49 protein-coding genes and 2 pseudogenes (2 of these 51 cut by a window edge) are annotated in these 57,254 nt (G+C 65.5%); 20 read left to right on the forward strand and 31 right to left on the reverse strand.

Annotated elements, in window-relative coordinates:
* From QNO00_RS01470 to QNO00_RS01490, 5 genes are all read left to right on the forward strand, one after another.
* Positions 1-228, forward strand: partial view of a carbohydrate ABC transporter permease gene (locus QNO00_RS01470; protein WP_284023391.1) — the 3' portion only. Its footprint begins 756 nt before the window's first position; the window shows 228 of its 984 coding nt (coding positions 757-984); its start codon lies beyond the left edge, outside the window; it ends in the stop codon at positions 226-228.
* Positions 225-1,142, forward strand: a complete 918-nt coding sequence (locus QNO00_RS01475) for a carbohydrate ABC transporter permease (RefSeq protein ID WP_229965690.1) — start codon at positions 225-227, stop codon at positions 1,140-1,142. Before QNO00_RS01470 ends, QNO00_RS01475 begins: the two co-directional genes overlap by 4 nt.
* Complete coding sequence (locus QNO00_RS01480) at positions 1,142-2,569, forward strand: GH1 family beta-glucosidase (RefSeq protein WP_284023392.1); 1,428 nt, start codon at positions 1,142-1,144, stop codon at positions 2,567-2,569. The genes QNO00_RS01475 and QNO00_RS01480 overlap by 1 nt, the downstream gene beginning before the upstream one ends.
* Before the next feature lie 103 nt (positions 2,570-2,672).
* The gene (locus QNO00_RS01485; protein WP_231712691.1) at positions 2,673-3,647 is read left to right on the forward strand and encodes a LacI family DNA-binding transcriptional regulator; all 975 of its coding nucleotides are present in this window, start codon (positions 2,673-2,675) and stop codon (positions 3,645-3,647) included.
* Positions 3,648-3,659: 12 nt separating this feature from the next.
* Positions 3,660-4,766, forward strand: coding sequence for a Gfo/Idh/MocA family protein (locus tag QNO00_RS01490; RefSeq protein ID WP_284023394.1), 1,107 nt, complete (start codon positions 3,660-3,662; stop codon positions 4,764-4,766).
* Positions 4,767-4,910: 144 nt separating this feature from the next.
* Here the strand turns inward: QNO00_RS01490 and rpsA are convergent, their stop codons facing one another.
* The 3 genes from rpsA to polA form a co-directional block, all read right to left on the reverse strand.
* The gene (rpsA, locus tag QNO00_RS01495) at positions 4,911-6,383 is read right to left on the reverse strand and encodes a 30S ribosomal protein S1 (RefSeq protein ID WP_229965686.1); all 1,473 of its coding nucleotides are present in this window, start codon (positions 6,381-6,383) and stop codon (positions 4,911-4,913) included.
* A gap of 230 nt (positions 6,384-6,613) precedes the next feature.
* Complete coding sequence (locus QNO00_RS01500) at positions 6,614-7,924, reverse strand: GNAT family N-acetyltransferase (protein WP_284023396.1); 1,311 nt, start codon at positions 7,922-7,924, stop codon at positions 6,614-6,616.
* Positions 7,925-7,957: 33 nt separating this feature from the next.
* On the reverse strand, positions 7,958-10,738 hold the full coding sequence (gene polA / locus QNO00_RS01505) for a DNA polymerase I (protein WP_284023398.1): 2,781 nt from the start codon (positions 10,736-10,738) through the stop codon (positions 7,958-7,960).
* A gap of 19 nt (positions 10,739-10,757) precedes the next feature.
* Between polA and QNO00_RS01510 the strand changes: the two genes are divergently transcribed.
* The gene (locus QNO00_RS01510) at positions 10,758-11,246 is read left to right on the forward strand and encodes a hotdog fold thioesterase (RefSeq protein ID WP_229965684.1); all 489 of its coding nucleotides are present in this window, start codon (positions 10,758-10,760) and stop codon (positions 11,244-11,246) included.
* Positions 11,247-11,339: 93 nt separating this feature from the next.
* Here QNO00_RS01510 and QNO00_RS01515 read toward each other — a convergent pair whose 3' ends face one another.
* On the reverse strand, positions 11,340-11,885 hold the full coding sequence (locus QNO00_RS01515; RefSeq protein WP_229965683.1) for a dihydrofolate reductase family protein: 546 nt from the start codon (positions 11,883-11,885) through the stop codon (positions 11,340-11,342).
* A 211-nt stretch (positions 11,886-12,096) separates the two neighbouring features.
* On the opposite strand from QNO00_RS01515, the gene QNO00_RS01520 reads away from it, so the two are divergent.
* The gene (locus QNO00_RS01520; RefSeq protein WP_284023399.1) at positions 12,097-13,176 is read left to right on the forward strand and encodes an alkene reductase; all 1,080 of its coding nucleotides are present in this window, start codon (positions 12,097-12,099) and stop codon (positions 13,174-13,176) included.
* A 156-nt stretch (positions 13,177-13,332) separates the two neighbouring features.
* Here the strand turns inward: QNO00_RS01520 and QNO00_RS01525 are convergent, their stop codons facing one another.
* The 4 genes from QNO00_RS01525 to QNO00_RS01540 all read right to left on the reverse strand — a co-directional run bounded on the left by QNO00_RS01525 (position 13,333) and on the right by QNO00_RS01540 (position 17,581).
* Entirely contained in the window at positions 13,333-13,575 is a 243-nt protein-coding gene (locus QNO00_RS01525) for a hypothetical protein (RefSeq protein WP_349643459.1), read from the reverse strand.
* Positions 13,572-14,795 carry an inorganic phosphate transporter gene (locus QNO00_RS01530; protein ID WP_284015811.1) on the reverse strand — a complete coding sequence of 408 codons (1,224 nt, stop codon included), beginning with the start codon at positions 14,793-14,795 and terminating at the stop codon, positions 13,572-13,574. The genes QNO00_RS01525 and QNO00_RS01530 overlap by 4 nt, the downstream gene beginning before the upstream one ends.
* Before the next feature lie 307 nt (positions 14,796-15,102).
* Complete coding sequence (locus tag QNO00_RS01535; protein WP_284023400.1) at positions 15,103-17,115, reverse strand: MFS transporter; 2,013 nt, start codon at positions 17,113-17,115, stop codon at positions 15,103-15,105.
* Between the two features lie 55 nt (positions 17,116-17,170).
* Positions 17,171-17,581, reverse strand: a complete 411-nt coding sequence (locus QNO00_RS01540; RefSeq protein WP_284023401.1) for an Hsp20/alpha crystallin family protein — start codon at positions 17,579-17,581, stop codon at positions 17,171-17,173.
* 350 nt (positions 17,582-17,931) lie between these two features.
* Here QNO00_RS01540 and gad point away from each other — a divergent pair, with 350 nt between their 5' ends.
* From gad to glsA, 3 genes are read left to right on the forward strand one after another with little or no spacing between them, the layout of a single operon-like run.
* Entirely contained in the window at positions 17,932-19,329 is a 1,398-nt protein-coding gene (gene gad / locus QNO00_RS01545; RefSeq protein WP_284023402.1) for a glutamate decarboxylase, read from the forward strand.
* Between the two features lie 18 nt (positions 19,330-19,347).
* Positions 19,348-21,084: a glutamine/gamma-aminobutyrate antiporter GadC gene (gene gadC, locus QNO00_RS01550; RefSeq protein WP_284023404.1), complete on the forward strand. Its 1,737-nt coding sequence runs from the start codon at positions 19,348-19,350 to the stop codon at positions 21,082-21,084.
* On the forward strand, positions 21,081-22,031 hold the full coding sequence (gene glsA, locus QNO00_RS01555; RefSeq protein ID WP_284023406.1) for a glutaminase A: 951 nt from the start codon (positions 21,081-21,083) through the stop codon (positions 22,029-22,031). The genes gadC and glsA overlap by 4 nt, the downstream gene beginning before the upstream one ends.
* 21 nt (positions 22,032-22,052) lie before the next feature.
* Here glsA and QNO00_RS01560 read toward each other — a convergent pair whose 3' ends face one another.
* Genes QNO00_RS01560 through QNO00_RS01570 form a run of 3 tightly spaced genes read right to left on the reverse strand, consistent with a single transcriptional unit; the run spans position 22,053 to position 25,652 of the window.
* A complete protein-coding gene (locus QNO00_RS01560; RefSeq protein ID WP_284023408.1) occupies positions 22,053-22,817 on the reverse strand; it encodes an IclR family transcriptional regulator domain-containing protein in 765 nt (254 codons plus the stop codon).
* 20 nt (positions 22,818-22,837) lie between these two features.
* Positions 22,838-24,742 (reverse strand): bifunctional sugar phosphate isomerase/epimerase/4-hydroxyphenylpyruvate dioxygenase family protein, encoded by a 1,905-nt coding sequence (locus QNO00_RS01565; protein WP_229965675.1) that lies wholly within the window; start codon positions 24,740-24,742, stop codon positions 22,838-22,840.
* 13 nt (positions 24,743-24,755) lie between these two features.
* Positions 24,756-25,652, reverse strand: coding sequence for a shikimate dehydrogenase (locus tag QNO00_RS01570; protein WP_284023410.1), 897 nt, complete (start codon positions 25,650-25,652; stop codon positions 24,756-24,758).
* A 241-nt stretch (positions 25,653-25,893) separates the two neighbouring features.
* Here QNO00_RS01570 and QNO00_RS01575 point away from each other — a divergent pair, with 241 nt between their 5' ends.
* Positions 25,894-27,201, forward strand: a complete 1,308-nt coding sequence (locus QNO00_RS01575; RefSeq protein WP_229965673.1) for an MFS transporter — start codon at positions 25,894-25,896, stop codon at positions 27,199-27,201.
* Here the strand turns inward: QNO00_RS01575 and QNO00_RS01580 are convergent.
* The gene (locus QNO00_RS01580) at positions 27,198-27,959 is read right to left on the reverse strand and encodes an SDR family NAD(P)-dependent oxidoreductase (protein ID WP_284023412.1); all 762 of its coding nucleotides are present in this window, start codon (positions 27,957-27,959) and stop codon (positions 27,198-27,200) included. The two genes, QNO00_RS01575 and QNO00_RS01580, sit on opposite strands and share 4 nt — an antisense overlap.
* Positions 27,959-29,620: an ABC1 kinase family protein gene (locus QNO00_RS01585; protein ID WP_284023413.1), complete on the reverse strand. Its 1,662-nt coding sequence runs from the start codon at positions 29,618-29,620 to the stop codon at positions 27,959-27,961. Before QNO00_RS01585 ends, QNO00_RS01580 begins: the two co-directional genes overlap by 1 nt.
* A 148-nt stretch (positions 29,621-29,768) precedes the next feature.
* On the opposite strand from QNO00_RS01585, the gene QNO00_RS01590 reads away from it, so the two are divergent.
* Positions 29,769-32,120, forward strand: a complete 2,352-nt coding sequence (locus QNO00_RS01590; protein WP_284023414.1) for a glycoside hydrolase family 3 C-terminal domain-containing protein — start codon at positions 29,769-29,771, stop codon at positions 32,118-32,120.
* Between the two features lie 2 nt (positions 32,121-32,122).
* Here QNO00_RS01590 and QNO00_RS01595 read toward each other — a convergent pair whose 3' ends face one another.
* A complete protein-coding gene (locus tag QNO00_RS01595; protein WP_284023416.1) occupies positions 32,123-33,172 on the reverse strand; it encodes an SDR family NAD(P)-dependent oxidoreductase in 1,050 nt (349 codons plus the stop codon).
* A 250-nt stretch (positions 33,173-33,422) separates the two neighbouring features.
* Complete coding sequence (locus QNO00_RS01600) at positions 33,423-33,872, reverse strand: acyl-CoA thioesterase (protein WP_229965668.1); 450 nt, start codon at positions 33,870-33,872, stop codon at positions 33,423-33,425.
* Between the two features lie 405 nt (positions 33,873-34,277).
* Between QNO00_RS01600 and QNO00_RS01605 the strand changes: the two genes are divergently transcribed.
* Positions 34,278-34,454 (forward strand): hypothetical protein, encoded by a 177-nt coding sequence (locus QNO00_RS01605; RefSeq protein ID WP_229965667.1) that lies wholly within the window; start codon positions 34,278-34,280, stop codon positions 34,452-34,454.
* A gap of 278 nt (positions 34,455-34,732) precedes the next feature.
* Here the strand turns inward: QNO00_RS01605 and QNO00_RS01610 are convergent, their stop codons facing one another.
* The 6 genes and pseudogenes from QNO00_RS01610 to QNO00_RS01635 form a co-directional block, all read right to left on the reverse strand.
* Positions 34,733-35,353, reverse strand: coding sequence for a hypothetical protein (locus tag QNO00_RS01610; protein WP_284023418.1), 621 nt, complete (start codon positions 35,351-35,353; stop codon positions 34,733-34,735).
* Between the two features lie 282 nt (positions 35,354-35,635).
* Positions 35,636-35,815: a hypothetical protein gene (locus QNO00_RS01615; protein ID WP_284023552.1), complete on the reverse strand. Its 180-nt coding sequence runs from the start codon at positions 35,813-35,815 to the stop codon at positions 35,636-35,638.
* 271 nt (positions 35,816-36,086) lie between these two features.
* Positions 36,087-36,200, reverse strand: a pseudogene (locus QNO00_RS01620) (hypothetical protein); the annotation flags it as partial.
* Between the two features lie 51 nt (positions 36,201-36,251).
* Positions 36,252-36,503, reverse strand: a complete 252-nt coding sequence (locus tag QNO00_RS01625; RefSeq protein ID WP_284023419.1) for a YciI family protein — start codon at positions 36,501-36,503, stop codon at positions 36,252-36,254.
* A gap of 12 nt (positions 36,504-36,515) precedes the next feature.
* Positions 36,516-37,115 carry a dihydrofolate reductase family protein gene (locus QNO00_RS01630; protein ID WP_121659323.1) on the reverse strand — a complete coding sequence of 200 codons (600 nt, stop codon included), beginning with the start codon at positions 37,113-37,115 and terminating at the stop codon, positions 36,516-36,518.
* 291 nt (positions 37,116-37,406) lie between these two features.
* Positions 37,407-37,649 carry a hypothetical protein gene (locus QNO00_RS01635; RefSeq protein WP_284023420.1) on the reverse strand — a complete coding sequence of 81 codons (243 nt, stop codon included), beginning with the start codon at positions 37,647-37,649 and terminating at the stop codon, positions 37,407-37,409.
* A 301-nt stretch (positions 37,650-37,950) separates the two neighbouring features.
* Between QNO00_RS01635 and QNO00_RS01640 the strand changes: the two genes are divergently transcribed.
* Together QNO00_RS01640 and QNO00_RS01645 are read left to right on the forward strand one after the other, a co-directional pair.
* On the forward strand, positions 37,951-39,753 hold the full coding sequence (locus tag QNO00_RS01640) for a bifunctional metallophosphatase/5'-nucleotidase (RefSeq protein WP_284023421.1): 1,803 nt from the start codon (positions 37,951-37,953) through the stop codon (positions 39,751-39,753).
* 42 nt (positions 39,754-39,795) lie between these two features.
* On the forward strand, positions 39,796-40,167 hold the full coding sequence (locus QNO00_RS01645; protein ID WP_284023422.1) for a VOC family protein: 372 nt from the start codon (positions 39,796-39,798) through the stop codon (positions 40,165-40,167).
* A gap of 2 nt (positions 40,168-40,169) precedes the next feature.
* Here the strand turns inward: QNO00_RS01645 and QNO00_RS01650 are convergent, their stop codons facing one another.
* From QNO00_RS01650 to QNO00_RS01675, 6 genes are all read right to left on the reverse strand, one after another.
* Complete coding sequence (locus QNO00_RS01650) at positions 40,170-41,960, reverse strand: DUF4389 domain-containing protein (protein ID WP_284023423.1); 1,791 nt, start codon at positions 41,958-41,960, stop codon at positions 40,170-40,172.
* A 101-nt stretch (positions 41,961-42,061) separates the two neighbouring features.
* Positions 42,062-43,462: a dihydrolipoyl dehydrogenase gene (gene lpdA / locus QNO00_RS01655; RefSeq protein ID WP_229965658.1), complete on the reverse strand. Its 1,401-nt coding sequence runs from the start codon at positions 43,460-43,462 to the stop codon at positions 42,062-42,064.
* A 50-nt stretch (positions 43,463-43,512) separates the two neighbouring features.
* On the reverse strand, positions 43,513-45,030 hold the full coding sequence (locus QNO00_RS01660; protein ID WP_284023425.1) for a carboxylesterase/lipase family protein: 1,518 nt from the start codon (positions 45,028-45,030) through the stop codon (positions 43,513-43,515).
* A gap of 152 nt (positions 45,031-45,182) precedes the next feature.
* The gene (locus QNO00_RS01665) at positions 45,183-46,352 is read right to left on the reverse strand and encodes a N(5)-(carboxyethyl)ornithine synthase (RefSeq protein ID WP_284023426.1); all 1,170 of its coding nucleotides are present in this window, start codon (positions 46,350-46,352) and stop codon (positions 45,183-45,185) included.
* 81 nt (positions 46,353-46,433) lie between these two features.
* Positions 46,434-46,667: a hypothetical protein gene (locus QNO00_RS01670; RefSeq protein ID WP_284023427.1), complete on the reverse strand. Its 234-nt coding sequence runs from the start codon at positions 46,665-46,667 to the stop codon at positions 46,434-46,436.
* Between the two features lie 146 nt (positions 46,668-46,813).
* Positions 46,814-48,451 carry an ABC-F family ATP-binding cassette domain-containing protein gene (locus QNO00_RS01675; protein WP_284023428.1) on the reverse strand — a complete coding sequence of 546 codons (1,638 nt, stop codon included), beginning with the start codon at positions 48,449-48,451 and terminating at the stop codon, positions 46,814-46,816.
* Between the two features lie 102 nt (positions 48,452-48,553).
* Between QNO00_RS01675 and QNO00_RS01680 the strand changes: the two genes are divergently transcribed.
* The 5 genes and pseudogenes from QNO00_RS01680 to QNO00_RS17340 form a co-directional block, all read left to right on the forward strand.
* Positions 48,554-49,447, forward strand: coding sequence for an arginase family protein (locus QNO00_RS01680; protein WP_284023429.1), 894 nt, complete (start codon positions 48,554-48,556; stop codon positions 49,445-49,447).
* A gap of 209 nt (positions 49,448-49,656) precedes the next feature.
* Positions 49,657-50,322, forward strand: a complete 666-nt coding sequence (locus tag QNO00_RS01685) for an SDR family oxidoreductase (protein ID WP_284023430.1) — start codon at positions 49,657-49,659, stop codon at positions 50,320-50,322.
* Positions 50,319-50,630: a putative quinol monooxygenase gene (locus tag QNO00_RS01690; protein WP_229965651.1), complete on the forward strand. Its 312-nt coding sequence runs from the start codon at positions 50,319-50,321 to the stop codon at positions 50,628-50,630. Before QNO00_RS01685 ends, QNO00_RS01690 begins: the two co-directional genes overlap by 4 nt.
* Positions 50,631-50,782: 152 nt before the next feature.
* Positions 50,783-51,295 carry a GNAT family N-acetyltransferase gene (locus tag QNO00_RS01695; RefSeq protein WP_284023431.1) on the forward strand — a complete coding sequence of 171 codons (513 nt, stop codon included), beginning with the start codon at positions 50,783-50,785 and terminating at the stop codon, positions 51,293-51,295.
* Positions 51,296-51,610: 315 nt separating this feature from the next.
* Positions 51,611-52,885: pseudogene (locus QNO00_RS17340) on the forward strand (HNH endonuclease signature motif containing protein); the annotation flags it as partial.
* Between the two features lie 264 nt (positions 52,886-53,149).
* Here QNO00_RS17340 and QNO00_RS01705 read toward each other — a convergent pair.
* The 4 genes in view from QNO00_RS01705 to QNO00_RS01720 are tightly spaced (at most 56 nt apart) and all read right to left on the reverse strand, a layout consistent with a single transcriptional unit that may run on beyond the window.
* Complete coding sequence (locus QNO00_RS01705; protein ID WP_284023543.1) at positions 53,150-53,686, reverse strand: MarR family winged helix-turn-helix transcriptional regulator; 537 nt, start codon at positions 53,684-53,686, stop codon at positions 53,150-53,152.
* 56 nt (positions 53,687-53,742) lie between these two features.
* Positions 53,743-55,461: an AMP-binding protein gene (locus QNO00_RS01710; RefSeq protein WP_284023433.1), complete on the reverse strand. Its 1,719-nt coding sequence runs from the start codon at positions 55,459-55,461 to the stop codon at positions 53,743-53,745.
* The gene (locus QNO00_RS01715; protein ID WP_284023434.1) at positions 55,458-56,480 is read right to left on the reverse strand and encodes an enoyl-CoA hydratase/isomerase family protein; all 1,023 of its coding nucleotides are present in this window, start codon (positions 56,478-56,480) and stop codon (positions 55,458-55,460) included. Before QNO00_RS01715 ends, QNO00_RS01710 begins: the two co-directional genes overlap by 4 nt.
* A 7-nt stretch (positions 56,481-56,487) precedes the next feature.
* Positions 56,488-57,254, reverse strand: the 3' portion of a protein-coding gene (locus tag QNO00_RS01720; protein ID WP_349643460.1) for an aldehyde dehydrogenase family protein. 766 nt of this gene lie beyond the right edge of the window; 767 of the gene's 1,533 nt are visible here — the last part of the coding sequence; its start codon lies off the right edge, out of view — the gene reads right to left on this strand; its stop codon occupies positions 56,488-56,490.

A 57,254-nucleotide genomic window follows, 5' to 3' on the forward strand; every position in this document is an offset into this window, starting at 1 on the left:
CCCCGGCTCTTCGACTCGGTAACCGCGGGCGGCAGCCAGCGCCAGTTCCAGACCACTGTGCTCTACCTCTGGGAGATGGCATTCCAGCGGCAGAACTTCGGAAAAGCATCGGCCATCGCGTGGATCCTGTTCCTGATCATTGTGCTGGTTGGCGTCGTCAACTTCCTGATCTCCAAAAAAATCGCCACGGCGGATGCCAAGCCCCGCCGGGTTAGGAGCACGCGATGAGCGTCCTGCAAAAAGCCCGAGCCGTCCCCGGAACGGGCATCACCTCCGGCTCCGGAAAGCCCGCCGGCGGCCGCCGGACCGGCAGGTTCTTCGGCAACAACCGCCGACCCGGCTTCCTCGCCTACGGCATCCTGCTGGCCTTCCTGGCCGGCTCGGCCTACCCGCTGTGGTGGTCCGCCGTCGTCGGTTCCCGTTCCAACGAAGCCCTCGGCACGAACTGGCCGCCCCTGTTGCCGGGCGGAAACTTCTGGATCAACGTCGGTGAGGTGTTCGACACCGTGCCGTTCTGGAAGGCACTGGGCAACAGCTTCCTCATTTCCGGCACCATCACCGTTTCCGTCGTCGTCTTTTCCACGCTCGCCGGGTACGCCTTCGCCAAACTGCCGTTCAGGGGCCGCGGCGTCCTGATGGTCGCGGTGATCGCCACCATGGCCATCCCCACCCAGCTCGGCATCATTCCGCTGTTCATGGTGATGCAGAAGCTTGGCTGGACCGGTGAAATCGGAGCGGTGATCGTGCCCAGCCTGGTCACGGCCTTCGGCGTCTTCTTCATGCGCCAGTACCTGGTGGACGTGATCCCCGACGAACTGATCGAATCGGCGCGCATGGACGGCGCCAACATGATCAGGACCTTTTGGCATGTGGCGCTCCCGGCCGCCAAGCCGGCGATGGCCATTCTGAGCCTCTTCACGTTCATGATGGCGTGGACCGACTTTATGTGGCCGCTGCTGGTCCTCGGCACGGGCAATCCCACGCTGCAGACGGCGCTGAGCCAGCTGCAGTCGGACCGCTACGTGGACTACTCGGTGGTCCTCACCGGCGCCGTCATGGCGACCATTCCCCTGCTGATTCTCTTTGTAGTGGCAGGCAAACAACTTATTTCCGGAATTATGCAGGGAGCAGTGAAGGGCTAATGACTATCAATTCTTCGGTGGAGACCAACTGGCCGGCCGGCTTTATCTGGGGATCGGCGACCGCAGCCGCCCAGGTCGAAGGTGCGGCGGCGGAGGACGGCAAGGAGGAATCGGTCTGGGATGCCTTTGCGCGCACTCCCGGCAACATCCTCAACGGCGACACCCCCGCAACGGCAGTGGACCACTACCACCGGATGCCGGCGGACGTGGCCCTGATGAAGGAGCTGGGGCTGGACTCCTACCGCTTCTCCACGAGCTGGGCCCGGGTCCGGCCCGGCGGCCGCAGCGCCAACGCCAAGGGGCTGGACTTCTACTCGCGGCTGGTGGATGAGCTCCTTGAAGCCGGCATCCTGCCCTGGCTGACGCTCTACCACTGGGACCTGCCGCAGGCCCTGGAAGAGGCCGGCGGCTGGGCCAACCGCGACACCGCGCACCGGTTCGTTGACTACGCCAACGATGTCTATTCCGCCCTGGGCGACCGGGTGCAGCACTGGACCACGTTCAACGAACCGTTCTGCTCGTCGCTGCTCGGATACGGCTCCGGCGTGCACGCACCCGGCCGGCAGGAACCCCGGGCTGCCATTGCCGCCGTTCACCACCAGCATCTGGCCCACGGCCTGGCTGTCACCGAGCTGCGCAGCCGGGGAGCCCAGCAGCTCGGCATCACCCTGAACCTGAGCAACTCCATTCCGCGGGATCCCGCCGATCCCGCGGACCTGGAAGCTGCCCGCCTCTTCGATTCCCTGCAGAACCGCATCTTCCTCGACCCCATCCTCCGGGGCGCCTATCCGCAGGACACGCTGGCGGACCTGGAACCGTTTGGGCTGGGCGAGGTCATCCGTCCCGGAGACTTGGAAATCATCGCGGCGCCGATCGACTTCCTGGGCGTGAACCACTACCACGACGACCTGATCAGCGGCCATCCTGACACCTCCGGGGCGGACGGCCACTCCGGCGGGTCGGGGCGCCCGTCGGCCTCACCCTGGATCGGCGCCGACCAGATCGCTTTCCCGAGCCGGGGCCTCCCCCGCACCGCCATGGACTGGGAGGTCAATCCCGACGGCCTGCGCAAGCTGCTGGTCCGCCTGGGTGAGGAGTATCCGGCGCTGCCGCCGCTGTACATCACCGAAAACGGCGCCGCGTACAACGACGTCGTCGCCGCCGATGGGAGCGTTCCCGATCCCGAGCGCACGCAGTTCATCCTCGACCACATCGACGCCGTCGGCCGGGCCATCGACGCCGGGGCTGATGTCCGCGGCTACTTCGTCTGGTCACTGCTGGACAACTTCGAATGGTCCTGGGGCTACAGCAAGCGTTTCGGGATTGTCCGCGTCGACTACGACACCCAGAAACGGACCGTCAAGGACAGCGGCCATGCGTACAGCCGGCTGATCGCAGCCAGCCGTGCAGCGGCGCCCGCTGTGTGAGTGACGGTACAGTGGAAAGCCAGCCGCAGTCCCGGTCCAACCACGCAGGAAGAACACAGTGAGCACCGAATCCGGCTCCGCCAGGCCCGCCCCCACGCTTGAGATGGTGGCGGCCCTGGCCGGCGTGTCCCGGGCCACTGTCTCCCGCGTGGTCAACGGCGCGGCGTCAGTGGACCCGCATCTGGCCAGTTCCGTGGAAAAGGCCGTCCGGACCCTGAACTACGTGCCGAACCGGGCGGCCCGGACCCTGGCCAGCCGGCGGACCAACACAGTAACGCTGCTGGTTCCGGAATCCACCTCCAAGGTCTTTGCGGATCCGTTTTTTGCCACCGTGGTGGAAGGCGTCGCCAGGTACCTGAACACCACCGAGTACATGCTGAACATGGTCACCTCGTCGGAAGCGAACCCGGAAAAGACCCGCCGCTACCTGCTGGGCGGCAACGTGGACGGCGTGCTCGTGGTGTCCCACCACAGCGGCGACCACTCCTGGTCGGATCTGAACGCGTCCCTGCCCCTGGTCTTTGCCGGGCGCCCCCTGATGGGCCTGGCGGACAGCTATTTTGTGGAGGTCGACAACGAGGAAGGAGCGTTTGACGCCACAACGCACCTGATCCGGGCCGGCCGGCGAAACATCGCCACCATCGCCGGCCCGCAGGACATGCCGCCGGGCGTGGACCGGCTCGCCGGCTGGCGCACGGCCCTGCAGCAGGCCGGCCTCGATGATGCGCTGGTGGAAACCGGCGACTTCACCGTGACGTCCGGTGCCGCGGCCATGCGCCGGCTGCTGGACCGCGGCAAACCCCTGGACGGTCTCTTTGCCGCCAACGACCAGATGGCCGCCGGTGCCTACTCGGCCATCAAGGAACGCGGGCTGCGCATTCCGGAGGACATCGCCGTCGTCGGCTTTGATGACGACTTCTACGCCACCAGCCTCAGCCCGGCGCTGACCACCATCCATCATCCGATTGCCGCCCTGGGCGAGAAAATGGCCGAGCTGCTGGTTGAGCTGATCGAAGGCCGCCCGGCGGAACGCGTTCACCGGCTGCCCACGTCCCTGGTCGTTCGAGAATCCGCCTAAGGAGCTCCCCGCATGTCTCTTTCCGCCGCGCCCCGGCACTTTGTCCGTCCGCCCGGCGCCGCCGCCGGTGCACCCTCTCCCCTGGCCGCGACCGGCCGCCCCCTGAACTGGGCGGTGGTGGCCACCGGCGGCATTGCCGCCACGGTCACTGCCGATATCGCCCTGCTCGAGGACTCCGTCCTGCACGCGGTCAGCTCACGCAGCGCCGTGAAGGCGGCGGACTTCGCCGAGCGCTTCGGATTCGCCGCCTCGTATTCGGACGGCACGAATTCCGACGGCACGGACGGCGCGAGCGGGTTCGAGGCCATGTTCGCCGACCCGGCGGTCGACGTCGTCTACGTGGCCACGCCGCACGCCCAGCACTACGAGGTCACGAAGAGCGCCCTGGAGCACGGCAAGCACGTGCTGTGCGAGAAGCCGTTCACGGTGAACGCCGCGGAGGCGGCGGAGCTCGTCACGCTCGCCCGGGAACGCAACCTGTTCCTGATGGAAGCGCTGTGGACCCGGTTCCTGCCCAGCGCCAACCGGGCCTGGGACATCCTCGCTTCCGGCGAACTCGGCACTCCGGCCTGGGTGCAGGCGGATCTCGGCTTTCCCGCGCCGGAGGATCCTGCCAGCCGGCTGTGGGATCCGGCCGCCGGCGGCGGAGCCCTGCTGGACCTGTCCGTCTACACCCTGACCTGGGCGATGGGAGCCCTGGGATTCCCCGACGGCGTCACCGCCTCGGGCGTCCTCAACCAGAGCGGCGTGGACATCCAGAACGCCCTGACCCTGCGGTACGACGACGGACGCCACGCCCAGCTGACGTCCTCGCTTGCCGCTTCGGGGCCGGGAAGCGCCACGATCAGCTGCAGTGCCGGCTGGCTCCGCACCGGGGGCGGCGATATTCCCAACCCGCAGGAGCTGCACGTGCACGGCCCGGACGGCGCGCGCGTCGAGACCTTCGACCACGTTGGTGCCGGTTACGCGTATCAGCTGCGGGAGGTGACGCGCTGCATCCAGCAGGGCTTCACGGAGAGCCCGACCATGCCGCTGGCCGACACCCTGCGGACCCTGGAACTACTCGACGGCGTGCGCACCCAGCTGGGCCTGCGCTACGCCAACGATTCCCGCGCCTGAAGGCAGCGTTGGGGACGCAAGGTCCCCTGACGCCTCCTGCCGAAGTATGAAGGATGCGGATGCGGATGCGACAAAGCGGGCCCCCACCGAAGTGGGGGCCCGCTTTGATGAGCTATTTCAACCGGTTAGTTCAACCAGGGGAAATTAGTTGCCCGTGAGCTTCTCGCGCAGAGCGGCAAGTGCTTCGTCGGAAGCCAGCGTGCCGGCACCCGTCTCAGCAACGGCCGGCTCGGAGGAGTAGCTCGTGGAGGCGGACTCGGACGTGTCCGAAGCAGCTGCGATGTCCTCAGAAGCGTGCTGTGCAACCTGCTTCTTGTGGGACTCCCAACGAGCCTGGGCGTCAGCGTACTGCTGCTCCCAAGCGGCGCGCTGGGTCTCGTAGCCTTCGAGCCATTCGTTGGACTCGGGGTCGAAGCCCTCCGGGTACTTGTAGTTGCCGGCTTCGTCGTACTCTGCGGCCATGCCGTACAGAGCCGGGTCGAACTCGGTGCCCTCGGGGTCGACGCCCTCGTTGGCCTGCTTGAGCGACAGGGAGATGCGGCGACGCTCGAGGTCGATGTCGATGACCTTGACGAACAGTTCGTCACCAACGGAGACAACCTGCTCGGCCAGCTCTACGTGGCGGACTGCCAGCTCGGAGATGTGGACCAGGCCTTCGATGCCGTCTTCGACGCGAACGAACGCACCGAACGGAACCAGCTTGGTGACCTTACCCGGCACAACCTGGCCCAGGGCGTGGGTGCGGGCGAAGGTCTGCCACGGATCTTCCTGCGTAGCCTTCAGCGACAGGGAGACACGCTCGCGGTCGAGGTCAACTTCCAGAACCTCAACGGTGACTTCCTGGCCAACTTCAACGACCTCGGAGGGGTGGTCGATGTGCTTCCAGGAGAGCTCGGAAACGTGGACGAGACCGTCTACGCCGCCAAGGTCCACGAATGCACCGAAGTTGACGATGGAGGAAACAACGCCCGGACGAACCTGGCCCTTTTCCAGCTTGTTGAGGAACGTGGAGCGAACCTCGGACTGCGTCTGCTCGAGCCAGGCACGGCGGGACAGAACAACGTTGTTGCGGTTCTTGTCCAGTTCGATGATCTTGGCTTCGATCTGCTGGCCGATGTACGGAGCCAGGTCGCGGACACGACGCATCTCGACGAGGGAGGCCGGCAGGAAGCCGCGCAGGCCGATGTCCAGGATGAGACCACCCTTGACAACCTCGATGACGGTACCGGTAACGACGCCGTCTTCTTCCTTGACCTTCTCGATGTCGCCCCAGGCGCGCTCGTACTGTGCGCGCTTCTTGGAGAGAATCAGGCGGCCTTCTTTGTCTTCCTTGGTGAGAACCAAAGCTTCGACCAGATCGCCGACGGAAACTACGTCTCCGGGATCAACGTCGTGCTTGATGGAAAGCTCACGGGAAGGGATGACACCCTCGGTCTTGTAACCGATGTCGAGCAGGACCTCGTCGCGGTCAACCTTGACGACGGTACCTTCGACGAGATCGCCGTCGTTGAAGTACTTGATCGTTGCGTCAATGGCGGCGAGGAAGTCCTCGGCAGTACCGATGTCGTTGATAGCGACCTGCGGGGTACCGGACTTCTCGGTGGTGGTGATGGTCATGTAGTTGGGACTCCGATGTGGAAGTTGTTTTGTATTCCGGAAGCGCTCCCACCGAACTCAGTGCAGCCGTAGCGGCCTGCCTCAGACAGTGCTTGTGTGTCCGGAGATGGACAAATGGGATAATCAATTGCTTACTCATCGCGCAATTACGCGCCAGATCAGTCTAGCGGCTGGGCGCAACTCAGGTCAAAGCACCCGGGACACTTTGAGGGAAGTAATCCGGAGCCCGGTCAGAAATGGGTACTGCAGTAGGGTGCGGCACCCGCAGAGAACAGGGCATCAAGGATCTCCAACGCGTCCCGGCTGCCGCGTATTCCCCCCGCAGCCGCCAGTGTCCGCGCGCTTACACCGCCCAGATACAGGGATCCCAGGGCGTCGACGTCGATTTCCACGGCCGCAGTGCCCGACGGCGCCGGCCCTCCGTCCAGTGCAGCGGCGGTTCCCGTTCCGCCGTCGGCCTGCAGATGCCAGCTGCCGCCGGCCAGGCCCAGCGAGTCCTTTACGGTGAGGACGATGGCGCCGCTGCCCGAGTAATGGCGCGCTTCCAGGGCAGCCTGGGTGTTTAGGATCCGCAGCCACAGGACGTCATCAACGCCGGCGACCCGGTACCGGCGGCGGTCAGCGAGCATCCAGGGCAGCGGATCGGCCACCGGCGCATGGTTGAAGGTCAGGCGGTCCACCAGATCGAGGGAGCCGAGGTAGCGCCACAGTTCGCGGTATGCCTCGTCCGTCGCGGCAATCAGGTCGGTGACCTTCACCGTGTGCGGTTCGGTCCCCCAGCCCTGGGACTTGTACGCGGCGTAGCCGTCGGGAACGCCGTCGGTGTTGTAACGGATGACCCCGCGCAGGGCCTTGTCCGGTTCGGAGCCTTCCTCGCTCCAGGTGCCGGAGGCCCGCATCCAGTAGCCGTGCTGGCGGCCCAGGGCCCCAAGGGTGCCTGCAAGATGGGCCCGGTAGATTTCCGGTGCCAGGAACTTCAGCTTGGCACTGTCCGCCACTGCGACGCTGCCGCTGGGCGGTGCCGTGAACTCCAAGCCGCCCCGGGTGTCGACCATGGTTTCCGCCGTGGAGGTGGCAGCGCCAAAACCGAAGCGGCCGTAGATGGTCGCCTCCGACGCCGTCAGCGCCGCCAGCGCCAACCCGGCTTTCCGGGCACCCGTGAGGTCGGCGGTGATCATCCGGCGCAGGATGCCGCGGCGCCGGTGCGTGGGGCGCACCGTCACCGCGGTGACCAGGTGGGCCGGAACCAGCCGCCCGCCGCCCACGTTCAGGGTGTTGACCATGGTGGCGTAGGTGGCCACCGGAACGGCCGGATCCCAGGCGGCTTCGGGCGCCAGGTCGTCATAGACAGCCGTGAGCGTGCGGCCGTCCCGCTGATAGGCGTCCACCAGCGCCGGCAGGCGCGCCGGATCGGCGCGCTGCTCGTGGAACCCGAGCTTGACGGCGTCGAGCCAGTTGGCGGTCCGGGCATCGACGGCGGGATCGGCGCCGTCGTATCCCGGCGCAAACGATGCGGACCGCAGGCCGGCTTCCTGCTGCATGTTTCCCCCTGTTTCGCGCGGCTGAATACTCGCTTAGTGGCCGGCCTCGTGCCAGCTGACGCCGATGCCGACCGAGACGTCCAGGGGAACCGACAGGTCAGCGGCGGAGGCCATCTGTTCGCGCACCAGCTTTTCCACCGCGTCCTGTTCCCCGGAGGCGACTTCGAGCACCAGTTCATCATGGACCTGCAGCAGCATGCGGGATTTCAGGCCCTGCGCCTTCAGCTCGGCGTCCACGCCCAGCATCGCCTTTTTGATGATGTCGGCGGCGGAACCCTGGATCGGAGCGTTCAGGGCCGCGCGCTCGGCCATTTCGCGCAGCTGCCGGTTGTCGCTGGAGAGGTCCGGCAGGTAGCGGCGGCGGCCTTCGATGGTGGAGGTGAAACCGTCCTTGCGGGCCTGCTCGACGACGCCGCGCAGGTAGTCGCGCACCGCACCGAACCGGTCGAAGTAGTCGCGCATCAGGGTGCGGGCCTCGTCCACCGGAATGGCCAGCTGCTTGGACAGGCCGAAGGAGCTCAGGCCATAGACCAGGCCGTAGGACATGGCCTTGACCTTGGACCGCATGGCACTGGTGACGTCCTCTGGCGGAACACCGAAGATGTGCGCGCCGACGAACCGGTGCAGGTCCTCGCCCGCCCGGAACGCGGAGATGAGGCCTTCGTCGCCGGAGAGGTGCGCCATGATGCGCATTTCCACCTGGGAGTAGTCGGCCGTCAGCAGGGTTTCGTAGCCCTCGCCCACGGTGAACACTTCCCGGATGCGCCGGCCCTCTTCGGAACGGATCGGGATGTTCTGCAGGTTGGGGTTCGTGGAGGACAACCGGCCGGTGGCCGCGGCCGTCTGGACGTAGGTGGTGTGCACGCGGCCGTCCTCGGACACTGCTTTGCGCAGGCCCTCCACGGTCTGCCGCAGCTTGGTGGCGTCACGGTAGGCCATCAGGTGGGCGAGGAAGGGATGTCCCCCGGTCTTGACGATCAGGTCTGCGAGCGCGTCTGCGTCGGTGGAGTAGCCGGTCTTGATTTTCTTGGTCTTGGGCAGGCTCAGTTCGTCAAAGAGGACCACCTGCAGCTGCTTGGGCGAGCCGAGGTTGATTTCCTTGCCGATGATGCTGAAGGCTTCACTGCTGGCATTGGCGATGGTGGTGCTGAAGTCGTCAAGCAGCCGGTCCAGCTTGTTGGTGTCCACCGCGATGCCGGCCAGTTCCATTTCGGCCAGGACCTCGGACAGCGGCAGCTCGAGGCCACCCAGGAGCTGGTTGGCGCCTCGCTCGACCAGCTGCCCGGCAAAGTGGTCGCTGAGCTGCAGGGCGGCGAAGGCCTCCAGCACCGCGGGCGAGGCAACGTCTTCTTCCTCGAGCTGGAGCTGCAGCTGGTTGCTGGCTGCGGCCGCGGGTGCCAGCGACATCCGCAGGTGGTGCTGGCTCAGGTCCGGGAGGTCGTAGCTGCGCCGGTCCGGCTGGATCAGGTAGCCCGACACAGCGGTGTCGTCGACCTCGCCGGCCAGGTGCAGGCCGCGTGCGGCGAGCGCCTTGTACGCCTCCTTGAAGTCATGCACCACCTTCGGGGCATCCAGGTCCGCCAGCCACCCGGCGAGCACCTGCTCCGTTTCGGCGTCGATCTCGGTCAGCGGCACATACGCGGCAACGGTGTTGGTCACCAGGGCCAGCCCGACGACGTCGCGCCCCGCCGCTGCGCCCTCGGTGACCAGCTGCACGGCGGTCTTGGCCTGGTTGGTGGAGGCGATCCAGTCCTTCAGCGCTGCCGCCTCGGTGATGACGACATGTTCCGGCGGCGTCAGCTCGTTGCCGGTGGAGGCCGTCTCCTCCTCGCCGTAAACATCGAACAGCCGCTTGCGGAGCGCGTTGAACTGCAGGGCGTCGAAGAGTTCCTCGATGGCTTCGCGGTCCGGACGGCGCGCTGACATGGCGTCCAGGTCCACCGGCAGGTCCAGGTCCCGCAGCAGGCGGTTCAGGCGGCGGTTGCGCTTGACGTCCTCGATGTTGGCGCGCAGCGAGTCGCCGACCTTGCCCTTGATGCTGTCCAGGTTCTCCAGGATGCCCTCGAGGCCGCCGTACTGCTTGATCCACTTGGCGGCGGTCTTGGGTCCGACGCCCGGGACGCCGGGAAGGTTGTCGGCGGTTTCACCGACCAGGGCGGCCAGGTCCGAATACTTGTCCGGCGGCACCAGGTACTTCGCTTCGACCGCCACTGCGTCCATGCGCGGCAGGTCGGAGACACCCTTCTTGGGGTAGAAGACGGTGACCCGGTCATCAACAAGCTGGAAGGCGTCCCGGTCTCCGGAGACGATCATGACGTCCCAGTTCCGGGCTGAGGCCTTCTCGGCCAGCGTCGCCAGGATGTCGTCGGCCTCGTAACCGTCCAGGGAGAGCGTGGGGATGCGCATGGCTTCCATCACCTTGATGATGAGGTCGATCTGCCCGTGGAATTCCTCGGGGGTCTTGTTGCGCCCTCCCTTGTACTCCGTGTACTCCTCGGACCGGAAAGTGGGGGTGTCAAGGTCGAAGGCAACCGCTAGATGGGTTGGCTTCTCCTCCTTGATGAGGTTGATCAGCATGGAGGTGAATCCGTACACGGCGTTGGTGTGCTGGCCGGTGTCCGTGGAAAAGTTTTCGGCCGGAAGGGCGTAGAAGGCGCGGAACGCCATTGAATGGCCGTCGATGACCAGCAGCCGGTTGTGTCCTCCCGCCGTAGCGGTTCCGAGACCTTCGGGCGCCGGCTCCACGGCCCCCTCGAGTACGGTTTCGGCAGGGATTTCTGCTTGATTATCGGCCAGTTTGGTAGATTCACTCACAGATGTAAGCCTAGTTGGCATGAGCGACAATTTCACGCCGGGCAACGGCGCCCAGTCCGAGACCACTGCGGACTACACCGACGAATTGAATGCTGCGGGGATCCCGCCGGAGATGCACAGCTGGCTGAGCTCCCACGGCGTCGGCCGCTTGGTGGTGAAGCTGGGCATCCGTTTCACCGAAATGTCCGCGGAACGCATTGTGGCGACGATGCCGGTGGAGGGCAACGAGCAGGTAGCCGGCATCCTTCACGGCGGAGCCCATCTGGTGCTGGCCGAAACGCTGGGCTCCTTTGGTGCCGCCATCCATGCCGGACCGTCCCGGCAGGCCCTCGGAATTGAAATCGGCGCGACCCACCATCGTTCCATTGCCTCCGGCACAGTGACGGGAACTGCCACGGCCATCCACCGCGGGCAGACCCTGGTGACGCATGAGATTGTCATGACCGATGAGCAGGGACGCCGGCTGAGCACGGCCCGGATGACCAACATGATCCGCGACGTCCGCTGACTTCCTGCCGGGGCGGCTGACTGCAGCTGAGGCTCCAGCGTTCTACAGCTGAGGGTGAAGTCACCGCCAGCCCAAGTCCCCCGGCATCTCCAGTCACCGCCGGCCGAAGTCATAGTGCAGCTGCATCAGGCCCTGCCCCAGGGCATGGGATGCCACAAGAGCCGCCGGTTCCGTGGCTTTCGTTACCGGCATCAGCGGCCGCCCGCTGCCCAGGGCGACAGGAATCACGGTGAGGACCATTTCGTCCACCAGCCCCTGATCCATGAGTTGGCCGGCAAGATTCCCTCCGCCGACCACCCAGATGTCCCTGTCACCGGCGTCGTCAACAATATCCGGGTGGAATTCCGCGACGTCGCCGCGCACAAAGGTAATGTCGGCACCGGCAATACCGGGAAATTCGTGGTGGGTGAAGACCCATGTCGGAGTGCGGCCGAACGCCCACGATTCAGGACCGGCTGCTTGGAAGGAACCATAGGTGCCAGCACCCATCACCAGCGCCCCAACACGGTCGAGGAATTCCCGAAAGTGCGTGTCCTGGCCTTCGGCACCGGAGAAGTCACGGTGCCATTCCTGCGAGTTGTCCGCGTCGGCAATATAACCGTCCATCGACGCTGCAACATAGTAGACAGTCCTGACCATGCCGCTCATGCTAGCCCGGCAGTGCGGGAAAAACACCGGCAGTCCCACCCGGCACCCGGTAATGCCCAAGATCCGCCCCGGCGCCCCCGCCCTCCCAGCGCCTGCGGAATACTCAGGACGTTCACCCGGTTAGGCCAAGTGGATGCATGAACGCCTGCGTCCGGTGCCGGCAGGAACGCACCGGACGCGCTCTACAGAAAGAACTTCCTCCTTGAACCTCTTTTCCCCGCTCACTGTTGGCTGCCTAGAACTGCCCAACCGCCTGATCATGGCACCGCTGACCCGGACACGGAGCGGCCGCCACGGCGTCCCGACCGCGCTGATGGCGGAACACTACAGCCAGCGCGCCTCGATGGGCCTGATCGTCAGCGAGGGCACCTACACGTCCTACGAAGGACAGGGATTCACTTGGCAGCCCGGGCTGGTCACTGAAGAGCAGATCGCCGGCTGGAAGAACGTCACCGACGCGGTCCACGCTGCCGGCGGCCGAATCGTCGCCCAGGTGATGCATGCCGGCCGGGTGACCCATCAGGGCCTCAACGGCGGCCGCAGGGTCGTGGCCCCCAGCGCCATTGCGATCGACGGCCTGACCCACACCTACGAGGGCAAGCAGGCCTACCCGGTCCCGCACGCGCTCACCACGGCTGAACTGCCGGACATCATCGACGAATTCGTCGCCGCGTCCCGTGCGGCGATCACGGCAGGGTTCGACGGCGTTGAACTGCACAGTGCCAACGGTTACCTGCTGCACGAGTTCCTCTCCCCGGATTCCAACCAGCGCACCGATGGTTACGGCGGCTCACCCGAGAACCGGGCGCGCTTCGTGATCGAGGCGTACCGCGCAGTGGCCGACGCCATCGGCGCTGACCGGACCGGCATCCGCATCTCCCCGGAGAACAACATCCAGGGCGTGCTGGAAACCAATCCGGCCGACGTTCTGGCGACATACACCGCTCTCCTGGCCGGAATCGCACCGCTGAAGCCGGCGTTCCTCAGCATCCTGCACCGGGACCCGTCAGACATCCTTGTGCAGGAGCTGCGCAGCCAGTTCGGCGGCCCGGTGCTGCTGAACTCGGGCTTCGGTGTCATCACCACGCGTGAGGAAGCCCTATCGATCATGGAAGACAACCTGGGCGACGGCGTCGTCGTCGGCCGCCCCGTAATTGCCAATCCGGACCTGGTGCGCCGCTGGGAGGAAGACCTGCCGCTGAACACCCCGGATCCTTCCACCTTCTACTCGCACGGTGCCGCCGGCTACACGGACTACGCGGAGTACGCAGAAGCTTCGTAGCACGCGCCGCTTGCCGCCGGCATTCCGGGCCGGCGGCAGGCACGCAAAAGCCCGACGACGGCGGCCGTTACTGGCCGCTTGTCGCCGGGCTTTTGGATGTCCTACGGGATGTGCAGGGCTGGAGTCAGCTCTGCAGATTCAACTGTGGAGCGAGATTCAACCGTGGAGCGCGGGCACAATCAGGTAGATGCCGAACAGCACCGCTGCTGCGCACACCGTGAAGCAGGCGTAGGCGCCGACTTTGACCAGCATCAGCCGGTTGGTGGCTTCCGGACCCGGGTTGCGGTCGGAGGCAACCGCGTAGAGCCGGACGCCGGTGGAATACAGCCCGACGACGACGAGCGTGGCCAGCAGCGTAATGCCGGCGACGATGAGGTAAGCAACCCAGTTGATGCTCATTTTGACGTTTCCTTGACCTTGGTGCGGGCAGATGCAATGCCCTGGGACCGGGCCTTGCGCTTGTTGATGCGGACGGCGCCGCCGGCATTGTCGATGTCGCTCACGGCGTTGTCGTGACCGACCCGGTTCTGGCGGGACCGGTAGTAGATGAAGAGCATGACCGCCAGGCCGAGGACTCCGTCAATGGCCACGCCGACCGGCCCGGTGCTGGCGAGCAGGGCCGCCGCGGCGCCCATGATGCCCGCAGCGGGAAGGGTCAGGAACCAGCCGCCGGCGATCCGGCGTGCCGTGCTCCAGCGGACCTCAGCGCCCTTGCGGCCCAAACCGGAACCGATTACCGAACCCGAGGCAACCTGCGTTGTCGACAGGGCCATGCCGAGGTGCGTCGAGGTCAGGATGGCTGCGGCCGTACTGGTCTCGGCCGCGAATCCCTGGGCCGGCTTGACGTCCGTCAGGCCGGTGCCCATGGTCCGGATGATGCGCCAGCCGCCGGCGTACGTGCCGGCAGCGATCGCGACGGCGCAGGCTGCAACAACCCAGAACACCGGCCCGGAGCCCACGGTCTGGAAGCCGCCGGAGATCAGCACCAGGGTGATGACGCCCATGGTCTTCTGCGCATCGTTGGTGCCGTGAGCCAGCGCCACCAGGGAGGATGAGAAGATCTGCGCGTAACGGAACCCGCCGCGCTTGCGGGGCAGCTTGTCGCCGGAGTCCGCATCGTGCCGCCGGGTGATGGCATACGCCAGCTTGGTCGCCAGCAATGCCACGGTCAGCGCGATGGCCGGCGCAATGAAGGCCGGCAGGATGACCTTGGACATCAGCACCGAGTAGTCCACCGAACCGAAACCGGCGCCGACAATGGCGGCTCCGATCAGGCCGCCGAACAGGGCGTGCGAGGAGCTGCTGGGCAGCCCGAGAAGCCAGGTAATCAGGTTCCAGATAACGGCACCGAGCAGGCCGGCGAAGATCATCACCGGCGTGATCTGGATGCCGCCTTCGCCCTCCCGGATGATTCCGCCGGAAATGGTCTTTGCGACTTCGGTGGACAGGAAAGCGCCCACCAGGTTCAGGACTGCTGCCAGAGCAACAGCCGTCTTCGGCTTGATCGCACCTGTGGCAATGGGGGTTGCCATTGCGTTGGCTGTGTCGTGAAAGCCGTTGGTGAAGTCGAAGAATAATGCGAGCGCGATCACCAGCGCCACCATGAGGGTGAGATCCACCACGTACCCTAACTAAAAGACAAAAGGAAAAAGGAGTTCCGTCCGCACAGGGCAGCTGCCTCCGCGGCTTCAAGCCGGCAGACGGCAGCGCAGCAAGTGTGCTTCCGGTTCATCGGAAATGTTGAACAGTTGTACAAAGGGAGCGCCAAACCAGCGGGATGAGGGATCCGGGGATCAACCGCCGGAAAGCGCACCCATTTCGCGCCAGATTGATCCTATGTGCTGAACCATTCAGGCACCAAAGGCAGGAGTGTGCGCTTGGTCTCGGTCGATCCGCTGATGCGTTGATCCCCGGAGGGGCAGATCCTCAGATGCGCAGGCCCGTGGGGGGCGGCTTGCCGCCGAGTTCCACGTCTATCACGGTGTTGGGGGCGGGCAGGATGACGCGGCGGGTGTGGGTGGTGACGCCGTCGGGCTCCACGACCGTGAGGATGTAGGTCCCGGGGCGGGGCAGCGGAAGCTCATATCTGCCCTGGCGATCCGACCGCGCCGCACCGTGGTTTTCCCCGGCGGGCTGGACCAGGATCACCAGGGCGCCGGCAACCGCTCGCCGGCCGTGCCGCACCTGTCCCGTCAGCATAAGCCGCCCGGGAAAGCGGATGTCATGGCTGCCGGGTGCACCGGAAAACGTGACGGCCTCCGAAACCGGGCGCCATTGCTGCTGCGTTGCCACCAGCACGTAGCGGCCGTCTCCGGGGAGTACGACGGCGTAGCGTCCGCCGTCGTCGCCCCGGTCCCAGTCCACCGGCACTCCGCCCCTGTCCAGAACCGTGACCAGGCCCCCCGGGACGGGCGTGCGGCCGTCGTCGGCGAGCATGGTTCCGGTGATCATGATCTCGCCCTTCCTGTCCGCAGGGGCGGGCCGGGGCTCGCCTGGCGCCGCATGCAGCCGCGGATGCGTTGCTTCCCTGCGCCTGGAGCGGGGAATGAGGCAGGAAACGCCGGTGGCTGCCAGGGCCGCAAAGCCGGCCAGGACAAAGATGGTGCGGAAGGCATCCATGCCGGGGAAGACCGCTCCCCCCACCTGGATGGTGAGGGACGCCAGGATGGAGGCAACGGCGGCGCTGCAGGTCGAGGTGCCGACGGAGCGGAGCAGGGTGTTTACCCCGTTCGCCGCGGCAGTGTCGGTGAGCGGCACATTGCTCATGATGATGGTCGGCATGGCCGCCATCGCCATTGCCGTTCCCACTGAAACTATGACCGCGCCAAGAATGATGCCCGTGACCGAGTGCACCAGCAGCACCCGGGACAGGTACCCGGCGGCCATCACGGCGCAGCCGGCCACCAGGGTTACTTTCGCGCCGAAGGTATTGGTGAGGCGGGCGGACACCGGCGCTGCCGCCACCATGGCCAGGCCCGCGGGGATCATCGTCAGCCCGGCGACCAGTACGCTCAGCCCGAAACCGAACCCGGTCTCCCGGGACAGCTGGAGCTGCTGGGTGGTGACGAGCATGTTGGCATACATCGAGAAGCCGACCAGGACGGCGGCGACGTTGGTCAGCAGCACGGGTGGCAGGGCCGAGGTGCGCAGGTCCACCAGCGGGTCCCCCTTGCGCAGTTCCAGGGGAAACCAGACTGCCAGGAGCACGGCGGCAGCAGCGAACAGTCCCAGGATGGGATAACTCCCCCAACCCCAGACCCCGCCCTTGCTGATTGCCAGCAGCAGCGCCGTCATTGCTCCGGAGAGCACCAGGGCACCCTCATAGTCGAAGCGGCCGGGCGCGCGCACCCGGGATTCCGGGACGACCACAACGATGGCGGCGATCAGCGCGGCACCGATAACGCCGACGACCCAGAAGGTGGCCCGCCAGCCCAGGCGTTCGTAGATCAGTCCGGCCATGGGCAGCCCCAGTGCGCTGCCTATGCCGAAGCTGGCGCTCATCAGCGAGACTGCCCCGGCAATTTTTCGCTGCGGCAGCGCGTCGCGCAGGATGCTGATGCCCACCGGGATCACCGCTCCGGCAAAGCCCTGCAGTCCGCGGCCCACCAGGGCCCAGAAGAAGGTTCCGCCAATCGACGCGGCAAACGAACCCGCCACCATCATCACCATGGCGATCAGCAGCATCCGCCGCTTCCCGAACATGTCCGCCAGCCGCGAGACGATCGGGGTGGCCACAGCAGCGCTCAGCAGGGTGATCGTCACCATCCAGGACACATCGTCGCTGCTGGCGCCGAAGATCCGCGGATACTCCGGCAGCAGCGGAACCACGGCGGTTTTCTCCAGGGAAACGACGACGCCGCCGCTCGCCAGGGTGGCTATGACCACCCAGTCCGGATATTGGCGGCGGCGCACAGCGCCGGAGCCGGTGCCCTCAGTCATGGGGCCGGCCTCAGTCATCCGGTGCCCTCAATCCTCGGCCGTCGGTCTTCGGCCGTCAGCGCCGGGAGATCGGCACCTTCGTGGAGGAGGACCCCACCTCGGGCACCGGGACCCGGACTTCAAGGACGCCGTCGTTGTAGGAAGCGGTGACGTTGTCCTGGCTGGATCCCGCCGGCAGCGGAATGTCGCGGGTAAAGGAGCCGTAGCGGAACTCGCTGCGGTAGCCGTTCTTGTCCTTGTGTTCGGTGCCCTCGCGCCGCTCACCCTTGATGTGGAGGATGCCGTCGCTCACTGACACATCCAGGTCCTTATCAGGGTCAATGTTGGGCAGCTCGGCCTTCACCACCATGAACCCTGCGTCCCGGTACTCCTCCACCGGGAACGCCGGCACATCCCAATCACCTTCAAAGAATTTGCGGACGGGTTCGGGCAGTTCGAACCGGTCACGCCGCGCAAGTCCAGCCATGGGTATCTCCTCGCGGATTGGCCCGGCTCAGGTGCTCAGCGGCACTGCGGTGCCGGGCTTTGGGGCTCACATTTGTGGGTCACGCTGTGTTTCTCGGTCACGCTCAGTTGATCGTTCACACAGTACGCGGGGACCGTCCCGGCCTCAACGGTTGGGAGCGCTCCGGCGGCCCGCGCTGCCGGAACCGGCATGGTTTTTGTCCCTGAGCCCGGTATGGCGCCCGGAGCCTAGTAACGCCGTTTTGCCGCCCGTATAGTTTTGGGTGCGCGCAGCCACATGAGGGACTCCCTGACCCCCGTTTCCAACGGCCCGGTGTCGGTTTTTGACACCGCCGATGAAAGGTCAAAATCATGCCGCAGCATCCAGACAGTAACTTCTCCAACATCGATTCCCTGAGTGTGAATCCGCTTTTCGCCCGACCGGGCGAGGAAACCAACGCACCCAAGACCAAGCTTGCCGCCGGATCGATGATCCCGGAAACGGCGTATCAAATTGTCCACGACGAAACAATGCTGGATGGAAATGCCCGCCTGAACCTGGCAACCTTCGTCACCACCTGGATGGACGACCACGCCAACAGGCTGTACGCCGAGACGTACGACAAGAACATGATCGACAAGGACGAGTACCCGCAGACCGCCCAGATCGAGCAAAACTGCTGGAAGATCCTCGCGGACCTGTGGCACGCTCCGGATCCCGAGGGAACGATCGGCACGTCGACGGTCGGCTCGTCGGAGGCCTGCATGCTCGGCGGCCTGGCGCTGAAACGGCTCTGGCAGAACGCCCGCAAGGCTGACGGCAAACCGACGGACAAACCCAATCTGGTCATGAGCTCGGCGGTCCAGGTCTGCTGGGAGAAGTTCTGCAACTATTTCGACGTCGAAGTGCGGCTCGTTCCCATCAGTGAAGAGCACAAGTGCTTGGACGGGTTCGAGTTGGAGAACTATGTGGACGAAAACACGATCGGCGTGGTGGCCATCATGGGCGTCACCTACACCGGCATGTACGAGCCGGTGAAACAGATCGCCGCGAAGCTCGACGAGATCCAGGCCTCCACCGGATTGGACATCAACATCCATGTTGACGCCGCCTCGGGCGGGATGATCGCTCCGTTCATCCAGCCGGAGCTGGAGTGGGACTTTTCGATAGACCGGGTGCACTCGATCAGCACGTCCGGGCACAAATACGGGCTGGTGTATCCCGGACTGGGGTGGGTGGTGTGGCGCGAGCGCCAATGGCTGCCGGAGGACCTGATTTTCTACGTGAGCTACCTTGGCGGCGACATGCCCACCTTCGCGTTGAACTTTTCGCGTCCCGGTGCGCAGGTTGTCCTGCAGTTTTACCTGTTCCTCCGGCTTGGCCGGGAAGGCTACGCGCAGGTCCAGCAGGCAAGCCAGAACGTGGCACTGTACCTGTCCTCGGGCATTAACGACATCGGAGCCTTCAATCTTTGGAATGACGGCTCCGACATTCCGGTCTTCGCGTGGCAGCTCAAGGAGGGCCACACCGACAAATGGACCCTGTACGACTTGGCCGACCGGCTGCGTGCCAAGGGCTGGCTGGTGCCCGCCTACCCCATGCCCGCCAATCTGGAACACCTGACGGTGGAACGGATCGTGGTCCGCAATGGCCTCAGCATGGATCTTGCCCACAGCCTTCTGGAGGACATCAGGACGGAAACCGAATACCTCGACCGGCTTGAGGCGCCAATGCCGCAGGAAGCCTCACATCCCGGCTTCCACCACTAATCCGAGGAGGTGAGTGGGATGAGTGATTCCACAGCATCAAACGGTTCTTCCGCAGCATCTGGTTCTTCCGCAGCAAACAGTTCAGCAACTCCACCAGGTCGATCCTCGAACGCCAAAGCGAAGCAGACCGCCAAGATCACCATCGGGGCCCTGGCCGTCATGAACATCGTGGCCGTGGTGAGCCTCCGCGGCCTGCCGGCCGAGGCCGAGTACGGACTCAGTTCCATTTTCTATTACGTGCTGGCCGCCGTGGTTTTCTTGATTCCCGTGTCCCTCGTTGCCGCGGAGCTGGCCACCGGCTGGCCGGAGCAGGGCGGCGTGTTCCGTTGGGTGGGTGAAGCGTTCGGCCCGCGCTGGGCCTTCGTTGCCATGTTCATGCTCTTCATCGAGGTCAGCATCTGGTTCCCGACGGTCCTTACCTTCGGGGCGGTGTCTCTGGCGTACACCGGGACCGACCAAAACCTGGACGCCCAGCTCTCGGGCAACAAGGCCTTTGTCCTGGCAGTGGTGCTGGTGGTCTACTGGCTGGCCACCTTCATTGCCTTCCGGGGCGCCGCCGCATTTTCCAAGGTTGCCCAGTGGGGCGGCATCATCGGCACCATCATTCCGGCCGCCGTCCTGATCGTGCTGGGGTTCTCCTACTACTTCGCCGGCAACACCCCGCAGATCCAGATGGGCTGGGGCGAACTCGTTCCGGACTTCTCCAACTTCTCCAACGTGGTGCTGGCCGCGAGCATCTTCCTGTTTTACGCCGGCATGGAAATGAACGCCATCCACGTCAAGGAAGTAAAGAATCCGACCCGCGATTATCCCATCGCAGTGCTGATCGCTGCCCTGGGAACGGTGGTGATCTTTGTCCTGGGCACCCTGGCCATTGCCTTTGTGGTGCCGCAGGCGGACATCAACCTCACCCAGTCCCTGCTGACGTCCTACAACGACATGTTCGAGTGGGCGGGCATCGGCTGGGCTGGCCCGATTATTGCGGCCATGCTGCTGATCGGGGTCCTCGCCGGCGTGGTGACCTGGGTGGCCGGTCCGTCCAGCGGTCTGCTGGCCGTGGCCAAGGCAGGCTATCTGCCCCGGTTCTGGCAGCGCACCAACAAGCACGGCATGGGAACGCACATCATGCTCTTCCAGGCCTTTGTGGTCACGGCTCTGGGACTGGTCTACGTGGTGCTGCCGTCAGTGCAGGCCGCCTACCAGATCCTGAGCCAGCTCACCGTCATCCTGTACCTGATCATGTACATGCTGATGTTCGGCGCCGCCATGTACCTGCGGTACACCCAGCCCAACCGGCCCCGGCCCTACCGGGTACCCGGCGGTGAAGCGGGCATGTGGGTGGTGGGCGGCCTTGGTTTCCTCGGTTCGCTGATGGCGTTTGTCTTCAGCTTCATTCCCCCGGACCAGATTTCCGTCGGGTCGCCCGTCCTGTACGTGGGCATCCTGGCGGGCGGAGCGGCCCTGTTCTTCATTCTGCCGCTGGTGATCTACGCCGTGCGCAAGCCGCATTGGCGGGATCCGAACAGCACCTTTGTGCCGTTTACCTGGCAGCTGGAGCACAGTCACCCCGGCGTCCAAACCCAGTCCTCGGTGGCGACTTCGGTCCTGACGGAGCAGGCGCTGGCCTCCGGCGCCATTCCGGAGACCGGTGCCCCCGCGGGAGAGACCGAGCCGCGGCCGGGAGCCGCCGCCGGAGACAAACCAAACCTTCGGCCCCGGCCGGGACCCGCCCTTGGAGGGAGCGGAGCACCATGATGCCGGAAAAGTCAGCCATCGCGTCCGCCGTCCGGACGGCCCATGCGGACCACGCCGGCGACACCGGCGGTGCCAACGCCAGTTACATTCCGTACCTGGCCTCGGTGGATCCCTCGCTGTTCGGCGTGTGCGTGGCAACGGCGGACGGCGACGTGTTCGAGGCGGGGGACGCCGGATTCGAGTTTGCCCTGGAATCGATTTCCAAGGTGTGCTCCATGGCTCTGGCCATGGAGCACACCGGGCTGCCCGAGTTCCATGACAAGGTGGGGGCGGATCCCACCGGTGAACCGTTCAACTCCGTTATTGCGTTAGCCCTGCATGGAGGCAAACCGCTCTCGCCGCTGGTTAACGCCGGTGCCATGTCCACAGTGTCGCTCATCCCGGCGGCCTCCGCAGATGAGCGGTGGCAGAAGATCCTGGCCATGCAAAGTGCCTTTGCCGGCCGGGACATCCGGCTCAGCGACGCCGTCAACGACTCCGAGCAGTCCACCAATTTCCACAACCGGGCGATCGCGTGGCTGCTCTACTCGAGCGGTTCCATGTACTCGGATCCAATGGAAGCGTGTGAGGTCTACACCCGGCAGTGCTCCACCTTGGTGACCACCAGGGACCTGGCCGTCATGGGCGCGACGGTAGCCGCCCGCGGACGCAACCCGGTCACGGGGAAGCAGGTGTTCGACCCGTCCCTGGTTCCGCCGATCCTGGCGGAAATGACCATGGAGGGCTTGTACACCTCTTCGGGAGACTGGGCCTATCGGGTAGGACTGCCGGGCAAGAGCGGCGTGGGCGGCGGCGTCCTGGCGATCATGCCCGGCACCCTCGCCATCGCGGCCTTCTCTCCGCCGCTGGACCCGGCGGGCAACAGCGTCCGGGCGCAGAAAGCGGTGGCCTCAGTGGCGGCGGCGCTGAAGCTGAACATTTACAACGCGACGGATTTTGCGCAATAGCGTGTTTCGCACAGCAGCGTCCTAGCGGATGCTGAGGTCGGCGGTGATCCGTTCCGCCGCCGCCTTCAGCCGGGGCACCACGCTCTCCTCCACCGAGAGGTGCGGATCCCGGTGCATCTGCAGGGACACGTTGGCGGCTGCCACGACGGTCCCGGCACGCGAGACGGGCACGGCGACGCCGCGCAGTCCGCCCTCGAGTTCGTCGGCGACCCGGGCCCAGCCGCGCCGGCCGGCCAGCTCCACTTCGGCCCGGAGTTCGTCCAGGGTCGACAGTGAGTCCGGAGTGAAGGCCTGGAATTCCACGGCGTTCAGATGGGCTTCGCGTGCCTCGGGTTCCAGGGCGGCGATCAGCACCCGGCCCATGGACGTGGCCCAGGCAGGAAAGCGCGTCCCGACATGCACCGAAACATGCACCAGGCGCGGCGGCGCCACCCGGGCCACGTACACCACGTGCATGCCGTCCAAAATGCACAGGGAGGTGGTTTCGCCCAGCTCGGCCGCCAGCGTCTTGAGGTGGGGTTCAGCCAGCGAGGGCAGCGAGAGAGTGGCCAGGAAAGCCGATCCAATGTCCAGGGACCGCGGAGCCAGCGCAAAGAGCGGCCCCTCGCAGCTGAGATACCCGAGATCGCACAGGGTCATCAGGAACCGGCGGGCCGAGGCCCGGCTCAGATCGGCAGCCGCAGCCACCGCGCTCACGCTCAGCTGCGGATGTTCCGGGGTGAACGACTGCAGCACGGCAAGGGTTTTCTCCACCGACTTTACGTAGTATCCGTCTTCCGCCCCCATGCCGCCCATCTTATACGCTCCTATGCGCCGCCCCTGCGGGCTCGCTGGTACTGGGCGGCCAGGCGCACGGGGGCGTTGGGCGCGCCGTACCCGTCGTAGGAACGGCGGCGTTCCACCACCTCGAAGAACACGTTCCCAACAGTCGCCGTGTAGAAGTGCAGGAACTCGCCGTCGCCGTCGCGGTCGTACAGCAGGTTCAGGGACTGCAGGGTCCGCAGCAGGTCCGGGTCCAGCCGGAACCGGGCCCGCAGGTCCTCGTAGTAGTTGGCCGGAATGGGCAGGAACTTCAGCCCCCGCTGCCGGGCCATCCGGGCCAGGGACACCACATCGCTGCAGGCGAAGGCGACGTGCTGCGGATAGTCGGCGCCGCCGTCGGGCCCGCCGCCCTCCAGCGCCAGCGGGGCGATGTTCAGGGCCAGGCGAACCCTGCCGTCACTGCTGCACATCACCTGGCTGCGCACCAGTCCCATCGGACTGGGCACCTCCTGCGACGCGCGGGGCACCAGGGAGAGCGTGGACTCGTAGAAGAGCACCGCTTCGTCGAAGTGCTGCCAGGGCTGGGAGAGGTTGATGTGGTCAACATGGGTGATCAGTCCGTCGGCAGCGGGTCCTGCGCCCCAGGCAGCCGACTCCCGCGCATCCTGCGGAACACCGAATTCCTCCGCCCAGGCGACGGTTCCGTCCGGGGTGCTCTCGCAGAGGAAAATCTCGGTGGAATCCGGCGCTGAAACTGCCTGGAGCACCGCTTCGTCGGCCTGGCTGCGCCGGCTGACCGGCACGGCCTTCAGCTGCACCGCCCGCGAGGCCGCCGCCAGCGGATCCTGCACATCAAGCCCCAGGGCGGAGATCCCCGGCGCCATGCCCTTGGCCTGCTGCTGGTTGATGATCACGCGTGCCGCTCCGGCACTCCACAGCTGGACCGGCTTGGTGCGGTGCCGCCCTTCGCAGCGGAACCCCAGCTGGTGCAGCAGCTCTTCCACGGCGCCGGTGTTCTCCGCTTTGACCTCGGCGAAGTTGAAGCCTGTCGGCTCGGCAACGGCGGGCAGCGTGGCGAGGTCCATGGGATAGCTGCGGGAGGCCGGGTTGTGCTCCGCCGCATCATGCTCCGCCAGATGGACTGACGTTCGTTCGCCCAGCCAAATGAGGGACCGCATGGCATCGACGGCGGTGCGCTGCTCGGCCGTCTGCCGGAACACGTCGTTGAAAATCTCCAGGGACACCGGACCGTCATAGCCGCTGCGGACCAGGTGCGCCATGAAGCCGGTGAGGTCGAAGGCGCCCTCGCCGGGGAACACCCGGTAGTGGCGGCTCCAGGAGAGCACGTCCATGGACAGCTCCGGGGCGTCCGCCAGCTGAACGAAAAAGATCTTCTCCGCCGGGATCTTCTCGATGCCGGCGGGATCCCAGCGGCGGGAGAGAATGTGGAAGCTGTCCAGGCAGGTGCCGACATTGGGATGGTCGGCCAGGTCCACGATCCGCTGGGCGTGCTCGAAGTCGTTCACGAACCGGCCCCAGGCGAGCGCTTCGTAGGCGAGCCGGACGCCGTAGCGGGCCGCCAGCTCCCCCATGCGGCGCAGCTGGGAGGCAGCGACGTCGTCGTCGTCCACAGTGGCCGTGGCGACATTGCTGCAGACCAGCATGGTGTCGATGCCCAGGCGGTTCATCAGCTCAAACTTGGCCTCGGCCCGGTACAGGTTGTCTTCGAGGAGGTCCTCGCTGACGCCTTCAAAGTCGCGGAACGGCTGGAACAGGTCCAGGCTCAGGCCCAGCCTGGCGGCCAGGTCGCGGATCTCCTCGGGACTGGCCGGCGAGACAATCAGGTCCTGTTCAAAAATCTCGATGCCGTCGAACCCCGCCTCCGCGCAGGCCCGCATCTTTTCTTCGAGCGTGCCGCTCAGGCACACCGTGGCAATGGATGTCCGCATGTTTGCCTCTCCCCTACAGTCCGCGCTCGATGAGATCCAGGAAATGGGTCCGCATCCGGTCCGCATCGGGGCGGATGCCGGTGATCAGCTCGAAGGCATCCACGGCCTGGCCCACCGCCATGTAACCGCCGTCGAGCACCGCGCAGCCCTTGGCCCGGGCGCCGAGAACCAGTTCAGTTTCGAGCGGCCGGTACACGACGTCGGCCACCCACTGCCGCGGCGCCAGCAGGTCCAGATCCAGCGGCAGCCCGGGGTGGGAGTGCATGCCCACCGGCGTGGCATGGACCAGCCCGTCAGCTTCGGCCAGGACCTCCGGGAGGTTGGAGCCCTCCGCGGCGGTTACGGTTTGGTCGGGGAAAAGCCGGCCCAGCGCGGCGGCGCGTTCACTTGCCCGCCCGTAGTCCAGGTCGATCAGGGTCAGGTGAGTTGTCCCGGCCTTCAGCAGCGCATAGGCGACGGCGGCGCCGGCACCGCCGACTCCCAGCTGCACCACGCGGTCCAGGACCGCATCGGGCAGTCCCGAGGCCAGTGCCGTTGCGAAGCCGGAAAAGTCGGTGTTGTGGCCCACGAATTTGCCGTCCCGGATCAGGACGGTGTTCACGGCCCCCAGGCTCCGGGCGTCGTCGGACACCTCGTCGAGGTACTGCAGGACCAGCTGCTTGCAGGGGTGGGTGATATTAAAGGCATTGAAGCCCAGGTCCCGGCCGCGGAACAGCAGCTCCTGCAGTTGGACGCCCGGGTCGATCTCCGGGTTCGCCGGGTCCGGCGCCAGCGCGGAGAGGTCAACGGGCCGGTAAAGATAGCGCAGGCCCAGGTGGTCAGCCTCCTGCTCATGCATGGGCGGTGAGAGGGACGGAGTAACCCCTTCGCCGATGAGGCCGACCAAATAGGATTCCGAGGGGCTGCTCACAGGTTGCATCCTTCCGCGCTGCGGGACGGGCACCTGCCCGCGCTGTTCGTCGTGTGACTGTTCGTCATGTTGCTGTTCGTCATGTTGCAGAGTAACCACGTTGCCGCGCCCTGCCGTTGTGAGCTACATTACTGGAGATGTTCGAATTCTGCACACCTGTGCGCCTAGCGCACATCAGCAACTGAACGAACCTGCGCACAGCACCGTCACCCGACAGCGCATCCCATCTACAGGAGACCCCATGACCGAGACCGTCCCGGCCGGCAAGACGCAGGCCAAGACACCCAAAAAGGCAGCGGCCGCCAGTTTCATGGGCAGCGCCGTCGAATACTACGACTTTTTTATTTTCGGAACAGCGGCCGCGCTGATCTTTCCGCAGGTCTTCTTTCCGGACTCCAGCGCGCAGGCCTCCGTCATGTCGCTGGCAACCTTCGGCTTTGCCTACATTGCCCGCCCGGTGGGCGCCGTGGTGCTGGGCCACTTCGGGGACCGGGTGGGGCGCCAGAAGGTGCTGATGTTCACGCTGGTCCTGATGGGCGCCTCCACCTTCCTGATCGGCTGCCTCCCCAGCTTCGACGTCATCGGCTGGTGGGCCCCCGTCCTGCTGGTGCTGTGCCGGCTGATGCAGGGCCTGTCCGCAGCGGGCGAGCAGGCCGGAGCCAGCTCCCTCACGCTTGAGCACGCACCGGACAACCGCCGCTCCTTCTTCACCTCCTGGACCCTCACCGGCACGCAGGGCGGACAGATCCTTGCCGCCCTGGTCTTCATCCCCGTGCTGACGCTGCCGGACGAGATCAAGTACGGCATCGGCTGGCGCATTCCGTTCTGGCTCAGCGCCGTCGTTGTCGTCGTCACGTACTTCATCCGCCGTTCGCTGCACGAGACCCCCACCTTCGCCGCAGCCAAGGCCAACAACGAGATCTCCAAGCTCCCCGTCAAGGACCTGCTGGCACACCACTGGCGCGACGTGCTCCGCGTGATCTGCTGCGCGTTCATCGCTGCGGTGTCCACGGTCTACGGAACGCTGGCGATCAAATACGGCACGGAAGTGGGCAACGTCGACGCCAGCATCACGCTCTGGCTCGTGGTGGCCGGCAACGTCGTCGCCCTGGGCACGCAGCCGCTCTTCGGCAACCTGTCGGACCGGATCGGCCGCAAACCGGTGTTCATCTACGGCGCGCTGTCCTCCGCGGCGATCATGCCGTTCTACCTGCTGTCGATGGAGTCAGGCAACACCCTCCTGCAGTTCGCGCTCTCCGTGGCTGTCTTCTCCGGCGGTTACGCTGCGGCCAACGCCGTCTGGCCGTCCTTCTACGCTGAGATGTTCAGCGCCAAGGTCCGCTTCTCGGGCCTGGCCATCGGCACCCAGCTCGGCTTCCTGATGGCGGGCTTCGCCCCGTCCATCGTGGCTGCGCTGGGCGGACTGGAACCCGGCGGCTGGGTTGTCATCAGCATGTTCACCGCCGCGATCAGCCTGATCGCCTCGATCTCCGCCCTCACGGCCAAGGAGACCTACAAGACGCCGACGGCGGAGCTGGGCAAGCGCTAAAGCTGGATGCCCCGGGACAGTCCGCCGTCCACCAGGATGTTAGCCCCCGTGACCCGTGAGGCGCGGGGGCTGGCGACGAAGGCGACGACGTCGGCCACCTCCGCGGGGGTGCCCATCCGCCCGCTGGGGTTCCGGGCAAGCGCGGCCTCGAAGGTGGCGGGGTCCCGTTCCTCCATGGCAGCCCAGTAGCTGCCCGGATAGTACGTGTTGCCGGCGCTCACGGTGTTGGCCCGGATGCCCAGTCCCGCGAGCCTGACGGCGAGGCCCGCAATGTACCCGGCCACCGCCGTCTTGGCAGTGGCATACGGGCCGGCCGCAAAATCGACCTCCCGCCCCGAGACGTTGGAAAGGGCAACGATCGACGGCGCGGTGCTGAGTTCCAGGTGCGGCAGTGCCGCCTTGACCAGCCGAACCGTGCCCATCAGGTCAACGGTCAGGGACAGCCCCCAGTTTTCATCCGTGTCATCCAGGGCCGTGGCGCTCACGGCGGAGACCACTATGTCGATGCCGCCGAAAATCACCGCCGATTCGCTGACCCACTTGGCCACGGCCCCGGGATGAATCACGTCCACGACGGACCCTTCAACACCCCCGGCCGATTCCGACAGCTGTTCTTCAAGCACCCCCACTTGATAGCCCGTGCGGGCGCAAAACGCGACGTTGGCGCCTTCCCTCGCGAATTCCTCCACCACGGCACGGCCGATTCCCCTGGTGCCGCCCGCCACCAGGACCGTCAGGCCGGCCAGCGACAGATCCATCAGTAGCCCCTGATCCGCTGCTTACGCGCGGTCCAGGCCAGATATCCGCCCAGGGCGCCGGTGGAGGCAAGTCCTGCGGTCATCAGCGGGGCCTGCCAGGATTTCCAGCGTTCGGTGTCGCCCAGCGTCAGCTCGCCCACGCCCCGGATGAAGGCCGCCGCAAAAACGGCAGCCACCATCCGGTTGCCGACCCGCTCCAGCCGGCCCACCAGCGGAGAGAGTTCCTCCGCCCGCAGGTGCACCTCCAGTCCTTCAAAATCGAGGGTGTTCATCAGCCGGCGCAGCTGGTCCGGCAACTCGGCGCCCAGCTCCAGGGTTTCGGCGCCGGCCTGGCCCAGGCGCCGGGCGAAGGCCACCGGATTCAGCTGCTGCAGCGTCATCCGCCGGGCATAGGGGCCGAGGGTTTGGCCCATGCTGAAGTCCGGATCCAGCACCTCCCCCATGCCCTCGGTCATGATCAGCATGCGCAGCAGCAGCGCCATCTCCCGCGGCAGCTGCAGGTGATGGCTCCGGACGACGCCCAGGGCCCCGTTGATGATGCGGCCCACGGGTGCGTTTCCCAGCGTCCGCCCCTCATACAGGCGGATCAGCTGCTGCAGGTCAAGGCGCAGCCGCAGGCGGTCCACGCGGCGGGTCCTGGCGCACATCCGGATCAGCGCTGAGGCCATCCGGTCCGGATCCTTCCGGATAACGGCGATGAAGAGGGCGGAGAGCTGCGCGCGAAACTTGTCATCGACCTCCCCCACCATGCCGAAGTCGATGAGCCCGATCCGGCCGCCGTCCTGCACGAAAATGTTTCCCGGATGCGGATCGGCATGGAAGAAACCGTCGTCGAAAACCATTTTCATTTCCGCGTCGGCTGCCGTTACGGCGAGCGCTTTGCGGTCGATCCCGGCCGCATCCAGGGCCGCGGTGTCGGTGACCTTCAGCCCGTGGAGCCGCTGCTGCGTGAGGACGGTCGAGGTGCTGAACTCCTCATAAACAGCCGGAATTGTCACGGCGGGGTTGTCTTCGAAGTTCAGGGCGAACCGCCTGGCGTTGCGGCCCTCCTGGGCGTAGTCCAGTTCCGAGCGCAGCGTATCGGCAAACTCATCCATCAGGCCCTGGACGTCATAGTCGCGGGCCGCTTCCCAGTGCTTTCCCGCATACCCGGCCAGGCTCTGCAAAATATCCAGGTCCTCGTTCACCTCTTCATCGACGCCGGGCCGGCGGATTTTCACCACGACGCCGATGTTTCCGGGCAGCCGGGCAGCGTAGACCTGGCCGATGGAGGCGCTGGCCAGCGGGATGGTGTCGAAGGACGCGAACCGTGCCAGCACGTCCTCGCCCAGCGCTCCCTGCAGCACCGGGTGAATCTGCTCCCAGGGCACGGGCTCGGCACTGTCCTGCAGTTTGGCCAGCTCCTTCTGGTAGCGCGGGGGCAGCAGATCCTGACGGGTGGAAAGCAGTTGGCCCAGCTTGATGAAGGTGGGCCCCAGCTCCTCCAACGCCCGGCGCAGGTACTCGGGGCTGCTGGCCGGCTGCTCGGGCCGGTCCCCCGGCTGAGCCTTGCGCCGGAACGGAAGACGGGTTTCCAAACCGGAAGCGGAGACCAGGTATCCCAGGCCGTTGCGGTACAGGATTTCGGCAATCTGCTTGTAGCGGTCGAGGTGGGTCTTCACACGTTGGCTCCCTCCCGGCGGCGTGCCGTGAGCACTGCGGCCGTACTGAAACCCTACGGCTGCCCGGGTGGATGGAACAGGGTTTGCCGACCCTTTCGCCGGTCCGGGCGGCGGCTTAGACTCGAAGCCCGCCGATGAGGGAGGCACAGTGGAAATTCCAGCCATGCCGGACCTGACGCTGAAGGAAAAGATCGGACTGCTGTCCGGGGCCGGGTTTTGGGAAACCGCTGCGCTTCCCGGGCACGGCATCCGGTCCCTGGTTCTGTCCGACGGCCCGCACGGCATTCGGCGGCCGGCCGGCACCGCCGACGGCCTGGAACCGGGCGACTCCCATCCCGCCACCTGCTTTCCGGCGGAATGCGCGACGGCGTGCTCCTGGGACCGCAGCCTGCTCGCGGAACTGGGCACCGCCGTCGCACGCGAGGCCCGCGCCCAGGGCGTGGATGTCCTGCTCGGACCGGGCCTGAACATCAAGCGAACCCCGCTGTGCGGACGCAACTTCGAGTACTACTCAGAAGACCCGCTGCTCGCCGGTGAACTCGGTGCAGCCTGGACGGCTGCCGTTCAGGCGGCCGGGGTGGGCGCCAGCCCCAAGCACTTCGCTGCGAACAACCAGGAAGCGGATCGGATGCGGGTGGACGCCGTGGTTGACCAGCGGACCCTGCACGAAATCTATTTGCGCGCCTTCGAGATCGTGGTCCGCACGGCCGGACCGTGGACTGTCATGGCGGCGTACAACAAGGTCAACGGGCTGCATGCCGCCGAGAATCCGTGGCTGCTCGGAACCGTGCTGCGCGACACCTGGGGCTACGAGGGGGCAGTGATATCGGACTGGGGTGCGGTGACCGACCGTGCGGCCGCGCTCGCCGCCGGACTGGATCTGGAGATGCCGGCCAGCGGTGGCCTGGGCGCTCAGGAACTATCCGCCGGCCTCGATGCCGGCACCGTCACTGAGCAGCAGGTTGATACGGCGGTGGAGCGGATCCTGGCGCTGGTGCGCCGCGCGTCGGTCCAACCCGGTCCGGCGCAGCACGATTCAGGGCAGCCAGGCAGCGCAGCTGCTGACTATGCCGCCCACCACGAGCTGGCCCGCCGGGCAGCTGCCGCTTCCATGGTCCTGCTGCAGAACGACGGCGGGATCCTTCCGCTCTCCCCCGGGGGCAGCCTGGCGGTGATCGGCGAGCTGGCCCGCACACCGCGGTACCAGGGCAGCGGGTCCTCGCGGGTCCATCCGGTGCATCTGGTGACGCCCCTGGCCGCGCTGGCGGACCAGGTGCCGGATCTGCTCTTCGAGCCCGGCTATGTCCTCTCCGCGGACTCGCCCTGCGCCGAGGAGGATTTGGCGGACATGGCCGCGGCGGCCGCCGCGGCGGCTGACACCGCCGTCGTCTTCCTGGGCCTGCCCGAAACCGCCGAGTCCGAGGGGTTTGACCGCACGACGCTGGAGCTGCCCGGTCCCCAGCTGGAGCTGCTGGACGCTGTTGTCACAGCGAATCCGCGGACCATTGTGGTGCTTTCGAACGGCGGCGCGGTGACCACGGAATGGGCGGCTGCCGTGCCGGCCGTCCTCGAGGCCTGGCTGCCGGGCGAGGCCGGCGGAAGCGCCGTGGCCGATGTGCTGCTGGGACGGGCGGAGCCGGGCGGGCGGCTGGCCGAAACGATTCCGCACCGGCTGGCTGACACCGCGGCTTACGGCAACTACCCCGGCGAGGACGGGGCGGTCCGGTACGGCGAGGGCCTGCTGGTGGGCTACCGCTGGTACGACACCCGCGGTTTCGCAGTGGCCTTTCCCTTCGGCCACGGGCTCTCCTACACCACCTTCGAGTACTCGGAGCTGGAGGTCAGCACTGTCGGCGCCGGCGCCAGCCAGCTGGTCCATGCCGATCTGACCCTCACCAATGCCGGCAGCCGCAGCGGCAGCGAAGTGGTGCAGCTGTATGCCGGAGCGCCCGACGACGACGGCCGGCAACGTCCGCTGCGGGAACTGCGCGGTTTCGAGAAGGTGCAGCTGGAGCCCGGCGAATCGCGCCGCGTGTCATTTCGCCTTGACGTCCGGACGCTCTCCCGGTGGGATCCCGGCACCGGGACCTGGGTGGCGGATGCCGGTGAATACCGGCTTGAAGTGGGTGCTTCCTCCAGGGACATCCGATTGTCCGGAGCCGCCGCCCTGGACGGCACGGTGCCGGTGTCCGAACTGACCACCGGCTCCCCGATCGCCGAGTGGCTGGCCGATCCGGATGCGGCGGCAGTTCTGGTGGACGCGCTCAGCGCTCCGGCGTCGGCGTCTGTGTCGGATTCCGCGCCGGCGTCTGTGTCGGATTCGGCGTCGGCGTCTGTGTCGGATTCCGCACCGGAGTCCGGCGCCGCAGGACTCCCCGCGTCCCTGGCCCTGGTGGGAAGCATGCCGCTGAACCGGCTGGCCCGGTTCCCCGGCAGCCCGATCACGCCGGCCCTGCTCCAACGGCTCGAAGCTGAACGCCGGGCGCGCCGCGGCGGGTGACGTCAGGCGACGCCCCAGCCTTCGTCAGCCGGCAGGATGGCGCCGGTGACGTTGGCGGCGTCGTCGCTGAGCAGGTAGGTCATGGGTGAGGCGATCTGCGCTGCCTCCACCTCGGGTGAGGTGAGCGAAGCGGTCGGCAGCGGCCCGGCGCCGCCGAGTGAGCCATAGTTGGACTCCAATGCGGTCTTGGTTGGCCGCGGAATCACTGCGTTCACGCGGATGCCGCGCGGACTGTAGATGAAGGCCGCGCTGCGGGTCATGCCGATGACAGCGTGCTTGGACGCCGTGTAGGCCGCACCGGCGATGGAGCCGCGCAACCCCGCCTGGGAGGAAACGTTCACAATCGAGCCGGCGCCGCGGGAGAGCATCAGCGGGATGATCGCCCGGGACAAACGAAACGGGCCGTCAACGTTGATGCGGAAGACGCTCTCCCAGAGTTCGTCCTCCACCTCGTGCAGGGCCACCATGTTGTCGGCGATCCCGGCCACCACGGCGAGGCAGTCCACCCGCCCCCTTGCCTGAACCGCTATCTTGTTGACATCTGACTGGCTGGAGATGTCAGCGACGATGCCGGTGATGCCCAGCTCCGGGTTCTCCTCCAGGAGGGCCTCCATCCGCAGCGTGCTGAGATCAATCGCCAGTACATGTCCCCCCTCACGGGCCACCCGCAGGGCAGTCGCACGGCCGATCCCGGAGGAAGCACCGGTCACCACCACGGTTTTGCCGTCGAACCGGCCCTCGATGATGGGCTCCTCCCAATCGTTGGGTGCCTGCGGCGCCGCGGATGGAAACAGGTGCGAGGTAGCCGGCGGCACGGCTGGTTCATCCCTGAGCCGGTTGGCCGCATGCACCATCAGGTCCAGGTACTCAGGCGTCACCGCGCCGTGGCTCAGCGACATCAGGGAGGAAAGCGGAAGCTTCCGGATCGCGTAGAGGGCACGGGCGTCAGGGCTGCGGCGGGCGAGCAGGTCGATAAGGACGGTGCGGCCGGCCGGATCGTCCAGCCACTCGCCGATCAGGGATTCGGTACCGAGGTGACGGGGGTTCGGCATGCAGGCTCCGTTCCGTACCGGCCGCGGAGCGGGCTGCAGTGGTGCGGTGCCAGCTTGCCCGGCGCGAGCCTTGCCCGGCGCTGCCGGACTTGCTTTGAGTGGCGTTGCTGCTCCGTCGAGTATTTCACAGGGGGCCTTTCCCTGCCTGCCCTGCGGGTCCGTTCAGGGGTCCACAGGGCCAAAAAGGCAGGGGGAAACGACGCCGCAACCCGGCGTTTCTTAGGTCTCCTCCTCAGGCGTTCCCCGGGTCTTACCTGGCGCTTTCTAGGCGTCCGCCTTCAAGCGGGGGAAGGTTGCCGCTGGGCAGCCGGTCCCGGTCGTAAGTGATCTCGGTGAAGCCGTGCGGGGCGGGTGCGCCTTCCGCGTCAAGGCTCACGAACACGATGCGGTCAATCGTCAGGATGCTTCGACGCGTGACCATGTTGCGCACTTCGGCCCGCATCGTCAGTGACGTCCGGCCGAACTTCGTGGCACGCAGGCCCATCTCAATCATGTCGCCCTGCTGGGCGGAGCTGACGAAGTTGATCTCCGACATGAACTTGGTGACCACGCGGCCGTTGCCCATTTGGAGGATGGCGTAAATTGTTGCTTCTTCATCGATCCATCGCAGAAGGCTGCCGCCGAACAGTGTGCCGTTCGCGTTGAGGTCTTCGGGACGGACCCACTTCCGGGTGTTGAAATTAATGTTTTCGAGGTCCATATTTCAAGACTATCGAGGCGGCCGGGCCGGGTTTGGCCGGGTGTGACGGAGCAGATGGACCGAGGTCACACCGGGTGGGGAAGGCGCCGGCTGCCGCCGGGCGGTGGCGCGCGTCGACACTCCAGCCGGTGAGCGAAAACACCCGTTCAGGACGGAACGGGTTCCTCCCCGGGGGACCGTCTGGGGGACCTTTACCGTCAGGCTGGACGCCTTTAGGTAAGTAGTACGCGGCCGGCCCCCTGCTAACCCCGCGTGGTGACCTTAGAAAGGATCGGCTTACGGACATAAGAACGATACGCATCCTCCTGACACGGCTGGATGCGCGACTAATATCGCGGGCCACAATGCACGGTGCTGCTACGGTGTAGCACTCCGAACGGACAGAATCACCAACCAAGGAGACCAATGACCGACCACATCAACCGTAGGCATGCCCGTTGGATCCTGCTCGCCATTACCATCGTCGGTCTCGCGGTAGCGGCCGTCAGCTACAGCTACTTAATTTCCAGCAATTGCGGATCATCAAGTGCCAATGAGTTCTTCTCCGACGCCCGTGCCTTCCATAGCCAGGCCGGATGCTAAATTTGGCGGCTTTGCTTAGCCAGAACAGACATAGGTTCGTTTCGCTCCCTCAGCCAACAGCTCGGAGCCTGTCTGCCACAGGCGACATTAGCTAGAAACTCAAAACCGTCAGCAACTGCAGAGTGCCCGACGTGCCATCGCGGACATGACCGGGTCTGCATCGATGGTGGTCAATGGCTGGTGGCCAAAGACCATGACCGAAGGGGCATCTAGGCGTCCCGCAAAGGGGTCCTTCACCGGAACAGCGGTATCCAGTGGACCCGTCAGCGGGCAACTCGTCAATCGCCCGCACTCGGCGGCAGATAATCTCGATCGGCTCTCACCGACGCAGTGTCGAGTCGGGGATCGTTTATCAGTTGCCGAAAGATGGGTAGCTCGGCGGCAACGATCAACGAGTCCGGGTATAGCCGACCACCCCATGCGAGACGCCGTTCGGCATCCCACGCAAACTCCGGGACCCTTCGTCCGGCCTTGACATCGTCAGGACTGAGGCGTGCCTCGAAGTATTCCTCCCCGAACACGCGCCTAGGCGAGCTGGTGTGTGGGGCTTCTCCGTAGCCCATCCAACGGAGACATTGAAGCTCGACAACACCAATCGCATCACGAAGGGCGTTCGCGGTTTCTTCATCCAACACACCCATGCAGGAGACGAGACCGCGAACGGAAGGCTGTTCCTCGGCGATGCCTGCGGTCGCTTCAAACCAATCCAGCGAGGCAGAATGATCTTCTACCGAGACGTACCGGGACCATCGCACAATGTCTTTGCCGTCATCGAGAGTGGGGTCTCGAAATGGAAGGTAAAGGCGCAGTATCGATAGTCCACGATGCGTTGCCGGGATGAAATCGCGCGCCTGAGTGACCCATCCTGACTCTTCCAGACCCCAGCTCTCCTCGCCCACCCGGCAATCGTAGCTGGGCGGGTGCGTCAGAAGTCGAGTCCATAGATATCAGGAGTCGCAGTCACTGGCCTGATTTGTCAGCGTGATCACCGCCGACATTGACTTCATCCGGTCCCACAGAGCATCTGGCATGGAGCTCCCTCGGCAGTGTCGAGAACATTGAGGCTGTTCTACTCGCTGGGACTGACCTCGTACTGGCATTCAGGGGAGAGAATCCGAGCTTCCGTGTATTCGACTGCGCACAGGTGCACGCGCTGAAAATCGCCGAACTTGCCCAAACCGTCAGACCGTCTCGTTCATGACGGTGTCAGGGCCGGACGCGAGATAGCCCTCGTTGAAGATCAGGAAGAGTACTGCGAGCACCCCCGACACTCGGCCGGGCAGATCCTCGGCCGCCGGCACGCGGTACGGGATGTGGGCGGCTGCGATCTTGGCCTTGGCGCGAGTGATGCGGGCGCCCATCGTGGTGTCCTGCACCAGGAACGCGCGGGGCGATCTCGGGCACGCTCAGTCCGCCGATCATCCGCAGCCTCAGTGCCACACGTGCCTCCATCGAAAGCGCCGGATGGCAGCAGATGAAGAGCAGCCGAAGCCGGTCGTCGTCGATCACGCCGACTGGGTCGGGCTCTGCGTCGTACAGGAGCTTCGCCTCCGTGTGTCTCGCGTCGCGGCTGCTCTCGCGCCGGATCCGGTCAATCGCCTTGCGGCTCGCTGTCGTGGTGAGCCAGGCGCCAGGGTTGGGCGGTATGCCGTCCACCGGCCAGCGCTCCGTGGCGATCGCGAAGGCTTCCGCGGCCGCGTCCTCGGCAGTGTCGAGATTCCCGAACCGCCTGGCAGTTGTCGCCACGACCCGTGCCCACTCGTCTCGGTGGGCGCGGGTCAAGGCGTCCTGCGTCGATCAGGGATCCGACAGGAGGGGCCGCACTTCGAGCCGACGGTTGCAGGCTTTCGAGCCCTCGCACACCAGCTTGAGGGCGACGTCCAGGTCAGGCGCGTCGATCACGGTCGAGACCGTCGGGTCGGCGAGGCCGGCGGCGAACACCCAGTGGCCGCCGGTGACCAGCTTCTCGTTGAAGGCGTCGATCGCGACAGCCTCTTGGACGGTGCCCGATTCGCTGCGGTAGTCGATGACATTGACCAGGTATTGCATGGCTTGGTCCTCTCAGGCGTAGTTGGGGCGGCCGGTGAGCCGGTAGGTGTGAGCGAGGACACCGGTCGGGAACGCCCGCGTCTCGACCAGTTCGAGACCGAAGTCTTTGCCTTGCTGCGGGAACAGCCGAAGGCCGTCTCCCACGATGACCGGGCACACGATGAGGTTGATCTCGTCGACGAGTTCGTTCTCGAGCAGCCAGCGCGCCAGCACGCCGCTGCCCACGACCACCAGCTCGCCTCCCGGCTGCGCCTTCAGTTCCCTGATGCCCGCGGCGATATCCCCCGAGATCACCGTCGTGTTCTTCCACGCCGGGTCGGTCAGGGTGTTGGACACGACGTACTTCGGCCGAGGATTCATCGCGCCCGAAAACGGGTTCGAGTCGTCGGCCTGACCACCCCAGTAGCTCGCGAACAGTCCGTACGTCTTGCGGCCGAGCAGGAACGCGTCCGCGCGCTGCCACGTCGAAGCGATGTACGCGGCCGACTCCTTGTCGCCGGTCGGGATGGCCCAGCCGCCGCGCGCAAAACCGGGGTCGAGCTCGTCATTGTTGCCGCCATTTGCCTGCATGACGCCGTCGACGCTGACCTGGATCGAGATCGTGAGATTCATGGTATTGCTCCCTTGTTCCGAGTCACCTCTGGGGGCGGCTTCACTACTTCAACGAACGCGATCACCCGATTCGACAATTGTTCCTCAAGACCGTCACAGTGCTTACACCTGCAGCGTTAGCCAGGGGAGTCGAGAACCCGATGCAAGAGCTCAGCATCGGATGGGAGTGGGCGACGACACCCGAGCTATCTCTATGTTCAGGTCTCGCAAGACGTTCGGCTACCTCGACGAAGAGATATCAACGAGATGCCGGCGATCGAGGGTCAGTCGATCGCTGCGGTTTCACCGGGGTCAGAGTGCCCGCGCCCGCCGGTCCCAATCGGCCCTCTTGGCCTCTTCCTCTTCCTCTTCCTCTTCCTCTTCCTCTTCCTCTTCCTCTTCCTCTTCCTCTTCCTCTTGCCAGAAATGGCCGTCATGATGACGAACATACAAAAGGAAACCAAGGAACGCTGCACTCAGGATCAAACCCCGCGAGAGATAGGTAATTCCCCAGCTCCCAAACAGTCCCACGACCAGATTCCCGACTATCATCACCAACTGCAGTTTCGCGTCAGCCGCGACGAGTGGAGTACGAGCAGGTTGGAGCGCAGCGACGAGCAATCGCGGCCATGCCGCAGCGCCGTCAATAGAATTGGTTTGACCGCGGTGCGTCGACCGGTTGAGACCCCCGTCGATTCCTTTCCCTGCCAACCGTTTCCTTCCTCATTCTTCGGCACATTTTGTCATCTGGAAGAAAAAGCTGCAGGAATGGCGCCTTGCCTCTTCCGGAAGGGGCCCGATACCTGTAGACGTTCTGAAGGAGAAATTTCCTAACACCTTCGAGGAGCTGGTTTCATTGCCGTTCACATCTGCCCACGGACGACGGGGAGCGGTCGCCGTGACCGCCGCCGCGGCCCTCTGCCTCGTCTGGGTGACCCCGTCCGCAGCAGCACCGCCGGAGCCTGCCGGCAAGGGCAAGGAAAAAACCACCAGGGTCACGGTTCTGGGTACGTCTGATCTGCACGGGTACATCGAAAACTGGGATTATTTCAAGGACGGTGAATACGACGACGCCGCGCACAACGACGTCGGATTGGCAAAAATCTCCACGCTGGTGGACTCCGTGCGCACCGACCGGGGACCGGCCTCGACCCTGCTCATCGATGCGGGCGACACGATCCAGGGCACGTCGCTGACTGATTATTACGCGAACACTGAACCAATTACGGAGACCGGGGAAATCCATCCCATGGCCGCCGCGATGAACGCGATGGAATACGATGCCGCAGCGCTGGGGAATCACGAATTCAACTACGGTTTGGATCTGCTGCGCACTTTTGAAAGCCAGCTCGACTTCCCGCTGCTCGGCGCGAACGCCGTGGAGCAGGCAACGGGAAATCCGGCCTTCACTCCCTACGTCATCAAGACCGTGAAAACCAAGGGCAACAAACCGGTTCGGATCGGCATCCTGGGCCTCACCAACCCCGGTGTTGCCATCTGGGACAAGAACAATGTCGAGGGAAAGCTGGAGTTCCCCGGCATTGTGGAACAGGCGCAAAAGTTCGTACCGGAGATGAAAGCCCGGGGAGCCGACGTCGTCGTTGTCAGTTCCCATTCAGGAACTTCCGGGACCTCCTCCTACGGGACTGACCTGCCGCTGGAGAACGCCTCCACGCAATTGGCCGAAACCGTGCCCGGGATCGACGCCATTCTGGTGGGCCACGCGCACCAGGAAATACCGGAGCACTTCATCACCAACAAAGTCACCGGAGACCAGGTGCTTCTGACCGAGCCGCTGAACTGGGGCATGCGGCTTTCCGTGATGGACTTTGAACTGACCAAGGTGCGCGGCCAGTGGGACGTGACTTCGGCGTCGTCGACCCTGCTGAACGCCAACACGGCTGAAGCGGACCCGGAAATCTCGGCGCTGGTTGCCGAGCAGCACCAGCGCGTCATCAATTACGTCAACACACCGGTGGGTACCGCCACCGAAACGATGTCGGCCGTGGAATCACGTTACCGTGACACCGCAGTCATGGACTTCGTGAACCATGTGCAGGCACAGGCTGTGGGCGCCGGCCTCAACGGCGGACCCGATGCCGACCTTCCGGTGCTCTCCATTGCCGCGCCCTTCAGCCGCACGGCCGAAATCCCCGCCGGCCCCGTCACCATCCGCGACTTGGCCGGCCTCTATGTCTTTCCCAACACCCTCTTTGCTGTCGAGATGACGGGCGCTGAGGTGAAGGAATACCTCGAGTACTCAGCGAAGTACTTCGCGCAGACTGCGCCGGACTCGCCGGTGGATCCGGAAACGCTCACGAACGCGGGCGGAACACCTGACTACAACTACGACATGATGTCCGGGGTTTCCTACGACATCGATATCAGCAGGCCCGTGGGAGAGCGGATCCTCAACCTGAGCTACAACGGCGCACCGGTCGACCCCGGCCAGCGGTTTGCTGTCGCCACCAACAACTACCGCCAGTCCGGCGGCGGGAACTTCCCGCACATCGCCACCGCGCCGGTACTCCTGAACCAGCAGACGGAGATCCGCCAGCTGCTCATCGACTTCGTGGTTGCCCAGGGAACCGTCGACCCCGCCGCGTTCGCTGAAAACAATTGGCGCCTGGTCCGCAACGGGGTGCCGGTTTTCGAGTAAATTGGCCCACAGCCCAACCACACCCAAGCCAGGAGCCGCGTCATGACCAGTGCATTCTCTTCCCTCGCCCTCGACGCGGTGGACGTCCGCCGGATGGCGGACTTCTGGACCCGCGCCCTCGACTACCGCATCGCCGAGGAGGAGGACGGCGTCATTAGCCTTGCATCCTCAGACGGCGCCGGCCCGCCGATCGACATCCTGCCGGTTCCGGAGGGAAAGACCGTGAAGAACCGGCTGCACCTGGACCTGCGCGCCGTCGGCTGCACCCAGCAGGAGGAAGTTGACCGGCTGCTGGAACTCGGTGCCGTGCTGGCGGACGTCGGGCAGGATCCGGAAGTCTCCTGGACGGTTCTGGCCGATCCGGAAGGCAATGAGTTCTGCATCCTCGCTTCCTCGTCCGAGGCGGCCTCCTAGCCTCAGCCGGGGCCCGGCCGGCCCAGTCCGGCGGCCTCGTCCCGGCGGTCCGCCGGGCCCTGGTCCAGCCGGAACGGAGGATACTCGTCGCGCATGAGGGCTGTGTAGGCGAGAACACGGTAGGTCCAGCGGTTCAGTCCCATCAGCAGATCAAACAGCTGGCGCGGGTAGCGGCCGGTGAACAGCAGAATGACTGCGGCAATCAGGACCAGAAGGCTCAGCAGGGAAAGGCCCTGCCAGCTGACGGTGGTAAAAACGGTGTCGTTCCAGTCTTCATTCCAGCCGCCCTGCCACATTCCCCCGGGGCCCAACCGCGTCCACTCTCCGTTCCAGAATTCCTGGTCGCTGCCTGTTACCCAGAACCGATTCACCACCATCGTGGCTTCGGTGATGGCACTGACAACCAGGGCCTGCGGGATGACGAGCAGCCACCACTTCACCAGGACCAGCCAGCGGGAGAGCTCGCGCGGATAGTCGACACTGAAATCGGCCGGATAGTCAGTGCGCTGCAGGGTGAAGGGCGGATAGCGGTCGGTGCCGAGCACCCGGGTGGCGTAGAAGGTCACCCGCCAACTCCAGCGAACCACGCCCACGTTGAAGTCAAAGAGTCCCCGCGGATAACGACCGGTGAACAGGATCACCAAGCCGGCAATGACCGTGGAGACAAAAAAGGCAATCCACAGGAAAAACAACACGATGTAGTGCGGGATGGCGAGGAACCATTTCACCAGCCACATCCAGCGGGACAGGTTCGGGTCCAGCTCACCGTACAGCCGCACCGGATACCGGGGTCCCATGAGCCCCGGGTCCCGAACGCCGACGGCCATCCCGGCCGCTCCTCCTCCGGCGGCACCCGGTGCTGCCGTCGCGCTTCTTTGAGCACCACCCGATGCGGCTCCGCTCGCTGCCGCCGAGGAACGTGCGCGGGCCATGCCAGCCGCAGTGGCGCCGGCGGCCCCGATTGCGCCGGCGGATTCGCCGGTGCCCGCCCCGGGCGGGGGCAGCTCCTGTTCCCGACCGTAGCGGTCCTGCATCTGCCCATACGTTTGCGGTGGCCCTCCCGGCTGTCCCGGCCCCGGCACGCCTGCCGACGCGTAGCTGTCGTAGGGCCCGCCCGGGCCCCCGGCGCCGCGCTGCCGGTTCAACCCCCTGGCACCGGCCACGGCCAGGCCGATTCCCGCTGCGAGGAACACGATGCTGCTGATCAGCAGGGTCCAGGTCAGCGGACCAAGCAGATCCGAGCGGACACCGATCTGCAGCTCGGCCGACACCGGGCGGCTGCCGTCGGCATTCATCACCACGGCGGTCCAGTTGCCTTCGGCCAGGTTCCAGTCCAGCGTTTGTTCACCGCTGCCGCTGGCCGTGGCGGTCCAGAAATCCTGCTCGCCGGGAGGTGCGGGAGCCGCGGTCCCCTGCCGCTCCTCGTAATAGGGACGGAACGGGCGGAAGGTTACCTCCTCCAATTCGCTGTGCTGCACGTCCGCAAGATACCGGTCGACGTCGGCGCGGGGCCCGACTCCGATGAACAGTTCCTGCCCGGGGGTGGTGGATTCCCCCACCACCTGGAGCGTTCCCAAGTTGTCCTGGGAACTCACGCCCTCGCTCACCTCGATTTCCGGTGCGGTGAGCGCGTAGGAATCCACCTCGTACACCTCTTGCGGAGCGGAGAAGTATTGGTCATCACCCTGCTGGGCGTTCAGCGTTCCAACCACGGCAGCACCGGCCGCCAAGCCCAACCCGATGAGGATCAGCAGGCTCCCGATGACAAGCATGACGATTTTGCCAGTTCTCATGGTGCAGCCTTTCCGGCCGGCCGAGATTTCCCTTATCCCCGTCCTTCACAGGGTTCTCCGGGGCGTTAAGGGGTGTCAAGGGGTGTCAAGGGCACAGTGGGTCAGAAGTTGATCATGTGGCCAGTCAGGCCGTGGAATGCCTCCTGCAGGGCCTCACTGAGTGTCGGGTGCGTATGCACGTTCCGGGCAAGTTCATGGGCGGTCAGATCCCACTTCTGGGCCAGGGTCAACTCGGGCAGCAGTTCGGAGACATCCGGTCCGATCAGATGCCCGCCGAGCAGTTCCAGATGTTCCTTGTCCGCCACCAGCTTCACGAATCCCACCGGCTCGCCCAGGCCGTGGGCCTTTCCGTTTGCTGTGAAGGGGAAGGTACTGACCACCACGTCATGGCCCTCGTCGCGGGCCTGCTGTTCGGTCAGCCCGAAGCTGGCGACCTGCGGCTGGCAGAACGTGGCCCGCGGCATCATGCGGTAGTCACCCAGCGGCAGGGTTTCGGCCTTGCCGATGGTTTCGGCCGCCACCACGCCCATCGCCTCCGCCACATGGGCGAGCTGCAGCTTGGCCGTGATGTCACCGATCGCGTAGATGTGCGGGACGTTGGTCCGCATGTAGTCGTCAATGCCGATGGCACCCCGGTCGGTGAGCGCAACGCCGGTCTTTTCCAGCCCGTAGCCTTCGGTGCGCGGGGCAAACCCGATGGAAAGCATGACACGGTCCGCGTCGATGGACCCGTCCTTGCCGTCCTTGTCCTTATACGTCACGGTCACGGACGATCCGTTGTCGGTGACCGTCTCGACCTTGGTCGATGCCAGGATCGGTATCCCCAGCTTCTTGTAGGCCTTGGTGATTTCCTTGGAAACGTCCGCGTCCTCATTGGGCAGCGCCCGATCCAGGAACTCGATGATGGTCACGTCCACGCCGTAGCTGCGCAGGACGTAGCCGAACTCCATTCCAATGGCGCCTGCTCCGACGATCACCATCTTCTTCGGCAGCTCCCGGTCCAGGATCTGCGCCTCATAGGTCACCACGTTGTCCGAAAGCTCCACCCCGGGCAGCAGCCGCACGTAGGTTCCGGTGGCAATGATGGCGTTGTCGAAGGTAACCGTCTCGGTGCCGCCCTTGGAGAGGCTGACCTCAAGGCTGTGGTCGTCGGTAAACACTCCGTGGCCGTCATACTCGGTGATCTTGTTCTTCTTCATGAGGAAGTGCACACCCTTGACGCGGCCGTCAGCCACCTGGCGGCTGCGGTCGAAAGCAGCACCGAAATCGAAGCTGACGTCTCCGCTGATCCCGAAGGTCTTGGCCTGGTTTGAGAAAATCTGGGCCAGCTCGGCATTGCGCAGCAGGGCCTTGGAAGGAATGCACCCGACGTTCAGGCAGACTCCGCCCCAGTACTTTTCCTCCACCACTGCCACGCTAAGCCCCAGCTGGGCTGCGCGGATGGCAGCTACGTAGCCGCCCGGACCGGCTCCCAGGACCACGACGTCGTAATGTTCACTCATGCTGGCCAACTCTCCTTTTGCGCGCTGCGGTTTGGATTAAGTGAACAGCATCACAGGTATCCGCGATAGCCCGACCAGGCCTCACGCCGCTCGGGAAACGGGTCCAGCTCGATCCGGTCCTCCCGGTCGAAAATCCGGGTGCGGCGCTGCACCGGCTCGTACCGGGGCCAGTCGTCTCCGGGGCTGCCGGTTTTGGCCAGGCTCAGGAGGGTGCCCTGAAATCGGGCGGAAAGTTCCCTCAGCGTTCCGCCCCCGCCCAGCAGGGACAGCGCCCGGGTAATCGGTTCCCGGGTTTCGCCGAACATCACCGGCACGTCCATCGCGTGTGTGGCTCCGAACCCCAGGAGGTTCATCATGGGGGTGGCGAAGTCATACCGGTAGGACCAGGTGGGGGCCACCAGCGAATGGGACTCGGCCACCATCGTTGACGGATACCAGAACACCAGGTCACCGCTGATTTCCACCGACCGCTCCTTCGACGGGTAGCCGGGATAGGCGGCCAGCACACGGGCCTGGGCGTCCGGATCGGTGCCGGCGAACATCTTCTCGATGCGGTCCGGCGTGGAGGGCAGGATGTCCACGATTTTGGCGAACAGCGCTCCTTCCCGGGCCATCGTTCCCAGCACCAGCGGCACCGGCGCAGCCTGGCCCTTCTTGAAGGTGTCAATGGGGTGCTCCGGCAGGAAGTCGCCGTCAACCACCGGAGACACGCTCAGGGATCCGGGCTTGTCGGCCGGACCGATCTTCGACGTCAGCCGGTTGGTGGCCCGGACCAGTGCTTCCGCCGGAAGCACCGACAGGGCCTCCGCGGCATCCGCCAGGGGCACGTTCAGGATCTCCAGCAAATCCCGGGCCCAGGCGGCGTGCAGCTCGAGCGAGTAAGCGCTGGACGGAGCGGCGCTCTGGGCGTAGGCCTGATGGAAGAGCCCCCGCGCGGCGGGGATGCACATCAGCGACGTGACGGAGATGCCCCCGGCGGATTCACCAAAAATGGTCACATTGTCCGGATCCCCGCCGAAGCCCGCAATGTTGTCCCGCACCCATTCCAGGGCTGCCACCTGGTCGCGCAGGCCCAGGTTGGAGTCGAAGGTCCGCCCGGCAGCCGAGAAGGAGCTGAAGTCCATGAACCCCAGCGCCCCGATCCGGTAGTTCAGGGAGACGTAAACGGCCTCACCCGTCCGGACCAGATGGGAGCCGCGGTAGGTCTTGACTGTGGACGAACCGGAGCTGAACGCACCGCCGTAAAAGTACACCAGCACGGGGAGCCGTTCGGCGGCAGGTTCCAGCGGTGCCGAGACGTTCAGTGTCAGGCAGTCCTCATCCATGGGGGCCCGGCGCCGGAATCCGGTCAGCGAGGGATTCCGGGACTGGGGCGGGGCGGCTCCGAAGCTGCTTCCGTTCAGGACTCCGTTCCAGCGCTCCGGCGGGCGCGGCGCCCGCAGCCGAAGATCGCCCACCGGAGGCGCAGCATAGGGAATGCCCCGCCAGGTGCGGACGCCGTCGGCGACGATTCCCCGGACCAGGCCGGTGGCGGTGGGAACCAGCAGGGAGGCGACGTCGGTGGTCATGAGCTGCTCGATTCCTGTCAGTGGCCAAGGTACGGCCATAAACACGGTGCGGCCCTAAAACCATAGACCCCGCAGGCTCCTGCCACCTAGGCTCGGGGCAGTTCCGATCCCTCCCGCCCGGGAAGTGGTCCTTCCGCCTGCCCGCGCTGCCGTCAGCCGCCGGTCACGGTGTGCGGATAGTCGGCGGAGCGGCCCTGGAAGGCCAGAATCGCGGGATTCAGGATGCGGCCGTTGCGGATTTCAATGGCCCGCGCCACGCTGGCTTCGGCGTCCCAGGCCGCGGGACCGGACATCACAGTCCGCAGGAACGGCAGGACGGCTTCGCTGATTTCCCACGTCGCCGAGTCCCACAGATGCGAGGGGCTGTGATCCACCGCGTAGTAGAGGATGCCCGCACCGACGGCGAATACCGGCTCGGCGAAGGAGGTGGGTTTCGCCCAGGAAAAACCCATCCCTTCGTCACAGGACACGTCAATGATGAGGCTGCCCGGAGCAAAGGCGGCCAAGTCCGATTCCTGGAGATAGGTCAGCGGGGCGTTGGGATCCTGAAGGGTGCAGTTCACCACCAGGTCGTAGCCTGCCAGGAATTGCGCCAGCGGCTCCGGCCCGTCGTCGGTGACTACGTGGCTGAGGTGCGGCTGGTCGTCGTCGCGCTCCAACCGCAGGATCCGTGCGGAGTGGATGGGGGATCCGACGGCGGCGGTCTCCCGGTTCGTGAGCACCTGCACATCGTGGATGCCCAGCGCCTTCAGTGCTGTGACCGCGCCGCGGGCAGTGGCGCCAAAGCCAATGACGACGGCGGTGAGCCGCCGGCCGTAGTCGCCGGTGGAGCCGGCGAGCTCCAGGGCATGCAACACCGAGCTGTAACCGGCGAGCTCATTGTTCTTATGGAAGACGTGCAGTCCGAATCCGCCGTCCGGCGTCCAGTGATTCATGGCTTCAAAGGCAATCAGCGTCAGAGACTTGTCCACGGCCAGCTGGGTAATGAGCGGATCCTGCACGCAGTGCGGCCAGCCCCACAGGATCTGCCCGTCGGAGAGGTCCTGCAGGTCAGCGGCCTGCGGCTTGGGCAGCAGCACGACGTCGGAAGCGGCCATCACCTCGCTCCGCGGAGCCAGGCGTGCCACCAGCGGGGCAAGCTGCGCATCGGCGAAACCGAAACGTTCGCCGTAGCCCTGCTCCAAGATCATCCGCTCCCGGACATCGGCCTCGATCCGCTCCAGATGGCGCGGGTGCAGAGGCAGGCGCCGTTCGTCAGTCTTCCGCGAAGTTCCGATCACGCCAAGCGTCATCAGAGTGTCGTCCGTAGCCGTGCCGCTCATGCATACCCCCATGTCAGCCCCGGCGGTGCGCCGGGGATACCGAGACTACTCCCCCGCAGCGGCGGCGGACGGCGGCACGGCTCAGGCGGCGGCGGTGGCTGCAGCGAAGGACCGCACGTCGGCGGGCCTTACCGCGTGCGGGGTCCCACCGGCGACGCGCTGCAGGTGGCGATGGACCAGGAATTCCTTCACGCACAGCCCTGCCACGGCGGCTAGGTTCAGGGCCATTTTCGTTCCGCTGGACCAGTCGGTCGTCACGCAGAGGATCCAGACGAACATCAAGACCGGCACGTCCATGATGCGCAGGGCCTTCATAACCGAATCCTTGCAGGCAGCTGCAGTGAAAACATAGGAACTACTCCCCCCGAGAGACCGAGACCGTAGGGTTGCGCAGGCTGTTCCAACGCAGGCCGTGCGTAAGCTTTATCACACTCAGCGCCGCACCAGAAATCCGGTGGACTTCAGGAAATGGTGACGTTTCCTTCGGTGACATCCCAGCGGGCATCCAGATGGACATTTTCCAGCATCCGGCGATCGTGCGAGACCAGCAGCAGGGCGCCGTCGTAGCTTTCCAGGGCCTCCTCGAGCTGTTCGATCGCCGGCAGGTCCAAGTGGTTGGTGGGCTCATCAAGCACCAGCAGGTTCACGCCGCGGGCCTGGAGCAGCGCCAGTGACGCCCGGGTCCGCTCGCCGGGAGAAAGCGCCGATACCAAGCTGTTCACCTGGTCCGCTTTCAAGCCGAACTTGGCGAGCAGAGTGCGGATCTCGGCGCTGTTCATTTCCGGAACCGCCGCTTCGAAAGCATCGCCCAGCGGCAGGGCATGGTCCAGCTGGCCGCGGGCCTGGTCGATCTCCCCCACAGCCACCGACGAGCCCAGGGAGGCTGTTCCCTCGCTGGGTTCGAGGCGGCCCAGCAGGAGGGCGAGCAGTGTGGACTTTCCGGCGCCGTTAGGGCCGGTGATGCCGATCCGCTCACCGGCGTTGACCTGGACCGAAACGGGTCCGAGCGCAAACGAACCGCGCCGGGCCACGGCCGCATTAAGTGTGGCGACAACCGAGCTGGAGCGCGGAGCGGCGCCGATGGTGAACTGCAGCTGCCATTCCTTGCGCGGCTCCTCCACCTCATCCAAGCGCGCGATCCGCGATTCCATCTGCCGCACCTTCTGCGCCTGCTTTTCGGAGGATTCCATGGACGCCCGGCGGCGGATTTTGTCGTTGTCCGGCGCCTTTTTCATCGCGTTCCGGACCCCCTGCGAGCTCCACTCCCGTGTGGTCCGGGCCCGGGACACCAGGTCCGCTTTCTTGTCGGAAAACTCCTCGTAGGCTTCGCGGGCGTGCCGGCGGGCGACGTCGCGCTCCTCCAGGAAGGCGTCATAGCCGCCGTCATACACCGCAACCTTGTTCTGCGCCAGGTCCAGTTCCACCACTGTGGTCACGCAGCGGGCCAGGAACTCGCGGTCGTGCGAGACCAGGACGACGCCGCCGCGCAGCCCCTGGACAAAGTCCTCCAGCCGGGCCAGGCCGGCCAGATCCAAATCATTCGTGGGCTCGTCCAGCAGCACGATGTCGAAGCGGCTCAGCAGCAGGGCCGCCAGCGCCACCCGAGCCGCCTGGCCGCCGGAGAGCGACGTCATCAGCGCATCGGCGCCCACTTCCAGTCCCAGCTCAGCGAGCACGGCCGGAATGCGGTCCTCCAGGTCCGCCGCGCCGCAGGCCAGCCAGCGATCCAGTGCGACGGCGTACGCGTCGTCGGCGCCCTTCGCACCGGAGCCGAGGGCCTCGGCCGTGGCTTCCATCGTTTCGGTGGCCTCCGCGGCACCGGTGCGGCGGGCAATGTAAGCGGCGATCGTTTCTCCGGCCACCCGTTCGTGCTCCTGGGGCAGCCAGCCGATGAACGCATCGGCTGGTGCCGTGGACACGCTGCCGGCCAGCGGCTCGTCAGCGCCGGCCAGCAGCCGCAGCAGGGTGGACTTTCCTGCGCCGTTGGAGCCCACGACCCCCACCACGTCACCGGGGGCGACGGTCAGGTTCAGGTGGGAGAAAAGGGTGCGGTGGGCGTAACCGCCGGAAAGATCTCGGGCGACGAGTGTTGCAGTCATGCTTCCATCCTATTTTGTGCCGGCACGGCTTTTGTCCGGTCCAGCCGCCGCCATCGGTCCCGGACCCTTATCCGTGCCGGCGCCGCGGCGTAAGTTGGGCTCATGAGCCAGATTTCCCCCTCCGGTCCCGGCGCCCTGCGCCTCATCTTTCCGCAGTGGCAGGGGGCTTCCGGCCCCCGGACCCACCAGCTGCTGCCGGGGGTGGACGCGCACGACAGCCAGTTGTCCTATTCCATGGGGCCTGCCCTGCTGGAACTGATGTCCCCGGACCACGACGGCCCCACGGCTTACGTTCCGGTCAGCACCGACACCAGCGACGAGGCACTCGCCACAGTGAACGGGATTTACGCCCGCGACGCCGTGGTCCGGCAGCTGACGGACGCGCTGAGGCTCCTGCGCGAGGCTGCGCCGTCGTCGGTGGTCACCTTCGGCGGGGAGTGCTCGGTCAGCGTTGCCCCCTTCAGCTACCTGGCCTCCATCTACGCGGATGATCTTGCCGTCCTCTGGATTGACGCCCACCCCGACACCGGGGTGCCGGGGCAGTCCTATACGGGTTTCCGTTCCATGGCCCTGGCCACGCTCGCCGGAGAGGGCGACGCCGGCATCATTTCGGAGCTGCCCGCGCTCGTGCCCCCGCTGAAGATCCTGCAGGTCGGGCTGCGCCACTGGGATGATGAGGGCATTGCCGTGAAGGAACGCCTGGGCATCCAGAGTGTGGGCATCACTGACACGGCCGAAGACGGCAGGCGGGTGCTGGACTGGATCGCCGCCACGGGTGCGACGAAACTGGCCGTCCACATCGATCTGGATGTTCTGGATCCGCGCGATTTCACGAGCTCCATGGGCCGGCAGACGGACGGGATGCGGATGTCCGATCTGGTCCGTCTGGTGGGTGACGTCTCCACCGTTGCGGAAGTCGTGGGCCTGAGCCTGACCGAACACGCTCCGGTGGAACTCATGCGGCTTTCCGGAATGCTGCGGGGTCTTCCGGTCTGAGTTGGGCTGTTTGATCGGACTGTTTATTTTTGCGGCCTGCCTGTTTCCCGCAGGCTTAGTTCCGCTGACTTATTCCCGTGAACGCAAGGAAATTGCCGGACTCTGCCATCAGCGGAACCTGGCGGAACGAGTAGGCACACCAACCATCAGCGTGCTTAGGGTGGGCAGGACACTGATCCCCTCGAGCTCGCTTTTTGAAAGGACTCACCATGTCACGCATTGCCATTATCGGTGGCCACGGCAAAGTTGCCCTGTACCTGGCCAAGGACCTTACGGCCAACGGCCACCAGGTGACGTCACTGTTCCGCAACCCGGCGCACACTGCCGATGTCGAGGCCACGGGAGCAACCGCCGTCGTCGCCGATGTCGAGAATCTTTCCACCGCTGAAATCGCGCAGAAACTGGCCGGGCAGGACGCCGTCGTCTGGTCAGCGGGAGCCGGCGGCGGTGCACCCGAGCGCACCTATGCGGTGGACCGCGACGCCGCCATCCGCTCCATGGACGCAGCCAAGGATGCGGGTGTGAGCCGGTACGTCATGGTGTCGTACTTTGGCGCCGGACCCGGTCACGGCGTTCCCGAAGACAACGGCTTCTTTGCCTATGCGGATGCGAAGGCTACGGCTGACGAGTACCTGCGCAACAGCGGTCTGGACTGGACCATTCTGGGCCCCAGTGCGCTGACTCTGGATCCGGGCACGGGAAAGATCGAAACCGGTCCCGGCATCGAAGGCACCCAGGTTTCCCGCGAGGATGTGGCAACCGTGGCCGCAGCCGTACTGGACCGCCCGGAAACGATCGGTCAGACAATTGAGTTCAACAACGGTTCGGTGCCTGTGGATGCTGCCCTCGACGGATTGAAGGGCGAAAAAGCATGAGCCTCGTTGTCGTCGCCACCATGTTTCCCAAGCCGGAATTCCGCGATGAGGTTCTCCAGTCGCTGGAAGAAGTAATTGGCCGGGTGCATGCCGAAGATGCGGGCTGCCTGAAGTACAGCCTCGCCGAAGGCCCGGACCGTCTGGTCATGATCGAGAAGTGGGCCAGCCAGGACGATCTGCAGGCACACTCGGCCAGCCCGGCGTTCCAAGCCCTCACTGCCGCCCTCGAGGGCAAGATGGCAGCCGACATGGACGTGCAGATCCTGCAGCCGCATCCTGCCGGAACGGCTGAGCAGGGGCAGATCTAGGCTGACTGGTCCGGACAGGCATATCTAAGACCTGTCCGGTCCGAGCGGGCCTGGCTGGGCGGGCCTGGTCCGAGCGGGCCTGGTCCGAGCGGGCCAGGCTGGGCCGGCTGGCTGGGCGGGCTGGCTGGGCGGGCAGAGCTGAGGAGTTCGACGTGGAAATCTCACCCTTCGAGCCGGAGCGGAAAGCAGAAATCCTCTCACTGTCGGTCCGGTCCTGGGAGCCGGTCTTCTCGCAGCTGCGGAAGACTGTTCCCGGCTTTGTGTACGACTCCTTCTACCCCAATGGGTGGCTGGAGCGGCAGCTTGCCGACCTTTCACTGATCCTTGACAATGAGCCCGGGAATGTCCGGGTCGCCGTCGATGGAGACGAGGCAATTGGGTGGGTGTGCGTGAGGCTGCACCCCGAGGATCGGATGGGTGAAATCTACGTCCTGGCTGTCGATCCTTCCCGCCAACGACAAGGTGTCGCCCGGGCACTCATGGACCACGCGTTTCAGGAGATTCGGACCGCAGGCATGGATATGGTCATGGTTGAAACCGGAGATGATCCGGGGCACGCAGCTTCCCGTGCCACCTATGAGGCAGCCGGGTTCGAGCGGTGGCCGGTGGTGCGTTATTTCAAGGATCTGCGGACCGTCCCTTACTTCCGGTCCGCTCAGGAGTAAGGCATGAAGCTTCGAATGTCTCCTGCGTTTCCATGCTTCTCGCGGTGCCGTGCAGGGCTGTGAATTCCATAGGTAGCGGCTTCAAAAAGACGGGTATTCGGCCAGCGATATTTAGGCCCTTTGAGGCCTGTTTTGGACTCTTTGCGAGCCGGAAATGTCAGAGGTGGGTGAAAGTCTTGAGACATGGATCAGAACGGATCTTCGACCGGGACTCCCGGCACTGGCGATGAGGCTGCAGCCTGCAGCCGGTTCGTCTATGTTGCCGGGGTCGGCGTAGCCGACCCGGGTGTTGCCGAAGCGGGGGCGGGGTCCGGCATGGAGGCCGGGGAAGTTTCCGGCGTGGAAGGCGGGAGAGTTTCTGGCTTCGCGGATCGGGGCGGCTGCCCGGATGGGTTTAGCGGGTCTGTGGTTCTGCAGAATGTGGAGTCCCTGACCGGGGAACAAACCGGTGACGCACTCGTCCGGGTGGATCAGTTGATCCGGTGGGCGCAGGCCCAGCAGGCCAGGCTCCTGGCCCGGCTGCAGGACATCTATCAGGACGGGGCCTTCGATGTCACCGGCAAGCTCGACCCCGGCCTGGCGTTCAGCCTCGCCGCGGAGGAAGCCGCAACCATTCTGGGGGTTCCCGCCGGTACCGGAAAGGCGTTGATGAGCCAGGCCGGTGATCTCTGCACCAGGAACACGGCCACACTGAAGGCGTTGGAGTCCGGGCAGATCAGTTACGGGCACGCGGAGACCCTGGTGGAGCAGTGTGTGGGCGTGGCGCCGGCGGAGCTGCCCGGGTTCGAGGCTGAGCTGCTGGGGATGGCGGCGGGCCAGACCAGAACCCAGTTCCGGGTGAAGGCTCACCGGCTGCGGGAGAAGTACTATCCGGAGACCATCGTGCAGCGGCAGGCGACGGCGTTTGAGCAGCGGACGGTGTGGGTGCGGCCGGAGCCGGACGGGATGTCCTGGCTCTCGGCGTTGCTGCCGGCCGAGAAAGCCCAAGCCATTTTTACCCAGCTCAGTATTGCGGCCCGGGGTGAGCAGGCCGCCGGGGACACGCGCACGGTGGATCAGTTGCGCACGGACATTCTCACGGACTTACTCGGCGGCCACGACCATGAATGCGGGGACGAGTGCAGCAACGGTGGTGGTGTAGGTGCCGGGGGCAAGAAGGGTAAGGGCCGTCGTAAGGGGGCCGGCTCCGACTCCGGTTCCAGCTCCGGGAAGGGGTCCGGGGCCTGCCGGATTGGCCATGGGCCCAAGGCTCGGACGGAGATTCTGGTGCTGATCAACGCCGAAACCCTCTTCGGAGCCGATGACCAGCCGGCCGAATTGAACGGGTACGGGCCCATCAGTCCCGTAACGGCCCGGCGGATGGCTCGGGAAGCGGCGAAATGGACACCGGTGGAACGCGACCCCGAAACCGAGGAGATCCTGCGGGTCGGAAAACGGCGGAAGGTTCCCGACGGATTAAAGCGGGTTCTGCGGGTGCGGGACGGAACCTGCCGGTTCCCGGGCTGCCGGACCAATGCGGTGATTTCCGAGATTGACCACACCAAACCGTGGGCTCAGGGCGGGCCGACGGATCATGACAACCTGGAGCATTTATGCCGGCGGCATCATATGTTCAAAACCGAAGGGTTCTGGAAAGCCCGACAGCCTCGTCCCGGGGTGATTGAGTGGACCTCGCCGGGCGGCAGGTGTTACCGCACGGAACCGGATCTCACCCTGTCACCGGAAACGTCACCGGAAACCTGTGAAGATGACTCGGTCCACTTGCGACGGGACATCGAACTGGTTCCTTGTCTGATGCCGAACCGGGCGACTACGGAGACAACCCGCCGCCCTTCTAGCCGGGACGCCGCACGTCTACTCGGCAGGTTCCTGGAAATTCTCAGCAGGATCCTGAAAGTCGCCGGCATCCCGGCGAAAGCGGGTCAGGATGTCGATGAGCGTTGCCAGATCGTCGGCAGCAAAGCCGGGATGGACGAACACCTCGCTGTTGAGAGCCGCAGCGGCAAGGGGAACCAGTTTCCGACCTGCCAGCGTGATTTCGACAAGAACGGTGCGGCCATCAGATGGATGCCGGCGGCGACCGGCAAGGCCTGCCTGTTCCAAACGGTCCACCGCGTTGGTAACCGATGTGGGGTGCACCTGCAGCCGGGCACCGGCCTTGGCCATTGGCAAAGAGCCGCTGCCCGTAAAACTCAAGAGCGCAAGAAGCTCAAACCGTGCGAAGGTCAGGCCAAAGGGTTTCAGCACATTCTCCACTCGGGTCAGCAGGATCTGGTGCGTCCGCATCACCGCAGTAACTGCCGCCATTCCCTCTGCAGCCTTTTCCCAGCCGTGTTCTTCCCAGTGTCTGCGGGCCTCGGCGATGGGATCCCGCGGCAAGGGATGGGGCAGGGGCTTCTGATCCGTTGGTTTGCGGGAATCGTCCGCAGCAGATTCCCGCCCGGACGTCACCGGCGCAGCTCCGGAAATTCGTCATCCCGGTACTCCACACCGGCGCGTTCGGCACGTCCGGCGGGGTCGGCGTCGTTCTCCAGCGCCCGCAGCTGCACCCGGCGGATCTTTCCGGACATGGTCTTGGGCAAGTCGTGGAATTCCAGCCGCCGCACCCGCAGGTACGGCGCCAGATGTTCCCGCGCGTAGGACAGGATCGACAGTGCAGTCTCCCGATTCGGTTCCCACCCCTCGGCAAGGGCGACATAGGCTTTGGGCACCGCCAGTCGCAACTCATCCGGTGCAGGCACGACGGCGGCCTCAGCCACCGCCGGATGTTCAATGAGGACGCTCTCGAGTTCGAACGGACTGACCTTGTAGTCGGAAGCCTTGAAGACATCGTCGGTGCGGCCGATGTACGTGATGTACCCGCCGGCGTCACGGACAGCCATATCACCGGTGTGAAAGTAACCGCCGTCCATGGCTTCCTCGGTACGTACCGGATCACCGTGGTAACCGGTCATCAGGTTCAGCGGCCGACGCGCCAGATCAAGGCAGATCTCACCCTCGTCCGCCGGCAGGCCGGTCGCCGGATCGATGATGACCACCGGAACTCCGGGCAGCGGACGGCCCATGGATCCGGGGTGCAGGTCGGCACCCGGGGTATTGCCCACGAGCGCCGTCGTTTCGGTCTGGCCGAAACCGTCCCGGATGGACAGCCCCCACGCGGACTGGACCCGGGAGATCACTTCCGGATTGAGCGGTTCGCCGGCACCGATCAGCTCCCGCAGCTGTGCCGGACGTTCGCCGAGGTTGGCCTGAATCATCATCCGCCACACGGTCGGCGGTGCGCACAGGCTCGTCACTTCCGCCCGGTGCATCTGTTCCAGCAACGCTTCGGGACGGAAGCGCGTGTAGTTGTGGATGAACACAGTCGCCTCGGCATTCCACGGAGCGAAGAAGCTGCTCCACGCGTGCTTGGCCCAGCCCGGAGAACTGATGTTCAGGTGGACGTCCCCGGGCTGCAGACCCAGGAAGTACATCGTGGACAGGTGCCCCGCGGGATAGGAGACCTGCGTGTGCTCCACCAGCTTGGGTCGGCTGGTGGTACCTGACGTGAAGTAGAACAGCAGCGGATCATCGGCATCAGTGATTGTTTGCAGCTGCACCGGTGAAGCCGCATAGGCCTTCCCATAGTCCAGCCAGTCGCTTTCTTCCTGAAGTCCTGCGCCCACCAGGATCTTTCCGTAGTCGCCGGGAACGGCGTCAAACTTTCCGGCGTCGGCGGCATTGGCAATCACCCAGCGAGCACCGCCGCGGGAGAGCCGATCGGCCAGGTCGGCGCTTCCGGCGGCAGAAGCGGTGGGCATGATGACAGCCCCCAGCTTCATGGCAGCCAGCATGGTTTCCCAGAGCTCCACCTGGTTGCCGAGCATCAGCATCACCGGATCCCCTCGGCCCACCCCCTGGGCCGCCAGCCAGGCAGCAACCTGGTCGGAACGGTGCACCATGTCGTCGAAGCTGTACTTCTGCTCCGATCCGTCCTCTTCGACGATCCACAGCGCGCACGCACTGTTCCCCCGTGCCATCGCATCAAAGTAGTCAATGGCCCAGTTAAAAGGACCGTCCAGTTGAGGCCAGACGAAGGTCTCGACAGCCTTTTCGTAGCTGCCGGCAAGGGTGAGCAGCTCATCGCGAGCGGCGCGGAACAAATTGGTGGCACTGTTCGAATTCATCGTTCCTCTTTCGGGACACGGTCCTTACCGGCGGGTTCATCCCGGGCGGAGTCAGCAACGGCGGAGTCAGCACGGGCGGAGTCTTTACGGGCGGAGTCTTTCCAGGCGGGGCCGGTCCAGCTGAAGACAGGATCTTCCTTCGCCAAAAACGCACGAACCCCGATGGCGGGATCCGGCGAAGCGGCCATTTCCTGCTGCCAGCGGTTACTGGCCTGCTCCAGGGCACGCCGGCTGCGTAAGGCTGGCTCGCCGGCAGCACCAGTCTCGCCCGCAGCACCAGTCTCGCCCGCAGCACCAGTCTCGCCGGCAGTACCAGTCTCGCCGGCAGTTCCAGTCTCGGCTGACGTCCCGGCCCCGCCGGCAGCAATAATGTCCACGAGTTCCTTCATGGCCTGCAGCGAGAGCTGGGAACGGCCGGCCAGACGGTGGGCGAAGGACGCAACATCGGTCCAGAAGTCGGCCTGCGGAATAACCCGTTCAACCAGCCCCAGGCGCAGCGCCTGTTCAGCCGGAACAAAATCCCCGCTGAACAGCAGATACTTCGCGACCCCGGGTCCGGCGAGACGGACCAGCCGTTCAATGCCGGACAGCGGATACACGATGCCGATCTTGGCCGGAGTGATCCCGAAGACGGCGCGGTCGGAGGCGAGCCGGAAATCGCAGGCTCCGGCCACCTGCCAGGCGCCGCCCAGGCAATAACCGTCGACGGCGGCAACCACCGGCTTGGGGAAGGCGGCAATCGCTTCCTCCCCGGCCGTGACGTGGCCGCCGTCGTGCAGTCCGTTGTCCGGATTGTGCAGGATGGCCCGCAAATCGCTGATGTCCGCCCCGGCGGAAAAGTCCTCGCCCTCTCCGCGGATGACGACCACCCTGACGCCGTCGTCGTGCTCCAGCGGAGCGAGGACGACGGCGAAGTCCCGCCACATGTCAGCGGTCAGGGTGTTGCGCCGCGCGGGATTGGCCAGCCAAACGGTCGCCACCGGGCCGTCCTGTGTGACCCGCAGGGTCCCCTTGCTCATCAGAACCTCAGCCGCGCAGCTTGACGTTGATCTGCTTCGTCTGGGTAAACCCGGCCAGCATGCCTTCCAGCGACACCTCGCGGCCAATGCCGCTTTGCTTGTAGCCGCCGTAGGACTGGCCCACCACCTGGCCGCCGCCCTGATTAACCTGCACCCAGCCGGCCTCGACCCGGTGCGCGGTGTTCAGCGCGTTGTCCAGGTTGTGCGACCAGACGTAGGCGGCCAGTCCGTAGTGCGACTCGTTGGCCATGCGGATGACGTCCTCAGTGTCCCGCCACGGAATGGCGACCAGCACCGGGCCGAAAATTTCCTCCTGGGCCAGGCGGAAATCGTTGCGTCCGCCGCCGAAGACCGTGGGCAGGTGGAAGTAGCCCTCGGAAAGCGGGCCCTCGTCCGGAACGGAGCCGCCCAGAATGGTGGCCATGGAACTGCGGCCTTCCTCCAGGTAGCCGCTGATCGAGGAGAACTGGCTGTTGTTAATGACGGCACCCATGTCGGTGGCCTCATCCAGCGGATCCCCCACGGTCAGCGCGCCGAGTTTGGCCGACAGCCGTTCCAGGACCTCGTCGTAAATGTCTTCATGCAGGAACAGACGGGATCCGGCGGTGCAGCTCTGGCCCTGGCGGGTGAACCGGGAGGCGAGCAGCAGCCCGTCGATCAGGTCCTCGTCCACGGCATCCGGAAAAACGATGGAGGGGTTTTTGCCGCCCAGCTCCAGGGAGACATGGGCGAGCCGCTCCCCTGCGGTGCGGGCGACGCCGCGGCCCACTTCGG

The organism is Arthrobacter sp. zg-Y1219 (assembly GCF_030125545.1).
Classification (GTDB): Bacteria; Actinomycetota; Actinomycetes; order Actinomycetales; family Micrococcaceae; genus Arthrobacter_B.

What these genes read in the sequence shown, in the direction of transcription:
- QNO00_RS01670 (WP_284023427.1), bottom strand. Translation starts at nt 46,667, where the DNA reads ATGAAGGCCCTGCGCATCATGGACGTGCCGGTCTTGATGTTCGTCTGG.
- QNO00_RS01600 (WP_229965668.1), bottom strand. Translation starts at nt 33,872, where the DNA reads ATGGACCTCGAAAACATTAATTTCAACACCCGGAAGTGGGTCCGTCCC.
- QNO00_RS01490 (WP_284023394.1), top strand. Translation starts at nt 3,660, where the DNA reads ATGTCTCTTTCCGCCGCGCCCCGGCACTTTGTCCGTCCGCCCGGCGCC.
- QNO00_RS01595 (WP_284023416.1), bottom strand. Translation starts at nt 33,172, where the DNA reads ATGCCGAACCCCCGTCACCTCGGTACCGAATCCCTGATCGGCGAGTGG.
- QNO00_RS01480 (WP_284023392.1), top strand. Translation starts at nt 1,142, where the DNA reads ATGACTATCAATTCTTCGGTGGAGACCAACTGGCCGGCCGGCTTTATC.
- QNO00_RS01690 (WP_229965651.1), top strand. Translation starts at nt 50,319, where the DNA reads ATGAGCCTCGTTGTCGTCGCCACCATGTTTCCCAAGCCGGAATTCCGC.
- gad (WP_284023402.1), top strand. Translation starts at nt 17,932, where the DNA reads ATGCCGCAGCATCCAGACAGTAACTTCTCCAACATCGATTCCCTGAGT.
- QNO00_RS01510 (WP_229965684.1), top strand. Translation starts at nt 10,758, where the DNA reads ATGAGCGACAATTTCACGCCGGGCAACGGCGCCCAGTCCGAGACCACT.
- QNO00_RS01500 (WP_284023396.1), bottom strand. Translation starts at nt 7,924, where the DNA reads ATGCAGCAGGAAGCCGGCCTGCGGTCCGCATCGTTTGCGCCGGGATAC.
- QNO00_RS01630 (WP_121659323.1), bottom strand. Translation starts at nt 37,115, where the DNA reads ATGAATCTCACGATCTCGATCCAGGTCAGCGTCGACGGCGTCATGCAG.
- QNO00_RS01475 (WP_229965690.1), top strand. Translation starts at nt 225, where the DNA reads ATGAGCGTCCTGCAAAAAGCCCGAGCCGTCCCCGGAACGGGCATCACC.
- QNO00_RS01685 (WP_284023430.1), top strand. Translation starts at nt 49,657, where the DNA reads ATGTCACGCATTGCCATTATCGGTGGCCACGGCAAAGTTGCCCTGTAC.
- QNO00_RS01665 (WP_284023426.1), bottom strand. Translation starts at nt 46,352, where the DNA reads ATGAGCGGCACGGCTACGGACGACACTCTGATGACGCTTGGCGTGATC.
- QNO00_RS01660 (WP_284023425.1), bottom strand. Translation starts at nt 45,030, where the DNA reads ATGACCACCGACGTCGCCTCCCTGCTGGTTCCCACCGCCACCGGCCTG.
- QNO00_RS01565 (WP_229965675.1), bottom strand. Translation starts at nt 24,742, where the DNA reads ATGCGGACATCCATTGCCACGGTGTGCCTGAGCGGCACGCTCGAAGAA.
- gadC (WP_284023404.1), top strand. Translation starts at nt 19,348, where the DNA reads ATGAGTGATTCCACAGCATCAAACGGTTCTTCCGCAGCATCTGGTTCT.
- QNO00_RS01540 (WP_284023401.1), bottom strand. Translation starts at nt 17,581, where the DNA reads ATGGCTGGACTTGCGCGGCGTGACCGGTTCGAACTGCCCGAACCCGTC.
- QNO00_RS01485 (WP_231712691.1), top strand. Translation starts at nt 2,673, where the DNA reads ATGGTGGCGGCCCTGGCCGGCGTGTCCCGGGCCACTGTCTCCCGCGTG.
- QNO00_RS01715 (WP_284023434.1), bottom strand. Translation starts at nt 56,480, where the DNA reads ATGAGCAAGGGGACCCTGCGGGTCACACAGGACGGCCCGGTGGCGACC.
- QNO00_RS01525 (WP_349643459.1), bottom strand. Translation starts at nt 13,575, where the DNA reads ATGAGCATCAACTGGGTTGCTTACCTCATCGTCGCCGGCATTACGCTG.
- glsA (WP_284023406.1), top strand. Translation starts at nt 21,081, where the DNA reads ATGATGCCGGAAAAGTCAGCCATCGCGTCCGCCGTCCGGACGGCCCAT.
- QNO00_RS01645 (WP_284023422.1), top strand. Translation starts at nt 39,796, where the DNA reads ATGACCAGTGCATTCTCTTCCCTCGCCCTCGACGCGGTGGACGTCCGC.
- QNO00_RS01650 (WP_284023423.1), bottom strand. Translation starts at nt 41,960, where the DNA reads ATGAGAACTGGCAAAATCGTCATGCTTGTCATCGGGAGCCTGCTGATC.
- QNO00_RS01560 (WP_284023408.1), bottom strand. Translation starts at nt 22,817, where the DNA reads ATGGGGGCGGAAGACGGATACTACGTAAAGTCGGTGGAGAAAACCCTT.
- QNO00_RS01710 (WP_284023433.1), bottom strand. Translation starts at nt 55,461, where the DNA reads ATGAATTCGAACAGTGCCACCAATTTGTTCCGCGCCGCTCGCGATGAG.
- QNO00_RS01605 (WP_229965667.1), top strand. Translation starts at nt 34,278, where the DNA reads ATGACCGACCACATCAACCGTAGGCATGCCCGTTGGATCCTGCTCGCC.
- QNO00_RS01580 (WP_284023412.1), bottom strand. Translation starts at nt 27,959, where the DNA reads ATGGATCTGTCGCTGGCCGGCCTGACGGTCCTGGTGGCGGGCGGCACC.
- rpsA (WP_229965686.1), bottom strand. Translation starts at nt 6,383, where the DNA reads ATGACCATCACCACCACCGAGAAGTCCGGTACCCCGCAGGTCGCTATC.
- QNO00_RS01515 (WP_229965683.1), bottom strand. Translation starts at nt 11,885, where the DNA reads ATGGTCAGGACTGTCTACTATGTTGCAGCGTCGATGGACGGTTATATT.
- QNO00_RS01675 (WP_284023428.1), bottom strand. Translation starts at nt 48,451, where the DNA reads ATGACTGCAACACTCGTCGCCCGAGATCTTTCCGGCGGTTACGCCCAC.
- QNO00_RS01535 (WP_284023400.1), bottom strand. Translation starts at nt 17,115, where the DNA reads ATGACTGAGGGCACCGGCTCCGGCGCTGTGCGCCGCCGCCAATATCCG.
- QNO00_RS01680 (WP_284023429.1), top strand. Translation starts at nt 48,554, where the DNA reads ATGAGCCAGATTTCCCCCTCCGGTCCCGGCGCCCTGCGCCTCATCTTT.
- QNO00_RS01625 (WP_284023419.1), bottom strand. Translation starts at nt 36,503, where the DNA reads ATGCAATACCTGGTCAATGTCATCGACTACCGCAGCGAATCGGGCACC.
- lpdA (WP_229965658.1), bottom strand. Translation starts at nt 43,462, where the DNA reads ATGAGTGAACATTACGACGTCGTGGTCCTGGGAGCCGGTCCGGGCGGC.
- QNO00_RS01615 (WP_284023552.1), bottom strand. Translation starts at nt 35,815, where the DNA reads ATGGGCGCCCGCATCACTCGCGCCAAGGCCAAGATCGCAGCCGCCCAC.
- QNO00_RS01575 (WP_229965673.1), top strand. Translation starts at nt 25,894, where the DNA reads ATGACCGAGACCGTCCCGGCCGGCAAGACGCAGGCCAAGACACCCAAA.